Raw genomic sequence first — 57,671 nt, 5'->3', positions numbered from 1 at the left:
GAAACTTCGCGACGAATGCCCTTCGCTTGACGATCTCGCCCGCCGTTACGATCTTTCCGTTGAGGTTTTACAGGAAAGACTGTCGCAGGCTGGCTATCAGTACCAACCTGCGACCAATCAATTTGTGCAGATTTAACTTTTCTTGCGTGCTATCGCACGCTCAATAAATTCGATCATCATGCCCGCGATGTCTTTTCCCGTGGTGGTTTCAATCCCTTCCAAGCCCGGAGAAGAATTAACCTCCATCACGAGCGGGCCACGATTGGAACGTAAGATATCCACGCCAGCAACGCAAAGCCCCAGCGTTGCGGCAGCTTTTAGCGCCACTTCCCGTTCCTGATCGCTGAGCGTCACTCGTTTCGCCGTTCCGCCTCGGTGTAGATTGGAACGAAACTCTCCCGGCTTGGCCTGACGTTCGATAGCCGCTACCACTCGTTTGCCTATCACTAAGCAGCGAATATCGGCACCGCGCGCTTCTTTAATGTATTCCTGTACCAGGATATGGGCATTCAGTCCGCGAAAAGCATCGATCACGCTTTCCGCCGCCTGACGTGTTTCAGCCAAAACCACGCCGATCCCTTGCGTACCTTCCACCAGTTTAACCACCAGCGGCGCGCCCCCCACCATCTCAATCAGGTCGCTGGTGTCATCAGGCCGATGCGCAAAACCCGTCACGGGAAGATCTATCCCCTGCTGAGCCAACAGCTGCAGCGAATGCAATTTGTCGCGCGCTTTGGCTATCGAAGCCGCGGTATTTAGCGGGAAACTACCTAACATTTCAAACTGGCGTAAAACAGCGGTACCGTAAAAGGTGATCGCCGAGCCAATGCGCGGGATCACCGCGTCATAGCGTTCTAACTTACGCCCTTTCTCATGCACACTCGGCGCTGCACAGTTGATATTCATGTAGCACGAAAGCGGATCAACGATGTCGATTTGATGACCACGACGCTGTGCCGCCTCTTTCAAACGCTTACAAGAATAGAGAGAGCCATCTCGGGAAAGTATGACGATCTTCACGGCCAACCTCTTCAGCCTAAGGATGAACTATCTCAGGATCCAGCCCTGCTTGTGCAAATATTCCAGCATGAACGGGCGACTTTCTTTTGCCAGAGTCCGCTTAATCTGATCGCTCCAGGTATCACAGCGCGCGTTGCTGCTACGGCTTTGATAATAAGCACTGATGTGCGCATCATATTGCGCCAGCAATTCGCGATCCAGCGGCTGATATTGGTTTTCATGCACCACCATCGCCTGTGGTAAACGCGGTTTTTGCGCTGGTTCAACTGCGGGATAGCCCAAACATAATCCCATCAGCGGTAATACGTTTCGCGGCAACTTTAATAACTGAGTGACCTCATCGATATTATTACGTAGGCCACCGATATAAACACCGCCGAGCCCCAGAGACTCCGCCGCCGTAAAGGCGTTTTGCGCCATGAGTGAGGTGTCTACCGTTCCCAATAACAGTTGCTCGGCCAGTCCCAATTCGGCCTGAGGGAAAATCTCTTGGTGACGATTAAAATCAGCGCAGAATACCCAAAACTCTGCAGCTTCTGCCACATGCTGTTGCCCACCGGTCAGCTCAACTAATTGCTCACGCAATGAAGAGTCAGTGATTCGAATAATGGTACTGCACTGCAAAAAACTTGAGCTGGACGTAGCTCGCGCTGCAGCAAAAATTGCCTCCCGCTCTGCGTCACCGATAGGCTGTGGTGTAAATGCACGAACAGACCGGTGTGAACACAGAAGATCAATGGTTGGCGTCATTTTTATGCTCCTCAGATTTTACTTCAGGTTTTGCCGCTGGCGTGTCCTGTTTTGGCGTTAAGCTAAACAGCGGTGTTTTGCTGTGAGTTAAGCTCCAGATCAGCGCTACGGCAGCCGGTATCATCAAAGCAACACCGGCAAAAATCATCATAACCGCAGCGAACGGTGTCGCTAGCGGATTGGGTAAATGAATATAATCGTGAATGCTCAGATAGGCTACCACCAGCAGCACCATTCCTATCGCTTCACAGACCAAAACGGGTTTAGGTAAATCCCCTAAAGCCTTCATCGGCTTCTCCCAGTACGCCCCATATAGGCAAAATTTATCAAAGTAACAGGCAAATCCTACTTTTTTTTAACTGCCGTAACAGGCATAGTAAACGCAGTTAAAGTGAGTCGGCGCTAAACATTATCAAGATTTAGTGAATAAGCTCAAATCAATCAAGGAGTTCTCATGTTTGCAGTAATTTTTGGGCGTCCGGGCTGCCCGTATTGTGTCCGTGCTAAAGAGTTGGCTGAAAAACTGACCGAAGAACGCGATGATTTCAACTTCCGTTATATTGATATCCATGCAGAAGGTATCACCAAAGCCGATCTGGAAAAAACCGTCGGTAAACCTGTTGAAACCGTTCCTCAGATCTTCATCGATCAAAAACACATTGGCGGCTGCACCGATTTTGAAGCCTACGCGAAAGAAAATCTGGCTCTGTTCCAGTAAAAATATTCTTCGTTCGATAAAAAGGGCATCCCATGGATGCCCTTTTGTTTTGTCTGTAACAACGAATGGTTAGCGGTAACGTTCTGCGCCCAACGAGCGTTTCTGTTTCTTTTGCCAAGCCAGTGTCAAAAACCAATATAAAAATGCACCAGAAACTGACCAGAAAAGCGCGCTGGTGCCATAGGCAAACATTTGTAGTCCGCTACGCAACTCAGTGCCATAACATAAATGGATCAGTGTAGAGATCAAAACGGCACATAACGTACCAAGAAAAGGATAAAAAATACGTCCGCTTGCGGAGAAACAACTGGCGACAAAACCAGGAATAACAAACAGCAACAGGTTAATCTCGCCTTTCATGACAATGTTAGGACCGTGAGCATTCGTCCAAGGTTTCAAAACGATAAAAAGGAGTACCACTAAAATAAATGAAACAATTGCGCCTAGCCAACGCCTATAAATAGCCATCAAAAATCCCTCTTTCCTTAGAAGCGATATTTAACACACCCACCGCTATCCGCACTTCTCATCAGCCTTGATGAAACAGATAACGAGCTGGGTCCAGCATTCCCTAGCGTGTTCAACGGTGTACAACCACAAGCGACGCATCTATTTTGTTCTGCCATTTATTGGCTGAACACCCAGATAACGTCTAATCTATCTGCCAATACCGGAGTGGTATCGGGATTTCAGCTATTGTTAGGGATACCCTAGATATAGATGAAATTTATTATTTTGTATGGTTGAATGTATCCCCAATAGTCAATCATATCAAGCGCAAGCTAGTTAACGATAAGTTATTCGCCGTGAACATTGATGTCGCAAGTTTGTTAACAGGAAATTACATCCTGCTGTTGTTCGTTGTCTTAGCGCTGGGGCTTTGCCTCGGTAAACTTCGTCTGGGTTCCGTACAACTCGGAAACTCGATAGGTGTTCTCGTTGTTTCGCTGCTGCTTGGGCAACAACACTTCGCCATCAATACTGAGGCGCTCAATCTCGGCTTTATGCTGTTTATTTTCTGCGTCGGCGTAGAAGCGGGACCTAACTTCTTTTCAATCTTTTTCCGCGATGGGAAAAACTATCTGATGCTGGCGCTGGTGATGGTTGGCAGCGCGCTAGTGATGGCATTAGGCTTTGGTAAACTTTTCCATTGGGATATCGGACTCACTGCCGGTATGTTGGCGGGCTCCATGACGTCGACCCCAGTGTTGGTCGGCGCGGGTGATACGCTGCGCCAAACCATGGCGAACAACCCTTCGCTGGCACATTTGCAAGATAACCTCAGTCTCGGCTATGCGCTCACCTATTTGATCGGTTTAGTCAGCCTCATTTTTGGTGCTCGTTATTTACCCAAACTCCAGCACCAAGACTTGCCAACGTCAGCGCAGCAAATCGCTCGCGAGCGCGGTTTAGATAATGAAGTTCAGCGAAAAGTTTTCCTGCCGGTGATCCGCGCATACCGCGTTGGTCCTGAGCTAGTGTCTTGGGCTGATGGCAAAAATCTGCGTGAATTGGGTATTTACCGCCAAACCGGTTGCTACATTGAACGTATTCGTCGTAACGGTATTCTTGCCACGCCAGACGGCGATGCCGTATTGCAAGTTGGCGACGAGATCTCACTGGTTGGCTACCCTGACGCCCATGCTCGTTTAGATCCTAGCTTCCGTAACGGTAAAGAAGTCTTCGACCGCGACCTGCTCGATATGCGCATCGTGACCGAAGAAATCGTGGTGAAAAACAACAATGCCGTAGGCAAGCGTCTGAGCCAAATTAAACTGACAGACCACGGTTGCTTCTTAAACCGCGTTATCCGCAGCCAAATCGAAATGCCTATCGACGACAACATCGTTTTGAACAAAGGCGATGTGCTGCAAGTCAGTGGTGATGCCCGTCGTGTGAAAAGCGTGGCAGAGCGTATCGGCTTTATTTCTATCCACAGTCAGGTCACCGATCTGCTGGCTTTCTGCGCTTTCTTTATTATCGGCCTCATGATTGGCCTTATCACCTTCAAGTTCAGCAACTTCTCGTTCGGTATTGGTAACGCTGCTGGGCTGCTATTCTCAGGCATTATGCTTGGCTTCCTTCGCGCCAACCACCCTACTTTCGGCTACATCCCACAGGGAGCGCTGAATATGGTGAAGGAATTCGGTTTGATGGTGTTTATGGCCGGTGTCGGCCTGAGCGCAGGCGCAGGGATGAACCACGGGCTGGGGCAAATCGGTGGCCAGATGTTACTTTCGGGCTTAGTCGTCAGCTTACTGCCGGTGGTGATTTGCTTCCTGTTTGGTGCCTATGTACTGCGTATGAACCGTGCGCTGCTGTTTGGCGCCATCATGGGGGCGAGAACCTGTGCTCCGGCCATGGAAATCATCAGCGATGCTTCACGCAGTAATATTCCTGCGCTGGGATATGCGGGCACCTACGCCATCGCTAACGTACTACTCACGCTGGCCGGTACACTGATTGTGATCATTTGGCCAGGACTCGGCGGATAAGAAAACCTTATAATTCAGGCAAAAAAGAAAAAATGTGATTTTTTTCACTTTGCCTGAAACTTTCTAGCCTCCGCAAAGTCTTAATTAGTGCCACTGCTTTTCTTTGATGTTCCCCATATTGAGGAGCCCGATAGTCCCGCCTACTTAGGTTCAAGACTATCGGGTTTTTTATTGCCTGAAATTTAAATACATACAAAACAATGAGTTACAGCCTACATTTAAGCAAAGTGGCAGCAAAGTGGCTGCAAAAAAACACACATCGCCAAAAACCGCCAACGCGGCTAACGTCGTTCGTTTAAGACATCGAGATACACGGGTCTACCACACCACGGAACTCCCCCCCTAAATCGGACTAAACTGAACGGCGTTAGCCAATGCGATAGCTGTCGTTACCTCAAAACCGGATCCCATACCGTACAAAATCATCGACTACCGCGAGCTTATCATAGAGCTTTCTGGCCGGATTCGTTGCTCTGGTTACCCAGTATACTTTTGCCCATCCTCTGCTTTTTCCTTCATCGCTGAGGGCTTCAATAAGGGCTTTACCAATGCCAAAACCACGCATTTTTTCTTCTACATAGAGATCTTCAAGATAACAAATCGGCTTTGTCACCCACGTTCCTTCATGCAGCACACACAAGGAAAAACCGACAATCTCTTTTTCTACTTCAGCCACATGACACAACAACTGTGAGTCGCCCGAAAGGATTCGTTGCCATGTTGACGACGTTATCTCATCATCGAGAACACAGCCTGCAAATTCGGTATACCCTTTCCAAAGCATTAGCCATGCATCACGATCTTCAGCCTTTGCCTCTCGAATCAAAATAACCATCTATTACTCCTCAATGTTCGACGAATCGATAGCCGTATGGGAAACGGCTTCTATTATATTTCAAGCTATATTTCTTACTCAGAAATAATACAAAGGCACCGAAATAAAAATAAACAGCACCTGCACTATGCACGCCCCAAAAACCATCCACCGGCTTAAAGATAATACATAGGCCTGAGAAACCTTTCGATTCCTTCTCAGGAGAAAAGCCCCCACAGCTAAAGGTGTGTAGGGAAGAAAGTTGACCGTTAGGAATAATGCAGTTAATAAGTTTATCGAATCATTAGCCAGATGAAAAATACCAATAAAAACAACAAGTAAAATCGTTAACTCTAAAAAAATAAATGAAGACAGCCTCATTCCATAAGGGGTCTTATCATTCTCCCATGCATCTTTAATAAAAACGGGAGAAACATATATTATCGGAGATAAAAATAAAAACCCCATAAACATTAAAATAACAAATATAGTGCACAATTAAATCCATTCCTTGGAAGCATTAATTTGTGGTTTGAGTATATTGACAAAAAGTAAAAATGTTAATACTCCATACGCGATGCTGGACATAATAATAAACGCTCCCCTCATTGCTGAAAACGTCCCTCGGTCTACAAACATTGTCTGCTCATCGTAAAAACGCTCCGCAACCGACTTAGTCACTCCTTAATGTTGGCTTAAGTTAAGCGCTATACCCTAGCCCTGTTCGTTCAGTCAAATCTGCGTTCGATACTGTGCGTTTAACATCGACGTGTTTGAATGAACTGTGAATTAGAGCCGTTCTCATGATGAGTCGGGTTGAAGCGACCTCTCTGCACAGAGAGTGCCTAAAGGACGTTCACTCATTATTGGTAATTCTATGAAGTCTAAAAATAAAATTGTCTCAGTTCCTCTGTACGCTAGCCCGCGTGACCTCGTCGCCACCCAGTCACTTTTCAGCGGTGCCTTTTATCTTGTGGTGCCTTTCCTCGTGCTGTTTATGCACGACTCTCTGCGGCTATCTGGAGAGATTATTGGACTCGTCGTCGGGCTGCGTTTTTTTGCACAACAGATGATGTATATAAAAAGTACCCAACTGGCGCATTCGATGGGTGGAAAGAATCTCTTACTGCTGGGTTGCTTTACGCAGGCCAGCGGCTTCTTGTGCCTAGCGTTAGCGAGTCAGCCTAATCTGCTGATCGCGGGGGCACTCCTAACCGGTATTGGCGGCGCCCTATTTGCACCGGCAAAAAATCTGCTGATGAATGAAGCAGGTCTAGGTGACCACAAACTAAAAACAGAGAAAGTGCAGCAGCTCAAGAATTCAGTGTCCATTGCAGGTGAATTAGGTTCTATCGTTGGGCCATTGTTGGGTCTTTGGTTAGTTGGACTTGGCTTTCACGTTCTTGCATGGGGAGGCGTTCTGATTTTCGTGGTAGCGATGATTTGGCTTGCGAAAAAATTACCGGCAAGTTTCTATTATCCCGCACTGCCTGATAAGAAAAGCACATGGCAAAGCGTGTTGCAGAACCGTCGTTTCTTACTGTTTGTATTGGCCTATAGCAGCTATCTGTTGAGCTACAGCCAGCTGTTTTTAGCGCTCCCCCTCACGATTCGGCATCTAGGCGGTGAGAGCGAATACATTGGCTTATTGTTTGCGTTTTCAGTGCTGATATCGTTGCTAATTCAGGTGGGTCTACGTAACTTCACCAGCAAAAAAGAGAGCCAAGCGATTGTCATGGGCTTTGCAACATTGTCTCTGGCTTTCCTCTATATGGCTTTTATCGCCATACGTCATCAGACAACGGGCTGGCATGGCTATCTGCCTCTGCTAATGTTTGTATTCTTTATCAATTGTGGGCAGTTCCTTATCGTTCCTGCCGCCAAACGCATTGTGACCTACTTTGCTGCTGGCAATGACACCGCACCTTATTATCAGGCATTAGCGCTCAGCGGGGGGATTGCCGTATTGGTGGGTAGCCCTATCGTCGGTGAATTGATGGAAGCGACCAGACATAGCCTGACGCTCGCAGGATTACCTTGGTTCTTTATGGCGTTATTCCCTGCGCTCAGCGCCCTTGCCATTGGTTTAATATTCCCGACCACACCGGCTAGAGCCTACTGATAACTTGAAATGATATATCGCGTTACCTCCTTAATGTTCCCTTAAGCTGCAATTGTTAAGGTGAGCCACATGGGGTAACGCGCAACTTTTTAATCTTAAATTCAAATATTCGCACTTATTGCAAACTTTAGGATTACTAGCCTTTACTCCCTCGACATCGACTTTTATTGTATGCGTCCTTTTGCCGTCACTTATGCGGATCAATGTGATCTTGCGGCTCGGCTTTGTAAGGCTCCGTTCGATGAAAGCCGTTTTTTATCGAGATTGCCTATTTCGGGTTTGTTAATAGAGTAAGACGTATATGGAACAGTTTAACCAAGCGTTCTTTCTGCTGGTGAACGCTACACCAAATTCCCCTGCTTGGCTCATCACGTTAGCTAAGTTTTTTGCCAACGATCTTATCGCCATTGTGCCTATTCTCATTGTTGGGTTCTGGCTATGGGGGCCACGCAAAGAGATGGCAGAAAACCGTACTCTTGCGACGAAAGCCACCTTCGCTCTCGTCTTTGCCCTATTAGCCTCACGCGTGATCGGCATGGCATTTCCCCACGCAAGGCCCTTTGTCGATGGATTTGGTCACCAGTTCATTCCACATGCACCAGATAATTCATTCCCAAGCGATCACGGCACCGGTATTTTCACTTTCGCGCTCGCTTTCCTATTCTGGTATCGCCGAATCTGGCTTGGCACACTATTAATCGTTTTGGGTTCAGGCATTGCGTGGTCACGTGTTTATCTTGGCGTGCATTGGCCGCTAGACATGGTCGGAGGGCTTCTCGTTGGCCTCATGAGCTGTGCTGTCACCCAGCTCTTGTGGGGTGTGATCGGACAAAGCATAGTGAATCGTCTATACCAAGTTTATCAATTTAGTTTTGCGCTCCCCATTCGTCGCGGTTGGGTGAGACAATAACCAAATGCATACCATGAGCCCGTTTTTACGGGCTTTTTTGTGTTTGCTGAACTACATTTGCACTACATTGACAACATTGCAGGTTTGCGCCTCGGCAGGCACAGAGGTAAGATAAAAAAACCTCGCGAAAGTTTGAATTCGTTGAAAGTAGTCGCATTTATCTCATCCAACGTGTTGTTGGAACTGTTGTACCTTACCCAAAATCTCATGGGAAAAGGCATCCCGATTATCTTTGACCGGATTATGCTTTCTGCTCCGGCCACTTTATTGAGAAAAATTATGGAAACCCGGCGTTACGATCGTATTAACCGCTTATCACAGGCGCTCAAACGAACAGATAAACTGCATCTTAAAGATGCCGCCGAGTTGCTCAATGTTTCCGAGATGACGGTTCGCCGCGATTTAGCCTCACAGAGCAGCGATGTAGTGTTGCTGGGCGGATATGTAGTGCTGGATCCCAAAATCCACCAAAGCGCTCGCTACTTTGTGACAGACCAGCAAGAAAAACGCGTTAAAGAGAAACGCCACATCGGCACCCTCGCGGCTCAGCTCGTCCAAGAAGATGACGTGGTGTTTTTTGACTGCGGTACAACGGTTCCATTCATTATCGATGCCTTGGATGAGTCACTGAGTTTCACGGGGGTCTGCTACTCACTGAATACCTTCATGGCGCTGCGCACCAAACCAAACTGCAAAGTGATCCTATGCGGTGGCTCATTTAACCCTGACAGCGCCATCTTTGTGCCAAACGGCATCAGCAGCGAGTTAGACAATCTTTGCCCAACGATTGCATTTATCTCCGCGGCAGGTATTACGCCAAAACAAGGCGCGACCTGTTTTAATCTGGACGAGATAGCACTTAAGCAAAAAGCCATTCAAAGAGCCCGTCGCTCAGTGCTGATCGCTGATGCCAGCAAGTTTGGCGAGATTAAGCCAGCATGGATTGCTCCCCTTTCCGAATTTTCCGTACTGGTCACCGATCAAGCCCCCCGCTCAGAGATTTGCCAGTTCCTGATCCTGAAAAACGTACAGTTATTATGCTAGCTTCTATTTTTTACGTAGTATTATTTTGATAATCTAATTTATGAACTACAGTTTCAATTTTAATTGAGCTGTAGTCATTTTGCCCTCGTTTAACGCTCAATTATTTACCATTCACAAATTCCTACCCTACCAATTCCTTTACTACCAGTGAGTTAATTAGTCATACTTAATTGCCAATTCTATTTATAATCGTGACTATTGATTATTAATCACTCTAGTTTAATAACCTATTTCATTATAATTCTCATGCTTGATGAGCATATTTTATGTTCAACATTGCGCTAAATTCGCACAACCATAAAATCATACAAAAACAGCTAGTTATGATATTACCCGCTCATAATTTACCTGTTTACTATAACCACTGTTATAACTTGTCATTTTTTGAAATTAAGTGAAATCGTGTTTTTTATTTCACATAAGAAACGAATTTTTACTATTTATCCTATGACTGTTAATCAGCATTGATTTCCTTGTTAAATTTGTGTGTTTATTTCAGTCAAAAAAAGAGAAAAAACGCCATAAAATCGAGTGAATATCGCATTTGAGAGGCGGATCACGGACGTTTTAACTGTAAAAATATATCTTTGCCGCCGAAAACCATTGCTGCACATTACGAATAAAAGATCGCGTTATGAACGGACTGTTTTTTGTTCGATTTTTCTTATTTTGGTCGAGCAGACAAAAGTGAGTTCCTATATAGTGCAGCGGCTTTAGGCTTTATTTAATGGTGTAAATCCATTTTTTAATAAACCAGGTTATAAACAACACACTAAGTATGTTGAATTGAATAAAGTTCTTTCGTGACAATTCACGCTAGAACGATGTCTTGTTTTGAAAAGAAACTGTTTTAAACGTGTTCACTTCGGAGACCCTATGGACACTACTCAGACTAGCACTGTGACTTCTACTTCTGGTTCCGCAACGGCCTGGCGCAAGTCAGATACCATGTGGATGCTGGGCCTATACGGCACAGCGATTGGCGCGGGCGTACTGTTCCTGCCAATCAACGCCGGTGTCGGTGGCTTAATCCCACTGATCATCATGGCTATTATCGCTTTCCCTATGACTTTCTTTGCGCACCGCGGTCTGACCCGTTTCGTGCTGTCTGGTAAAAATCCTGGTGAAGATATCACCGAAGTTGTAGAAGAGCATTTTGGCGTTGGCGCAGGTAAACTGATTACCCTGCTTTACTTCTTCGCAATCTACCCAATTCTGTTGGTTTACAGCGTTGCTATTACTAACACCGTTGACAGCTTCATTACTCACCAGTTGGGTATGACGGCTCCTCCACGTGCAATTCTGTCTCTGATCCTGATTCTGGGTCTGATGACAATTGTTCGTCTGGGCGAACAGTTCATCGTTAAAGCAATGAGCATCTTGGTATTCCCGTTTGTTGCGGTACTGATGCTGCTGGCTCTGTATCTGATCCCTAACTGGAACGGCGCTATCTTCGAAACGGCTGCAATGACTCAGTCTATGAACGGCAGCGGCCTGTGGATGACCCTGTGGCTGGTTATTCCAGTTATGGTGTTCTCTTTCAACCACTCACCCATCATCTCTGCGTTCGCGGTAGCAAAACGTGAAGAATATGGCGTAGACGCTGAAAAGAAATGCTCCAAAATTCTGGCTTTCGCGCACATCATGATGGTTCTGACCGTTATGTTCTTCGTGTTTAGCTGCGTATTGAGCCTGTCTCCAGCGGATCTGGCAGAAGCTAAAGCACAGAACATCTCTATTCTGTCTTACTTAGCGAACCACTTTAATACTCCGGTTATCGCATACATGGCGCCTGTTATTGCCTTTATCGCGATCACCAAATCCTTCCTGGGCCACTATCTGGGTGCTCGTGAAGGCTTCAACGGTATGGTGATTAAGTCTCTGCGTGGCAAAGGCAAAACCATCGAAACTAACAAGCTGAACAAAATTACTGCGCTGTTCATGCTGCTGACAACTTGGGCTGTTGCAACGCTGAACCCAAGCATTCTGGGCATGATTGAAACCCTGGGTGGTCCAGTTATCGCGATGATCCTGTTCCTGATGCCAATGTATGCCATCCATAAAGTACCTGCGATGCGTAAATACAGCGGCCACATCAGCAACGTATTCGTGGTTGTCATGGGTCTGATTGCAATCTCTGCAATCCTGTACACCCTGTTCGGTTAATCGCTGTAAGAGTTATGTTCTACCGGCCAGCGCACATTCTCTCGCGCTGGCCGTATCACTCCCCTTCTCTGGCAGCATCATTCTTTATATCCAAAGTAATTGGAATTGCAGCACGGCAGCAGCTTCAAGTACGAAGGATATAGCCCTGTTTCACGTACGGAGGCGACATGATTAGCGTATTTGATATTTATAAAATTGGCATTGGCCCATCCAGCTCCCATACCGTTGGCCCAATGAAAGCCGGTAAAGAATTCTCTGACGACCTGATTAAAAAAGGCATCTTGAACGATGTCACCCGCGTAGTTGTTGACGTTTACGGCTCACTTTCCCTGACCGGTAAAGGCCACCACACGGATTTGGCTATTATCATGGGATTAGCAGGCAACATGCCTGATAGCGTCGATATCGACATGATCCCAGGCTTTATCAAAGATGTAGAACAGCGTGGGCGTTTACTGTTGGCTAAAGGCCAACACGAAGTGGATTTCCCGCTGGAAACCAGCATGAATTTCCACCAAGACAATCTTTCCCTGCATGAAAATGGTATGCGCATTACTGCGCTGTCTGGGGATAGCGTTGTTCACAGCAAAACCTATTACTCTATCGGCGGCGGTTTCATCGTTGACGAAGAAAACTTCGGCAAGCAATCTGAAAATGAAGTTCAGGTACCTTATCCGTTCAAGAGCGCGGCTGATTTGCAAGAGCACTGCAAAGCCTCGGGCCTGTCTCTGTCTGGTTTGGTAATGCAAAACGAACTCGCCTTGCATAGCAAAGAAGAGATCGATGCACACTTCACGCGCGTTTGGGATGTTATGCGCAGCGGAATTGAGCGCGGCATGAATACTGAAGGCATTTTGCCTGGGCCACTGCGCGTTCCGCGCCGTGCTTCAGCACTGCGTCGCATGCTGGTCACCCATGACAAAATGAGCGTGGATCCAATGGCCGTTGTTGACTGGATCAACATGTACGCCTTTGCGGTAAACGAAGAGAACGCGGCCGGCGGGCGCGTCGTGACAGCTCCAACCAACGGCGCATGCGGAATTATTCCGGCGGTTCTGGCCTATTACGATAAATTTATTCGCGAAGTTAACACCAACTCCTACTCTCGCTACTTCTTGGCGTCTGGGGTTATCGGTGCACTTTACAAGATGAATGCGTCGATTTCTGGTGCAGAGGTGGGCTGTCAGGGTGAAGTTGGCGTAGCCTGTTCGATGGCCGCAGCAGGTCTTACTGAATTGATGGGCGGAAGCCCTGCGCAGGTATGCATGGCAGCAGAAATCGCTATGGAACATAACCTTGGTTTAACCTGCGACCCGGTTGCCGGACAGGTCCAAGTACCTTGCATCGAGCGTAACGCCATCGCTGCAGTGAAGGCGGTAAATGCCTCACGTATGGCAATGCGCCGTACCAGCGACCCACGCGTATGTCTGGATAAAGTCATTGAAACGATGTATGAAACTGGCAAAGACATGAACTCAAAATACCGCGAAACATCCCGCGGTGGCTTGGCGCTGAAAGTACTGACCTGCGGTTGATTCTATTTTTAAGGGGTGCTTAGTGACCGAGCTAAACCCCCGTCGATTCAGCCACAAAACCTCAAAGTGCGAGTTAACAATTGTTGCTCGCACTTTGAGTCTCAATATGTTGAATATTTCTATCCCAAACAGCCTCTCCCACCGCGACTCCCTCTTGTTTTCAGCCAGAGCATACTCAATAAGCAATCTCATCACAGGGTTTTCAAAACCAATAAAATAGGTAAGTAAACTCTTTTTATCGGTTAAGTTAGTCGCACATAGGGGATGGAGGAGTAATACAGCGCCCCTATTTCCCTACAAATATGTGTCCCAAAAATCCACGCACGCTTTACTTGCATAAAAGCATTTCAAAATCTCTGATTCGTAAGACATAAATTGAGCCAGCATCAACAATTGGGCATCAGAAAATCTAAGTATAAAATTTAAAAAGTCATCATGGCTTCGAAAATCAGGACATAAATATGCTTGAACGAAATCGGATTCAAAAACAAAAAATTCATCTTTATTATGCAAAGAAGCATAAATATATAGAGGTATATAATAAAAAAACTCATCCTCCGATAGAAATGAAACACCCAGTTCCAGAGCATAAGAGTCATTTTTCAATTTCAAACTAGCTGCAATATCATCCCATGTTCTCCCCGAGAAAAAATCATGCACAAGTTCTGGATCACAGAATCCCTTCATATTCTCTGAAAGAACCGGAATAGGTTGTGTTGGAAAACTCCTTATCAACTCATCATATATTTCATTTTTATTTAAGTAATTGATGTTTTTCATTTGATAAATTCACTATGACATCCATATCTGTCACATTAGTTTCCGTAGCTAACAAGTCTAAAGTATTTAATCTGGAAAGAGAGTTGATATCCTTAGAGTCATAAGCGTCGTTTGTAGGAAAGCAGAATGACCTCTTTTATTGGAGTAATTATCATAAGTATGAAAATCACCTACCATGAGAAAAACAAACTAACCTATACGCCAAAATAAATCGAATATAACCTTAAGCCACTTTTTTAACTTGTCTTTAAGACTACCCTTTTTGACCCGAATAGAATATAAATCAAACACCATCAGGTAACCCATTGCTATGTTCAACCTTACAGCCAAACCATATAGTTTCTGTAAAACTACATAATTGATTAAAATTATCCTGGGTGAATTCACAATTGACAAAATCACAATTGATAAACCGGCAAGAGATGAAACTAACACCGCTAAATTTACAATCACAAAAACGAACATCTACAAATAAACAGTTATTAAATAGCACCCAATACAGGTCGCAGAACTCTATCGCACAAGATAAAAATGTATTATCAAACTCTCCGCCATCAAGAGAAATGTTTTTTAAATCGCAGTACCTCAGCACATCTCCACTGCTTATCTCCTGAACATCATCGTCATGGCCGTATGTTTTATATTCTATGATCATATTATAGGTTATCCCCATCCACTCATCTTTGATATAAACATTCCTCAACTTTATCACTAAAATTTTTAGCCAACCTGATATAATTACGCACATCACTAGCCATTAATGGGTCTGGATCAAGATACGTTATCTTTATCAATTTAATTAGCTCTCCTCACTTTTATTATTTCTCAAACACCAATGAAATGCGCCATTATTATCATGTTCACAACCATCTTCATCCACTCACAAGGAAAGTGCATCATCTTGATGAATTGCTTTTACTCATTTTAGTCATATTAATTATTTCTCATAATTTAAAACTCATCCAGCACATGAATTATGCAGCCGGATTCAGGCGAGATCATTTCATTCACTCATATATAAAATACATGCTACCGCCACACCATGAAGAGAGTCATCTCTTCTGCACTGAGCTTTATTTTTCTGTTGATGATAAAACAAGAAATAAAATACCACGATGAGAGGAAACTCTGTAGTTATTGCAGAAGTGAAAAGTTTGATTTGCTGAATTATAAGAAGTTTTATTTTTACAACTCAGAGGAATGAGAATAATTAATTAGGTTATCCTGCCATGTAGTTTACTTACATCATCAGGATTTATAATAAGGAATCAGCGTGCAGGACGCACGCTGATTATTGACACTATGACTTAACCAAACCACGAGCCGAATATCTGATGAATTTTCATCATCACGAAATCGATTATCCGGCCAAAGAATCCCGCCTCTTTGACCTCATTTAACACCACCAGCGGACGCTGTTCGATAGTTTTACCGTTCAGTTGGAAATCGATAGTTCCCACCACCTGCCCTTTAGCTAGAGGAGCCTCAAGCTGTGGCTGATTGAGCGTAAAGCTAGCTTTCAGATTTTTTAACTGCCCTCGCGGAATAGTGACAGCGGCGTTTTTATTCACGCCCAGCTCGACCTCACTCTTATCCCCGAACCAGACTTTTTCGGTGGTAAATGCCTGACCCACTTTGATTGGCGTTACGGTTTCATAAAAACGGAAACCCCAAGTCAGCAATTTTTTGCTTTCTTCGAAGCGAATACGATCCGTCGGAGCACCCAACACGACGGAAATTAAGCGCATTGGCCCATCGGTTGCCGAAGAAACCAGATTATGCCCCGCGCCAGACGTGTAACCGGTTTTAATACCATCCACGTTTAGGCTACTATCCCAGAGCAAGCGGTTACGATTGACCTGACGAATCTTATTGAAGGTAAACTCTTTCTCTTTATGTAGGGCATATTCATCAGGCACATCGGCAATCAGGCGTTGGCTGATCAGCGCCATATCGCGTGCCGAGCTGTACTGTCCCTCCGAGTCCAAACCATGCACGGTTTTAAACGACGTATTTTTCAGCCCCCAAGCCTCAACGTATTTATTCATCAGGCTCACAAAAGCGTCCTGACTTCCAGCAACGTAATCAGCTAATGCAATACTCGCGTCGTTACCCGACTGAATAACCACACCTTTATTTAACTCAGAGACTGGCACGCGATCGCCCGGCTTGAGGAACATCAGCGACGAGCCACGTAAGATTGGATTCCCCGTTGCCCAAGCATCTTTTCCCACCACCACCATATCGTTCGGCGTGATTTTTCCTGCTTTGATTGACTGGCCAATCACATAACTGGCCATGATTTTCGTCAGACTAGCGGGATCCAAACGCTCATCGGCGTTAGCTTCAGTCAGGATTTTCCCGCTATCGTAATCCATCAGCACATAGGCTTTGGCGTTGATTTGTGGGGCCGCTGGTGCAGCCTCATCGGCATAGGTCATCGGGATCGCCATTAGCGTCAGGCCTGCCCCGAGAGTGATTTTTTTGATTAACGTAGTGAGTGCGATTTTCTTCATGATGATGCCAGCGTATCCATTCAGATAAACAAAAATTAATCTTTACCTTCGCAAAGCTTATTCAAGCCCTGCTTGGAACCATAACGGCTTTAACTTAAAGAATAAACCCCCGATTATTAGTCCTTTAAATATAATCCAACCTTACAGACTCGCTAATCAATTTTTTTGCTTAATCGTTGTGCTGCTCATGGTTGATTTGTCATCAATTCGCGATGCGATACCGTTTTCTTGGATGCTCAGGAGAGAATAAACGCATTGGCCATTGCCGCTAGATGCCGCATCAACAGACGAAGGGGTAATGCCTTGTATGGATTTGTCCTATCTACAACCGATAAAAAACCCCGGACTTGCCGGGGTCGTTTATGCTAGTGCTGGCTAGCCGTCAATTTTTCAATGTCAGGGCTACCAAGCAGTTTAGGGTCAGGGATAATATCTTTATCCTCACGCACCTTGGCCACATCTTTAGCCGTAATTTCTGGAGCCTTGTTACCCCAGCTGGTACGGATAAAGTTGACCACGTCTGCGACCTGCTGATCGTTTAAGCGCCAGCCAAACGCAGGCATGGTGATAGACGATGGAGCCCCCTGCACACCCGGTAACGTATTACCCGTGAGTACCACGTGGATCAGCGAAGTGGCGTCATCCGTCATCACGACCGAATTACCCCGTAATTCTGGGAAGAATCGGGTATAGCCGCTGCCGTCAGTGCGGTGACACGCAGCACAGTTATCCACATACAATGCGGCGCCCGTTTTACTGTCATCACCTTTCCACAGCGCATTAGCGACGGTTTTGTCCTCTTTAAACGGCTTTTGATCCTTATCATTCGCTGGAAGCGATTTCAGATAACGCGCAATCGCCGTGGCATCTTCCGGAGTTAAGTATTGCAAGCTGTGCTCAATCACATCGGTCATACCGCCAAACACCGCAGTACGATCGTTGCGCCCCGTGCGCAAGAACTCAGTAAGATCCTGCTCGCTCCAACTCCCTAGGCCGTCTTTATAATCGCCTCGCAGATTCGTGGCAATCCAGCCGTCAATCGGTGCACTGCCTGATAGATAGACTTCGCCTTCACCGTTATTTAATGCCTTTTCCTGCATTGTGATGCTGCGCGGTGTATGGCAGGCACCGCAGTGCCCTAAGCCTTCAACCAAATAGCGCCCCCGCGCCAATACGGGATCTTCACCCTGTGCTGGGGTGAAATCCTGTACATCAGGGGCAAACATACCGCGCCAGATAGACAGCGGCCAACGCATCGACAGAGGCCAAGGAATATCACTGTCTTTGTTTGCCTGAGCGACAGGTTTTACCCCTTGCATGAAGTAAGCATAGAGCGCACGCATATCCGGCTCAGTCACCACGGCATAAGAAGGATATGGCATCGCGGGGTAAAGTGTATCGCCGTTCTTCGCAACGCCGTGGCGCACCGCTTTATCAAAATCCTCAAAGGAGTATTCACCGATACCGTGCTTTTTATCCGGAGTAATATTGGTGCTGTAGATGGTGCCAATCGGCGTAGCCATTGGCAGCCCCCCGGCAAAAGGCATTCCCCCCTTGCTGGTATGACATGCCACACAGTCACCGGCTCGCGCCAGATATTCACCACGTTTGATCAAATCGACACCGCTGGTTTCTTGCGCAGCGGCGCTAAGACTCACCGCACTAAACACCAGAGCTGAGATAAGTTTTTTCATTTTCTGGTTTCCTTATGCCTGCACCAACGGTCCTGGATTTTTCAAATACTGTTCGCGAATTGCACGAGCAGACCAGTAAGTCAGTGCCGCTAAGGTACCTGTTGGGTTATAGCCCAAACCTTGCGGGAATGCAGATGCTCCCGGTACAAACACGTTTGGCACATCCCAACTTTGTAAATAGCGGTTAATCGCGCTGGTTTTAGGGTCTTCCCCCATAATCGCGCCGCCGTTCATATGCGTGGTCTGATAGACCGTCGTATCGAAATGCGTTCCTTCAGATTTTGGCGAACCGCTGATTACAGTGGGGTTCATGGCTTCCGCAATCTTGTGCATCCGGCCATGCATGAACTGCGACATTTTGATGTCATTTTCTTGCCAGTCAAACGTCATACGCAGCAGCGGCTGACCATAAACATCTTTATAGTTCGGGTCGAGATCCAGATAGTTGGCACGATAAGACTGATGTGCGCCATGTGCATCCATAGAGACATGGTGCGAATAGACATCAGCCACTTCCGCTTTCCATTTGCTGCCCCACGTGGGTGTACCCGGACGCGTTGGCAAACCTGAAATGGGTTTGGTTCCCGCCTGATTCACCCAGAATGGAGATCCCCCGACAAAGCCGTATTTCGCATGGTCAAAGTTATCAGCGTTAAAATCATCGACACCCACGCCAGCGCCACCCGCCCCAATAAACGTATTGGTGAAGATATCTTTATTAAAGAAAGCCTTGATAGTCGAAATGTTTTGGTAAGCGAAGTTACGCCCCACAACACCTTCATTAGTAATAGGGTTATAAGGTTTACCAATCCCAGATAACAACATCAGATGCACATTATGGAACTGGAATGCAGCCAGAATCACCAAATCGGCAGGCTGTTCAACCTGACGCCCCTGCGCATCCACATAAGTTACGCCAGTGGCGCGTTTTTTATCATCAGTCAGATTAACGCGCAGCACATGTGAGTTGGTACGCAGCTCAAACTTAGGTTCTTGGCGCAGCGCTGGCCATACGTTAACGTTCGGAGAGGCTTTGGAGTACATATAGCACGCATAACCGCTACAGAATCCACAGAAATTACATGGCCCCATCTGCGCGCCATAGGTATTGGTATATGGACCGGAGGTGTTTGCCGATGGCAAATCATAAGGATGATAGCCCACAGATTCAGCTGCCTGAGCAAACATCTGCGCGGAGAAAGTGCGCTTCTGCGCAGGCAGTGGGAAGTTATCTGAGCGATCCGGCGCAAACGGATTGCCCCCCTTACCCTGTCCAACAACTTTACCTTTTACGCTCCACGGTGTACCCGAAGTGCCAAATACTTTTTCAGCCTTATCAAAATAGGGCTCAAGCTCTTCATAAGTCACGCCGAAATCCTGAATAGTCATGCCTTCAGGAATAAAGTTTTTACCGTAACGCTCTTCATAATGGCTGCGCATGCGCAATTCCATTGGGTCGATACGAAAATGTACACCCGACCAATGTAATCCTGCACCACCGGTTCCCGTACCGGGTAAAAATGCAGCAAGCTGACGGTAGGGTAATGCGGTTTGCGAAGCATTATGGCGGATGGTTACGGTGCTTTTCGACAGGTCTTGGAACAGTTTACGACGGATGTTATAGGTCAATTCATCGATAACCTGCGGATAAGCGCCGTCAGGATAGGTGTCACGATGCGGACCTCTTTCCAATACCACCACGTTTAAGCCCGCTTCGGTTAGCTCCTTCGCCATGATAGAACCGGCCCAGCCAAACCCAACCACGACCGCATCGACTTTCTTCATTGTATTCGCCATGACTTATCCCCTTTCTCCGCGAATAGATACCGGAGGGAACGGATAACGTTCACCGCGCTCTACCCAGTCCATAAAATCGGCTCGTGCGCCGGGGAAGTTAATTAACGTCCAGCCCACCATTCCTTGATTGCCACCGTGAATAGGGTCGCTAAAGAAGCCTTCACGCGTGTTTTGCAGTAAGAAAGAGAAAAAGACCTTAGACGGAACCTGAGTGAATTCAGCCTTACCGCCTTCCATCTGGCTTAAGAGATCGTCTTGCTTATCTTGCGGCAGATCAGCAAAAACTTTGCCTCCCTGCTTTTTGGCATAATCATTCGCTTCAGCCACGCCTAAACGATAAATTTGCTGTGGGGTTAGCGGTAGCTGATAGCCAAAATCGTGCTCAGCGTCTGGATTAAATGGCCCTTGCATATACCACTGGGAACCTGTGGCATACGGCGTGTTCATCTGGCGATCGATGAACTCAGGAACACCAGCTTCCAAAGCCCCAGGGCCGCGATCGTCATTGGGAATCAAACGTGCGACGGCGGCTTTGACAAAGGCATATTCTTCAGGGGTGAAAAAGGTAGGATTGTAATCACGCGCCGTGTGTTTTTCTGGCGCTTTAGGTTCTGCCGCTTGAACGATGGCCGGAGCGGCAAGAGAGCCGATTCCCGTTCCGCCAATAGCCACTGCGGGTACTAATGTTATTGTTTTTAGTAGGAAATCTCTTCTTGAGCTTCCTGAGGTTTCTTTTGCCATGACATTGCCCACTTACAAAATGTTATCAGTTATTTAACACCATTTCCTTGATGAATGTGTTGTTATGAAACATTTATTTACGTTCCGCTACGTTTTGAAATGGCGGTTTTGGGCTAAATAATGGACATTGTTACGGGTAACTTACTGATTAGGGTAGAAAAGGATCACTAAAAATTTGTTAATTATTTAATGTGATAGATCGCACGAAATGTTGCTTAATTGAACAAAAAACCAGCAATAAAAACTAACAAATTTATATACAAAAACAGAGCTACAAGCGCAGAGATTCGCTAGCGTAAAAAGAAGTAGCTGACCTAGCAATATAGCCGTTAAGTATATTAATCATACATATCTCCCCCAACACCCTGTCACAATATTCACCCAATATCAGCATAGTTGATATCTGAGCAAATACTCCGACAACGGAGTTTATCTTACGATTAGCGGCTTAATTCACGGCTACCTTCATAGATAAGCCGCAGAGCAAATATGCCCACCACTGCGCCGATGATTTTGCTGGCAACGCGCTGAATACGAGAATAGGCACGACGCACCGCAGAGAGAGAGAAAGCCTGACTGAGAAAAATTCGCCACAGAATAGAACTCAAGACAATGCCTAACCACGTCAATAACTTAGCCCAAATAGGGGTATCTGCACTCAGCGTGACGGAAAAAATACTGATGAAAAAAAGCACGGTCTGCGGATTAGAAAGGTCGGTAATCAAACCACGGCGAAAAAACACCGCGCCTTTTCCGGGTATAAGCGTGTGCAATGCGCTAATTTGCACGTCATTTTGATTACGCACGACGCCGTAGGCATACCAAAGCAAATAGAGGCCGCCGGCTATTTTTATAAATGAAAACAGGCTTTCAAACTGAGTCATTAAAGCAACCATACCAAATAGACCCAGACCGGAATAAATAGCGTCTCCCAGAGCAACACCTAAACCAGTACACACCCCGGCTCGACGTCCTGAAGATAAGCTGGTTTGCACCACCACAAAGAGATTTGCGCCGGGATTAAAAAATGTGAGAACAAACAACCCAATGGTGACCCAAATCGCATGCAGTGGTTCCATAGCTCATCTCAACTTTTGCCAAAATTTTATTCATTATGAAAATCTATTCATCACAGCGATGTGCTCTCTATCACTATTTAAACACACGCGTATACACAAAGATCTCATAGCGTCATGAAGAGACTATTTGTTCTTCCACGCCTCAGTTTTAGCCCCTTAACCTTTTCATCTCTTGGCAAACTGGCTAGATTGATGAATTCCCCCTCTGCATGACTTTTTGGGACCGTTTGTATGTTATTACACCAGCGAACAAACTCATCTTCTAGCCAAAGCAACACGCGGTTTCTTAATCTGGATAACCAACAGCTTGAACGGCTCGATGGCATTGAACTCAACACAAACCTGACGGGGCTTAGCGTATATAACAATCAATTAAGCTCATACCCTGAGCAGATTGGAATGCTATCTGAACTTCAGGTGTTCAATATTTCCTGTAATCAGATGGCCAAAATCCCCGACAGCATCGGGCAGCTTAGGGCGTTAGAAATGCTCGATCTCGGGCATAACCGGTTGTCCGAACTGCCGGACACCATGGGAAGACTCACCCAGCTAATTTATCTCTATTTGAGCAATAACTCGCTTACGGACATTCCCGCCACATTTTCTGCCCTGCGGAATTTGCGCTACCTCAACATCACCGATAACCATCTCACGGCGATCCCTAAAGCTGTTTTTGCGATGTCGTCGTTGGAGGAATTACGGTTATACAACAACAAAATATCCATTCTTGCAGAAAAAATTGGCGATCTGAAAAATCTGCAAGAGTTGCATCTGATGAATAACCATTTCAGTCAGTTTCCTGATTCAATCGGACAACTTACCCAGCTTCGGGTACTCGATATCTCAGGAAATAGGATTAAATCTATCCCTGATTCATTTGCTCAATTGAATCACTTGCAGGATCTCAACTTCAGGTTTAACAATCTGTCAGAAGTGCCAGATACGATTGCCGCACTGACTCATCTACAGACGCTGGATTTGCGCGCCAATAATCTGACGTCACTGCCGGAAAGTATTCAAGAGCTAAAAAATCTTAAACGCCTCGATCTACGCTGGAATTCATTTACCACTTATCCAGAACAATTAGCTTCACTCGTAAAACAGGGCTGCCTAATTCACATCTAAAAAGTGCGGCTTAAGCCCGCGGATAAGACAATAAATAGAAGAGAAAACGGATGTCGCTCAACATCACGGTACTGTTAGAAAATAAAAACCATCACCCACAGTTAGACGGCGGCGTAGGATTAAGTTTATTGTTGGACGATGGTGAACAACGCATCTTATTTGATACTGGGCAAGATCAGCGATTTTGTGACAATGCTCGCCGCTTAGGAATTGATTTAGGCACCCTTACTCGCGTCGTGTTATCGCACGGACACTACGATCATTTTGGCGGCCTGCCCTACCTCATTCCTCATACGCCGCATAAGCCCGAAGTCATTTGTCACCCAGACGTATTTCTAACTCGTTACGCGGGAAAATTTGTCGGTTCACGCGCGATAAGACTAAAAAAGATCTCCCCAGAAAATAGCGAAACAGCGCTTAAAACGCATTTTCCTTTTCGCCTTTCACGCGATCCCGTATCGATAGGCAGTCGGTTTATTTTTGCTGGTGAAATTGAGCGCAGCAATAAACACAAAAGTTTCGGCCTCATTGAAAACGAAGATGGCTTCACCACCGACTACGTTAAGGATGATAGCTGTCTCATCTGGCAGGGAAGCCAAGGACTCGTCATTATCGTTGGCTGCTCTCACTCAGGCATCTGCGATATCATCCGTTATGCCAAGCATATTACCGGCATCGATAAGGTCAGCGCCGTCATTGGCGGTCTGCATCTACGCAGTGCAGGCATTCGCGAAATGCTCAGCACCCGTCGCTATTTTCAAGAACAAAATATCGATCTCATCTATGGCTGCCATTGCACGGGAGCGTGGGGGCGCTTATGGCTGCCCAACGCACAGCCGCTGAACACCGGCGATAGCCTGAGTTTGGAATAATCTTTTGGTAACGATGGTTTGCCCAATCCATAAGCCATAGATATAATCCACGCTCAATCTCAGGGGAATTCCTCCCCTATTAGTGAGCTTATTTCATGGTCTGCAGTTACTTCAAAAAGTCCGTCACCAGACGCAGCTCCGCGCAATCGAAAGATGAAGCGTTGTTCGGAGCCTAATCAGCAGCGTATTGCCGCTTAAACTCTTCATCAGCCAGCCGCTTTTTGTCGTTTAATTACGTCGTCTTGTGCTGTCTGAAATCGAGAGTTTGCAAGCTACCTTCCACGCTTTATCTGTGCCCCTTGATGTTGCAAGACATCTGTGACGGATTGTTGAAGTAAACAATCTTTAAGCCGGGTCAACGTTATCCGGCTTTTGAATGGCTTTCTATGAATGAGTATCAACGTTATGACTCCACATTCTTACTGGAAAAAGGACATTACCCTTTTCCTATCTGCTCAAACCATTTCGCTGTTTGGCTCTTCGATCGTGCAGTACGCCATTATCTGGTATATCACGCTGACCACCTCCTCTGGGCTGATGATCACCCTATCCACTCTATGTGGCTTTTTACCACAGCTCATCATCTCTCTGTTTGCTGGCGTGTGGGTTGACCGCTATAACCGCAAGTATGTCAGCATGATTTCGGATGCGGTGATTGCCGTGGTTACGCTGCTGTTAGCGATTTCGTTTATCCTCGGATACAAGCCGTTATGGCTCATTTTTGCGGTATTAGCAGTACGCTCTTTTGGTACGGGAATTCAAACGCCAACGGTTAATTCCATTATTCCTCAGTTGGTTCCCAAAGAGCATTTGATCAGGGTTAACGGAATCAATAGCACATTAAGCTCGCTGAATATGCTGATTGCACCGGCGACAAGCGGCGTTCTCTATGCCTATTTTTCTATCGAGAAAATCTTCTTTGTCGATGTTATCACCGCGGCTATCGCGCTCACGCTGATGTCGATGCTGAAGCTCGCCAGACTTTCCAGCCAAAATCTTGAGGGCAAATCGACAATCAAGGCCATCAGAGAAGGTTTCCACTATTTGAAGGAAAACCCTTTTATCCGCTATCTGATTATCTTTTTGATTGTCATGATGATTCTGATAAGCCCCGCGGCGTTTATGACTCCGTTGATGGTTAGCCGTTCGTTTGGCCCTGAGGCCTGGCGTTTGGCTATCAATGAGATGGCATTTAGTAGCGGAGCCATCGTGGGCGGCATACTGATTGCTATGTGGGGCGGATTCAACAGTCGCTTGCGTACCACCCTGTTGGCGGGCGGAGCCTACGGCTTTTTCATGATTGCGCTCGGCTGCGCACCGGTATTTGCCATTTATCTGGCCTTTAATTTTCTGATTGGCATTACCATGCCGTGCTTTAACGCACCTATCACCGCGTTATTACAGGAAAAGGTTGACCCTACTATGCATGGCCGAATTTTCAGCTTGGTACAGGTGGCTAACTGCTGCGCACTGCCGCTAGGGATGGTGCTGTTTGGTCCACTGGCCGATCATTTCCGCATTGAGCATTTACTCGTGATGGCCGGTATCTTGGTACTTCTGCTTTGCGCTCAGCTATTTGTTAAAAGAACATTGGCTGCGTAATAGCGTTTATAAAAAAGTTCATCCCAATAGCAGGGGGTCATCCCCTGCTATACTCTTCGGCCAATAAACCGAAGACCCAATCATCATGCCATTTTCCCTGCAGATAATAATTTTTCCTCAGGCAACCTTCCTGCTGAAATCCAGTATTTATCAACAACGCACGCGACGCATTATTTCCAGAAGTGACTACCGCTTTTAGCTTGTGAAAACCGCATTGTGAAAAAGCGAAATCAATGAGCGCACTCAAAGATTCTTGGCCATAGCCTTTGCGCTGAAATTGAGGGGCAATAATGTAGCCAACTTCCGCCATACGGTGTGGCAGCCATTCAGAAACAAACCCCGTCAATCCCACTCGCTGCCCCGTATCTCGCTCAATCATGACTAAGCACAGCCACTGCGGCTGTTCTTTACGCCACTCAGGCAAACGACAATCAAAAGCGGCTCGGATCTGCTGCTCTGTTTGAGCATCAGCAATCAGCGCCATGAGCTGTTCATCGCGATAAAGAGCGCAAAAGAAATCCCAGTCAGACTCTGTGATTTGCCGCATAGTCAGTCTTTGAGTTTCGAGTGTTATCATTTCTGCATCCTTAAAAATCGCCCAATCCGGCGTTATTTATCTCGATGAACGTATGCTTCTTAACATAGCCTAAGCAGCTACCATGATAAAAACTAGAGGCGGGGTACATTCCCGTGTAAAATCGCAGCCGTTTTTATTCTTTGAACATTTTGTGAGCGTAATATATGCAACAACCGCGTATTGGTTTTGTGTCCCTTGGTTGCCCGAAAAATCTGGTGGACTCTGAACGTATTCTGACCGAACTGCGCACCGAAGGTTATGATGTTGTGCCTCGTTACGATGACGCTGAGCTTGTCATCGTAAATACCTGCGGTTTTATCGACAGTGCCGTTCAGGAATCGTTGGAGGCTATCGGTGAAGCTCTCAACGAAAACGGAAAAGTGATTGTTACCGGCTGCTTAGGGGCAAAAGAGAACCAGATCCGCGAAGTTCACCCTAAAGTTCTGGAAATTACTGGCCCGCATAGCTATGAAGCCGTGCTCAAACACGTGCATCAGTACGTGCCTAAGCCAACGCATAATCCTTTCACCAGCTTGGTGCCGGAACAGGGCGTGAAACTTACGCCAAAACATTACGCTTATCTGAAAATATCCGAAGGCTGTAATCACCGCTGCACTTTCTGCATCATTCCATCCATGCGTGGCGATCTCGATAGCCGCCCTATTGGCTCTGTTTTAGATGAAGCCAAACGACTGGTGGATGCCGGAGTGAAAGAGCTGCTGGTCATTTCGCAAGATACCTCAGCCTATGGCGTAGACGTTAAGCACCGCACCGGTTTCTGGAACGGCCAGCCGGTCAAAACCAGCATGATTAGCCTGTGCGAGCAGCTTTCATCGCTTGGCGTGTGGGTTCGTCTGCACTATGTTTACCCGTACCCGCACGTTGATGACGTGATCCCGCTGATGGCGGAAGGAAAAGTGCTTCCGTATTTGGATATTCCACTTCAGCATGCGAGCCCAAAAATCCTTAAGCTGATGAAGCGTCCTGGCGCGGTAGAACGCACCCTGGAACGAATCAAACGCTGGCGTGAAATCTGTCCGCAGCTAACACTGCGCTCAACGTTCATCGTTGGTTTCCCGGGTGAAACCGAGGAAGATTTCCAGATGCTGCTGGATTTCCTGAGCGAAGCCAAACTGGACCGTGTGGGTTGCTTCAAGTTCAGCCCTGTTGAAGGCGCTGCCGCCAACGAACTGGCTGACCAAGTTCCTGAAGAAGTGAAGGAAGAACGATTCCACCGTTTCATGCAGCTTCAACAGCAGATTTCAGCTCAACGTCTGCAGGACAAAGTGGGCCATACGCTACCGGTTATTATTGACGAAGTGGACGACGAAGGTGCCATTGGCCGCAGCATGGCCGATGCTCCAGAGATCGACGGAGTCGTTTACCTGAACGGTGAAACCAAGCTGAAAGTGGGCGATGTGGTTAACGTCACCATTGAAAACGTCGATGAATACGACATGTGGGGCAGCGTTTTAGCCTAGCGTTTCATTGACTGTTTTTTCATAAAAAAACCGTCAAAGGATTTAGGTGGATCGTTTGAACGATCCTCTGATGGATGTAAAGACCCATAATTTTTTATGGGTCTTTTTTATGGGTCTTTTTTATGCGGCTTTTTCAAGCCATTGGCATTGGCCGCAAATGGTTATCTCGCGTTTAAGCAAAACAAAATCTGATGAAAAGCGATTCAAGCCCAGAAATAGCACGCCGTTCAATAATTAATTTATATGAGTACTGATTTATTTTCTGCCCAGATCGATTTTTCATATTTTAATTCAATATAGAACATTAAATAGCTGAAGTTATATTTCATCGATATCTGACTTAACATATTATTTAATGCCACCACAGCACTGAATAGTGGATTTGTTTTCCGCATAGTGATTTACTGCACTGTAAAAACCACCACTGAACATAACCTCGAAACAGCCACGGTTAAATATTGAGATAGCAATAGATGAGAACGTTGTTTCTACTGATTTGTACTTTGTGTCTGTTTGGCTGCTCTGGTATGCCACATGCTATTACACCAACAACAGCGCCCTCGCAAGATACGGGTTCCAATCTGGTTTACATTGTCAATCATGGTTGGCATACCGGAATTATTGTACCGGCAGAAAAAATGAATATATATCTACCGCCATTAACTGAGCGCTTTAAAATAGGCCAATGGTATGAGTTTGGTTGGGGGGATAAAGGTTTTTATCAGGCACAAGAGATCACTACCGGATTAACCTTTCAGGCTATGTTTTGGTCATCTGGAGCCGTGATGCATGTGGTTTCTGTTCCTACTTCGCCAGAGGCTTTTTTTACTGGCAGTGAATTATTTAGCCTTACCCTTACTGATAACGGTTTGAGTAACATGCTCACTTTTATTGCAAATAGCTTTGAACGTGACGAACAGAATAAAATTATCCCATTAAGAAAAGGGATCTATGGTGATAGCCAATTTTATGCAGCAACAGGCCGCTACTACATTCTAAACACCTGCAATAAATGGACGGCAAAAGGATTAAAAAGTGGTGGCTTAAACATATCGCCAACGCTAAAACTCACATCTGGCAGTGTTATGAATTATTTGAAAAATAACATGATAAACCACCAACAGGATAGAGCGGCTTTCGCTAAGTAGATATTTTCATAATAGATTGAATGTAGTGAGTGAATATAATGAGTGAATATAGTGATTGGCAACTTGATTAATCATGGCACGTTTTATTAAATCAGTTGGCGACGTAAGCCGCCGACAACTTTAGCTTGTTTAGCGCAGGCAAATAAAACGGCTCAACGCCTTAGCGCTAACCTGTGGGGGGCTAATACAAATGTATTTCAAATCGCCGCCCCACAATACGCTAGCTACGTGGATCATCTAAACAATCCACCTTCGCCAAATGGCCATTTTGTTAAGCCATCAATCAGAAGAAATCAATTCCACGGCATCAGAGCCGGATTTGAATACTGATATTCAAATCCCAATTCTTTGCTGATTAACGAACCATCGACCAATTTGCCCTGCGATGGTTTTTCCTCTGGTACAAACTGCGGTGGCTCCAAGCCTAAGGAACGCGCTAGCGGTGGATAGAACTCCGCTTTAGTCGGATGAATCGTCGCACACAGATTGTATACATGCCCACCCTGCGGCAATTTCAGCAGCATTTGAATCGCGGCGATAACATCATCCTGATGCACCAAATTCACCCCACTGCTTGCACCTACTACGTCGGTTTTCCCCGCCAGAAATCTTCCCGGATTGCGGCCCGCCCCCACTAATCCAGCCAAACGCAGGATGTCTACCGAGGTATTTGGCAGATCGTGCAACCATGTTTCCAGCTCAGCCAGCGTGCGGCCTGCGCTGGTCGTCGGTTGCAGCTCGCTACGCTCGTTTACCGTACCCACGGCGTCACCATATACCGACGTGGAGCTCAGAAAAATAATGCGCGGCACATTGTGCGCCAGCGCGCTATCAACCAGCAGTTGAACGGCATGAAGATAACGTTCGCCTTCTTCCGGTCTACGGCTTGCGGGAAGCGTAATGACTAACGCATCAGCATCCAGCAACTGTTCTAGATCGTCTTGCTCGCATTCAAGCTCAGGCGTCATCACCAATGGATAACATTCAATTCCGCTCATACGGGCCGCTTCAACGCCATCCGAAGTGGTTTTACTCCCCACCACTCGATAACCACGTCCCAGAAGTGACAAAGCCAGTGGCATCCCCACCCAACCAAGGCCAACTATCGCTACTTTATTCATTGCGGCACCCTCTCGACACCTATGACTTGCGATTCAATCGCAAATAATTCAAGCACAAACTATAGCCCGACCATATAGCACAATTCATCCCCTATCCCCAAAATAATTGTCGTTGCATCAAGGCAGCAAACGCTAACTCTTAAGAGCGATTCCATGAATCGGACGCGCTCAGCACAGCCAGTAAGATGCAACTTCAAGTATGACGGCTATAAGCCACTTTCACGAGATATCGTGCAGTAAAGTACTGTCAGTAATAATCAATCATGCTAGATAAATGAAACAAAAACGAAATATTAAACTTTTTACTGTCGAACTAAGCGGCTAATCAAACAAAAAATAACCGTAAAAAAGGGGTTGCCATCTCCCCGTCATATGGTTTAGGTTAATTTACAGTTAACGCAGACAATAGTGTCTGCCCGCTTATTGGATTACTAAAAATGCTTACTCGCGTTCAGTTCAGCCACCATCATCACCATCATCCTGACTAGTCTGACAGGCCGATGAGTGCTGGAAGACGGTTAACAATCTTCCAGTGGCGCAGAACGCAAAAAGAGAGCCCTCGGAAGATTATCTTCCGAGGGCTTTTTTGTTATCTACGATTTAGCCAACAACTTAGCAAACAGCATTAACTGACATACAACATCACAGAATTCAAAATATTAGGGGAAGTACCATGTTAGACAAAACTCGCTTACGTATCGCCATGCAGAAATCCGGTCGCCTGAGCGAAGACTCGCAAGAACTGCTGGCTCGCTGCGGAATAAAAATCAACCTACAACAACAGCGCCTGATTGCGTTCGCGGAAAACATGCCTATCGATATCCTGCGCGTTCGCGATGACGATATCCCTGGCCTGGTTATGGATGGCGTCGTTGACTTGGGCATTATCGGCGAAAACGTTCTGGAAGAAGAATTGCTAAGCCGTCGCGCTCAGGGGGAAGATCCTCGTTACTTTACCCTACGTCGCTTAGATTTCGGCAGCTGTCGTCTCTCTCTGGCCATGCCGTTAGACGTTCCTTACGACGGCCCGCAGTGTTTGCAAGACTCACGTATCGCCACCTCTTATCCACACCTGCTCAAGCAATATCTCGACAAACAAAATATCCGCTTCAAGTCCTGCCTGCTGAATGGTTCAGTGGAAGTTGCTCCGCGCGCCGGTTTATCTGATGCCATTTGCGATCTGGTTTCCACCGGCGCAACGTTAGAAGCCAACGGATTACGCGAAGTGGAAGTGATTTACCGCTCCAAAGCCTGCCTGATCCAGCGCGATGGCGAAATGCCTGCCGCTAAACAAGAGCTCATCGACAAACTGATGACCCGTATTCAAGGCGTGATTCAGGCGCGCGAATCCAAATACATCATGCTGCACGCGCCCAGCGACAAACTGGAGCAAATCATTCAGCTATTGCCGGGCGCTGAACGCCCAACGCTGCTGCCGCTGGCAGGGGATCAGAACCGCGTAGCGATGCACATGGTGAGTAGCGAAACCCTGTTCTGGGAAACCATGGAAAAATTGAAGTCTCTGGGTGCTAGCTCGATTCTGGTTCTGCCAATTGAAAAAATGATGGAGTAACGGCCATGACTGCTGCTGATAAGAATAATAATTTTAACAACATCACTTTCTGGAGCGAATGCGATGCGCAGCAGCAACAAGCGCTATTGCAACGTCCGGCAGTAAACGCCTCCGACCGCATCAGCGCCAGCGTGGCGGAGATATTACAACAGGTAAAATCTGGCGGCGATGCGGCTCTGCGTGAGTTGAGCGCCAAATTCGATAAGGTCGAAACCAACGCGCTACGCATCAGCATCCGTGATATTGAACAGGCAGCGTCACGTTTAGGCGATGAAATTAAAGATGCCATGCAGCAAGCGGCCAAGAATATTGAGAAATTCCACGTCGCACAAATCCTGCCAGCGGTAGACGTAGAAACGCAGCCAGGCGTTCGCTGCCAGCAAGTCACTCGCCCACTGGCCTCGGTTGGACTGTATATACCGGGAGGAACAGCACCACTGCTTTCTACCGTGTTAATGCTCGGTATTCCCGCCCGTGTCGCAGGCTGTAAGCGTGTGGTTCTGTGTTCACCGCCACCGATCGCCGATGAAATTCTGTTTGCCGCCTCCTTATGCGGAATTACAGAGGTGTTTCAGGTGGGTGGCGCTCAGGCGATCGCCGCACTGGCTTTCGGCAGTGAATCTATTCCTAAAGTCGATAAAATCTTCGGCCCCGGCAATGCCTACGTAACCGAAGCCAAACGTCAGGTTAGCCAACGTATCGACGGTGCGGCGATTGATATGCCCGCGGGGCCATCTGAAGTGTTGGTCATCGCCGATGAGAAAGCCACGCCCGCATTTATCGCGGCTGATTTACTATCGCAGGCTGAACACGGGCCAGACTCGCAGGTTATTTTACTTACGCCAGATTCAGAGATTGCCAAACGTGTCGCTATCGAAGTCGACAATCAGTTGGCAACCCTGTCACGCGCTGACATCGCCCGCCAGGCCTTGGATTCAAGCCGTTTGATTGTCACTTCCTCTCTCGAAGAGTGCATTGAGATCAGTAATCGCTACGGCCCTGAACACCTGATTATCCAAACCCGAGACCCCCGCCAATGGGTGGATAAAATCTCGAGCGCCGGTTCGGTATTTTTAGGCGATTGGTCACCAGAATCTGCCGGTGACTATGCGTCGGGCACCAACCATGTACTGCCGACCTATGGCTACACCGCCACTTATTCAAGCCTAGGCTTGGCTGATTTCCAAAAGCGCATGACCGTTCAACAAATTAGCGCTGAAGGCCTGCTCGGGTTAGCGCCCGTCATTGAAGCGATGGCCGCCGCCGAACTGCTTACCGCCCACAAGAACGCCGTAACCCTGCGCGTTGCCGCTCTGCGCGCGAAAGAGACGACAACCTCACCCCAGGAGAGCATCTGATGAGTTCAAGCATTGAAGAATTAGCCCGCGCCAACGTCCGTGAGTTAATGCCTTATCAGTCCGCTCGTCGTTTGGGGGGAAAAGGCGATGTATGGCTTAATGCCAACGAATATCCCGTTGGAACGCCCTATCAGTTGAGTACCGAGACATTTAACCGTTATCCAGAGTGCCAGCCTAAAGCGGTTATTGAAAACTACGCCTCTTATGCCGGTGTGAATAGCGATCAGGTGTTGGTGAGCCGCGGTGCCGACGAAGGCATCGAATTGCTGATCCGCGCCTTCTGTGAGCCGGGGCAAGACGCCGTTCTATACTGTCCTCCGACGTACGGTATGTATGGCGTCAGCGCTGAAACGTTTGGCATTGAACGCCGCACTATCGCGCTACGTGAAGATTGGCAGCTAGATTTGCCCGCCATTGAAGCAAACTTGGCCGGGGTAAAACTGATCTACGTTTGCAGCCCAAATAACCCAACGGGGAATTTACTCAGTCAAAGCGACCTGCGTCGGCTGTTGACGCTCACCGCGGGCAAAGCCATCGTGGCCGTGGATGAAGCCTATATCGAATTCGCACCACACGCGACAACGGTGCCTTGGCTAGCCGAATTCCCACATATGGTCGTTCTCCGCACGCTGTCCAAGGCCTTTGCGTTAGCGGGTCTACGCTGTGGATTTACGGTCGCTAGCCCTGAAATGATCACGTTATTACTGAAGGTTATTGCCCCCTACCCGCTGTCTACGCCGGTCGCCGATATCGCCGCACAGGCGCTTTCTCCTGAAGGCGTAGCCACGATGCGCCAGCGAGTACAAAGCGTGTTAGAAAACCGCGCCTCGTTGGTGAAAGAATTAACCGAATGCGACTGTGTTGAAGCGGTCTATCCCGGTGAAGGAAACTATTTAATTTTCCGCTGTTCCGCCGCGGCGGCAGTGTTTAAATCACTATGGGATCAGGGCATTATCTTACGCGATCAAAGCAAACAGCCAAGCCTGTCAAACTGCCTGAGAATCACCATTGGCACGCAGGAAGAAAACCGTAAAGTGATCGATGCCCTACACGCATTCTCCGTTACCGTAGCGTCAAAACAACTTAGCCAGGAGGCGATGTGAGCCAGAAGTTTCTTTTTATCGACCGTGACGGCACCTTGATTAGCGAACCGCCGGTCGATTTTCAGGTAGACCGCATGGACAAGCTGGCATTCGAGCCCGCCGTCATTCCAGCCTTGTTGAAGCTACAGCAGGCAGGCTACCGTTTGGTGATGATTACAAATCAGGATGGTCTAGGCACCGCCAGCTTCCCACAGGCTGATTTTGACGGCCCCCATAACCTGATGATGCAAATACTGACGTCGCAGGGAGTGATATTTGACGACGTATTGATTTGCCCACACCTGCCTGCGGATAACTGCACCTGCCGTAAGCCCAAAACCGAGCTAGTGCAATCCTATCTGAATGCCGACGTCATGGATTACGCGGCATCGCGCGTCATCGGCGACCGTGAAACTGATATTCAACTAGCTGAAAACATGGGGATCGCCGGTATTCGCTACAGCGCTGAAACCATGGGCTGGGAGAGAATCGCGGATGATTTGACTAAACGTGACCGCCACGCGCAGGTTAGCCGCGTAACCCGAGAAACCGCGATTGACGTCAATGTTTGGCTCGATCGTGAAGGCGAAAGCCATATTCGCACCGGCGTCGGTTTCTTCGATCATATGCTGGATCAGATCGCGACTCACGGCGGCTTTCGCATGAATATTGACGTGAAAGGCGACCTGTATATCGACGATCACCACACCGTGGAAGACACCGCATTGGCATTAGGCGAAGCGTTGAAAAAAGCACTGGGTGATAAGCGGGGTATTTCGCGCTTCGGTTTTGTTCTGCCTATGGATGAATGTCTGGCTCGCTGCGCATTGGATATTTCCGGCCGTCCATACTTGGTCTATAAAGCCGAGTTCACCCACCAGCGAGTGGGCGATTTGAGCACCGAAATGGTCGAGCACTTTTTCCAATCGCTGGCTTATGCCATGGGGATCACTCTGCATCTGAAAACCAAAGGCAAAAACGATCATCACCGCGTCGAAAGTCTCTTTAAAGTATTTGGCCGCACGCTTCGTCAGGCCATCCGCGTTGAGGGCGACACCCTACCTAGCTCGAAAGGGGTTTTATGATGAATGCCAAAGAGACCAACGTCGTTATTCTGGATACCGGCTGCGCCAATTTATCGTCGGTACAATACGCTATTCAGCGTCTTGGCTATGAGCCTAAAGTCAGCCGTGAGCCCGATGTGGTGCTCACCGCCGATAAGCTATTTCTTCCCGGCGTAGGAACGTCGCAGGCGGCCATGCAGCAGCTACGCGAGCGCAATCTGATTGAGCTCATCAAAGCGTGTACACAGCCGGTACTCGGCATCTGTTTGGGCATGCAATTGCTCGCGAGCCGCAGCGATGAGGGGAATACCGAAACCCTCGGCATTATCGATACCCCCGTTGAAACCATGAAAGATTTCGGTCTGCCTTTACCGCACATGGGGTGGAATCAGGTTTCAGCACTGGCGGGCCATCGCCTATTTAGTGGGCTAGAAGACGGAGCCTATTTTTACTTTGTGCATGGCTATGCTTATCCGATATGTGAGAACACCATCGCGCAAACTCACTACGGCGCGCCGTTCAGTGCCGCGGTACAAAAAGATAATTTCTTTGGCGTGCAATTCCACCCTGAACGCTCCGGCGCTGCCGGTGCCCAGTTGTTAAAAAACTTTTTGGAATTGACCCTTTAAGGAGCGGCACGCTGATGATCATTCCAGCATTAGACTTAATCGACGGCAACGTTGTCCGTTTGCATCAGGGCGATTACGGCCAGCAACGCGACTATGGCAACGATCCATTGCCGCGCTTGCAAGACTACCAACAACAAGGTGGTCAATTGCTCCATTTGGTCGATCTGACCGGTGCCAAAGATCCTGCTGCTCGGCAGATACCGCTACTGCGTAAACTGTTAGCGGGCATCTCGGTTCCCGTACAGGTTGGCGGTGGAATTCGCAGTGCAGAAGACGTGGCGGCCTTAATTGAAGCCGGAGCCTCGCGCGTGGTGGTAGGCTCAACGGCGGTACGTCAGCCAGAAGAGGTGAAACAGTGGTTTCAGCGTTTTGGGGCTGATGCGCTGGTTCTGGCGCTCGATGTCCGCATTGCCGCAGATGGCAGCAAGAATATCGCCGTCAGTGGTTGGCAGGAAGATTCTGGCGTCACCCTTGAACACATCGTCGACGAATTCTTGCCTTATGGCCTGAAACACGTGCTGTGTACCGATATCTCACGCGATGGAACGCTGAGCGGTTCTAACGTCGCGCTCTATCAAGAGATCTGCGCGCGTTACCCACAGGTGGCATTTCAGTCTTCCGGCGGTATCGGTCGCTTAGAGGATATTGCTGCGCTACGCGGCAGCGGCGTCAAAGGGGTTATCGTAGGCCGCGCATTATTAGAAGGGAAATTCACCGTGAAGGAGGCTATCGCATGCTGGCAAAACGCATAATTCCTTGTCTGGACGTTCGTGACGGTCAAGTGGTCAAAGGCGTACAGTTTCGTCATCACGAAATTATCGGCGACATCGTTCCACTTGCTCAGCGCTATGCCCAAGAAGGGGCAGATGAATTGGTATTTTACGATATCACCGCCTCTTCTGATGGGCGCGTGGTCGACAAAAGCTGGGTGTCACGCGTAGCAGAGGTGATCGACATTCCATTCTGCGTAGCCGGAGGCATCAAAAGCGTGGAAGACGCTTCGCAAATTCTCACTTTTGGCGCCGATAAGATCTCGATTAACTCCCCCGCGCTCGCCGATCCTGACTTGATTTCACGCTTAGCCGATCGCTTTGGCGTACAGTGCATCGTGGTGGGCATCGATACTTGGTTTGATGCAGAAACCGACAGCTATCAGGTTTACCAATTTACCGGTGACGAAAAGCGCACTAAAGCCACCACGTGGCAAACCGTCGACTGGGTGCAAGAAGTACAAAAACGCGGCGCGGGCGAAATCGTGTTAAACATGATGAACCAAGACGGCGTGCGTAACGGCTACGATCTTCGCCAGCTCAAACTGATCCGTGAAGTCTGCCATGTGCCACTAATCGCCTCCGGCGGCGCAGGTACGCCTGAACACTTCCTTGCCGCATTCCGCGATGCCGACGTTGATGGCGCACTAGCCGCCTCGGTGTTTCACAAACAAATTATCAATATTGGCGACTTAAAACGTTACCTGTCACAACAAGGTGTGGAGATCCGCTTGTGCTAAAAGAATCGTTTTTATCAGAACAACAAAAAGAACAACTAGACTGGAATAAAGTCGATAATCTGATGCCCGCCATCGTGCAACATGCCATATCTGGCGAAGTATTAATGCTCGGTTATATGACGCCAGAAGCGCTAGACGAAACCAATCGCAGCCGCCACGTCACCTTCTACTCTCGTACCAAACAGCGTTTGTGGACGAAAGGAGAAAGCTCTGGCCACTTCTTGAACGTGGTCAGCATCACGCCTGACTGTGACAACGATACATTGCTGGTGCTCGCAGAGCCACAAGGACCGACCTGCCATAAAGGCACGAGTAGTTGCTTCTCACCAGCCGCCTCCGATTGGGCATTTTTATTCCAGTTAGAGCAACTGCTGGCCGAGCGTAAAAACGCCGATCCTAAGAGCTCCTACACCGCCAGCCTCTACGCCAGCGGAACCAAACGTATTGCTCAAAAAGTGGGTGAAGAAGGCGTGGAAACAGCGCTGGCGGCTACCGTGCATGACCGCGACGAACTGGTGAACGAAGCCTCTGACCTGATGTACCACCTGATGGTTTTACTGCAAGATCAAGATCTGGACTTAAGCGCGATCATTAATAATCTGCGTAAACGCCACGAAAAATAATATTTAAGTTTAATATCAATACTCAACGTCATCCATTTCTCTTGGGTTGGCGTTGAGAGAATCCCCCCCTTCTCGACAGCGCTTTTTGTAGATTGTTATCTATAGTCATCCCTTTGTTATTAACTCCTTCTCAGAAAAAATTTAATTATTGATTTTTCTTTAATTATTTTACGAACAGACAAGTATTTATCGAAAAAATTAAATTAAACGATCGATAAATAAAATATTTACCCTCATGGTATTCATGAAAAAAATGCAACAAGATCAATATATTGATCATTGATCACAATAAACAAAACGCCAAATCTGTTTAAATAAAACACCGTTTCATTTAAACAGATAAGGTGAGAATCGCATGAAAGTAAAAGGATTGCGTTGGTGGATCATTGCTCTCGTTACCGTAGGGACAATCACCAACTATTTATCTCGTAGCGCGCTGGGAATAGCGGCCCCAACCCTCATTAAAGAGCTCGGTATTAGCCAGCAACAATACTCATACGTCGTCAGCGCATTTCAGGCAACCTATGCCCTAGCGGCTCCGTTTGTGGGATATGTCATCGACATGATCGGCGTAAAATGGGGGATCGCCATTTTTGCTATTGGTTGGTCAGTTGCCAATATGGCACATGGAACCGCCGGGGGTTGGCAATCTCTTGCATTTTGGCGTGGAACCATGGGGGTAACTGAATCTTCAGCAAATCCAGCCGGAATGAAGGTGGTGGCAGAATGGTTTCCAGCCAAAGAGCGCGGTTTAGCCTGTGGAATATACAGTATGGGTACCTCGCTAGGGGCGATGCTAGCACCGCCGCTCGTGGTGTGGGCCATTCTGGAATATAACTGGGAAATGTCTTTTATTATCACCGGCGCAGTGGGATTAGTTTGGGTCGCGTTGTGGCTGTTGTTTTATCAATCTCCCGATAAAAACCCGGCGTTAACAGACGAAGAGCGCGTCATCATTGCTGACGGTCAAATTAAATCGCCCGAAAAAACCCAACGCGTCAAATTAAAAGATATGCTCAGCAACCGCAATTTGTGGGGCATTTCATTACCACGTTTTATGGCAGATCCTGCGTGGGGAACATTGCACTATTGGATGCCTCTTTATCTGGTGACTGAACGACATCTGGATATGGCTCATGTGGCTATGTTTACGTGGCTCCCCTTCTTGACCTCAGATTTAGGCTGTATTTTCTCTGGGATCATGGCGCGCTATTTAAATAATCGCGGCATTGGCATTATCAATTCACGACGCATTACTTACACCTTTGCTGCCTTCCTAATGGTGAGCATGGCGTTTGTCTGCTACGTCGACAATATTTATTTGGCCGTCGCCCTATTCTGTATTGCCGGTTTCGCACATCAGTGCCTGTCTATTACCGTTATCACGATGTCATCAGATCTGTTTAATAAATCCGAAGTGGCAACTGCCACCGGTTTTGCCGCGCTGAGTGGCGGTACGGGTAATTTTCTGTTCTCTATGTTTTTAGGTGCATCTGTCGCCGTCATTGGCTACAACTTCTTTTTTGTTGGATTAGGCTTCTTCGACCTGATTGGCGCCGCGTTCCTTTGGGGTCTGGTAAAAGAGAAAAAAGCGCAAACATCGTCACTTAACACTGCCGTCATATAAGGGAATATAAATATGAAAAAACCAATTATCTCTGCAATCGCTTTAATGATTGCAGCGGCGCCACTCGTCAGTCATGCGCTCAGCTTCGATGTTCGAGGGGGATATAAAGCAGGCAGCCATAGCTATGAATCACGTTTTAAAGTTAGCCAAAGCTGGAGTAATGGCTGGTGGGCTAGCATGGAAACCGATAATAAAAATAATAAGAATAACGGTAAAGGGGCTAACGGTGCAGATAAAAGTGATAGTTCCCACTCGTTAGGGGATATTACCTCAGACTATAATGAAATCGAAACTAACTACACCTACCCACTCACGGATAAATGGAGTATTCAGCCCGGAGGGATTTTGCATTGGAGTAGTAAAGGTACCCAGCTAAGACCCTATTTCAGGGTTAATTATAAAATAACCCCAGCGCTGAGTACCAGTTTGAGATATCGCTATGATTACAATGATTATGAGACTGAAAATAACAACGGTGAGTCACATCGCGACAGTGTTAATCGTCTAGATCTTTATATCGGCTATAAAATAAATAAACAATGGAGCGTACTGTATCAAGGAACCGCTTATAAACATGCCAGCGACCAATACGAATATCACAATGGAAAAACTTGGGCAACAGAGAATGCCTTTACTTTGCGCTATAAATGGAATGACTGGTTTAGTCCTTATATCGAATATGATTATTTAGGCAAACAAGGATATTACGACGGCGAGGGAAATATTGCAGAGTCTCGTTATCGGATCGGTATGACATTTACGATGTAACCATTTTTATTTTTAATTAAGGAATTAAATAATGAAAATCAAATTGATTGTCAGCGTTCTCGCCTGCGCGCTATTCAGCAGCGCGACATTAAGCCATGCGGCAGAATCTCGTTATTTTACCTATGCACCGGAAGCGTTAGCCTCCACCAAATCACAGCTTCAGAGCCCTGATTCAGCGCTAAAACCGGCATATGAACAACTGCTCGCCGACGCCGATAAAGCACTGCTTCACCCTAATTATAGCGTGACACAAAAAACGCTTAGCCCTGCGTCTAACAATAAGCACGACTACTACAGTTTCGGCACCTACTGGTGGCCAAACCCAGATACATCAAACCATCTGCCCTATATTCGCCACGATGGGAAAACCAATCCAGATACCAAAACGGATGCTACCGACAGCGAGCGCATGGCGCACTTTGCACAAGATATGAAACGGCTAGGGTTGGCCTATTATTTCACCGGAAAAGTCGCCTACGCGCAGAAAGCGGCCGAACTGGCTACCGCGTGGTTCGTCACCCCAGAGACTAAAATGAACCCAAACTTAGCCTACGCACAGGCGATTCCCGGCATTGTTGATGGCCGCGGGATCGGCATTATTGATAGTCGTGCATTGATTGACGTAATGGACAGTATTGAACTTATTCGTCCCGCCAACACGCTCAGCGAGAAAAACTATCAGTCTATTAAGTCATGGTATAAAAAATTTAACCAGTGGCTGCTCACCAGCGATAACGGATTTGAAGAGAGCAATTGGCATAACAACCATGGGACTTTTTTTGATACGCAGGTCGTAGCCTTCTCATTATTTACCGATCAGCCCGAACTCGCTCGCCGCCAATTGAAAATTGCCGAATTACGCCATCTGGCGGGGCAGATAGATAATAAAGGACTGCTTACGGCTGAAAATGAAAGAACGCGTTCCTGGCATTACACCAACTTCGCGTTATCGGCGTATATGCGTCTGGCTCGTTACGGCGAGCTAACTGGAGTCGACATGTGGCATTTCGATTTAGACGATCACAATCTTCACCAAGCGCTCATCGTTGTTGCTCAGCAGATAGGAAGCCCAACTCAATGGCCATATCCTGAATTGAAATACAATGAAAACGAGGCAGTAGGCAATATTTTAGCGGCAGAAAGAGCTTATCCTGACGCCATATTTAAGGAAAAAGCCGCCTATCTAACTGCTCATGATGCTAAAAATATCAATCTATTAACTGTTGGTGCATCGCTGGTTCCATAAGGGAAAACTGTAACAATGAAGCAATTCAGTACCCATGAACTTGCCACCCTCCGCCAGCGCGCACAGCGCTGGCCTATTTGGCTGGAAGAACTCATTACCGATAACGCCACGGTGTTAAATCATCCGCTTAAGGTCCCCACCAGCGGTATTGCCACCTGGAACCATTACTATTACTGCCCAGATCACGGCGTGAGGCTAAATTGGGATTATCATCATGAGCATCAACATTGCTGCCCAATAGATAACAAAATATTTAGCGGTGAACCCTACGACGGCGCGTGGTGGCGTTGGATGAATGGCTTGAATGCCAAAGCCTGCTACGAGGTCAGTCTGCTATGGAAAATAACGGGAGAATTAACTTATTTTGAGCGTGTGCGCGACCTGTTACTGACGTATGCCACCTATTATCCCGACTATCAAGAACACGGCGGTATTCCTTATAACGCCAACGGCAAAATGAATGCGCAGGCGTTGTGCGAAGCCAATTGTCTGCTCGACTTTGCTCGCGGCTACGATTTTATTGCTGATAAATTATCGGCTGGCGAAAAAGAGTGTATTCAGCAGCAATTATTACAGCCCGGCGCTGAGTTCTTAATGCAGCAAAGGCACGATCAGATTCATAACCACGAAGTTAAAATCAATAGCGCGATTGCCGTCATAGGGCTCCTGCTAGACAAAGAGCCCTACCTCAATTTCGCTTTAAATACCCGTTACGGATTACGCTATCAGTTAGAACACGCGCTCATTAACGGGCAACTCTGGTTTGAAGGATCGCTGCATTATCACTTATATGCTTTACAGGGATTTTTTGCCTTCGAAAAAATAGCGAAAGGAACAAAGTACAGTCTATTGGATCTCCCCTATTATCCGCAGATGCTCAACGTTCCCCTGTCGCTGCTGATGCCAAATGGCTGTTTTCCTCGCCTCAATGACTGCGTGTATGGTCAGGAAAAGCTTATCCATTCCGACCTTTACGAGTTTGCTTACAGCTATTATGCAGACCCACTCTATTTGCAGGCTTTAGAAATTATCTACCGTCGCAAAAATCGCATTAATACCGATTTTATGCTGTACGGAAGCGAGCAGAAAGCGCCTGAAAAGAGTGAGCTTTGTTTGTGCAATAACGGTGAATTAGGATTAACGTTATTCCAACAGCCAGAAACACAGAACGCGGTGCTGATAAAACATCTCCCCTACGGTGGCGAACACGATCATAGCGATAGCCTAGGTATCACGATTTTTCATCAGGGAAAGGAGCTGATCAAAGATTTGGGAACTACCGGCTATGGCACCGATTTACATCGGGAGTATTATAAAAAAACCGCTTCGCACAGCACGCTCACTATGAATCTTGCCAATCAGCCTCCGGTCACGACAACGTTCAATGCATTCGCCAACACCAGCGACTATCAATACATCGATGTAACGGCTGATTGGGAAAAAACGGCTGACACACCAGATAGTTTTTATATTGTGAATTGGGATGAACAGGCCTATCGCAACACCGTTTTTAGGCGACGAGTGATGCTTATCGACGATATTGTCATCGATATCACCACGATTAAAAATCCCCATCGGCAATGCGCTGATTTAAACTGGATGCTCAATGGCCAATTAATGCAGCCTTCTGAGTGCAACACCGCGCCGCATGAAAAGATGCTGTGCCATATTAAACCTATGTGGACTCAATCGGGTTCTACGCTACAGCGCACACAGGTCACAACATCGGCAAACCCTGTCTCTATTTATAGCCAAATTATCTCAGAACAAAATGAGGAAAATAATCTGCTCATTGCCAGCAGTGCGCCGGATAATCCTTATACACAAAGTATCAGCCAACTCACCTTGCGCTCGCATGACGCTGATATTACCTGTCTTACCCTATTTGATTTAAACAACCGTCTGACCGGTTTACGTTTTTTACTTCAAGATAAAACTAAAACCGAGCGACTGCTCCTCAGCATGCAACATTCAACTGGGAGTATTGAAATCTTATTTCCCGCTGACAGCAATTCAGCACTTCCCAACATAACGAGGATGCAATAAGCATATGCGACCGCCGAGCAACGGTGCTTGGCGGTCTATTTCTCGGATACCCCGCGCTTACCCTCGTACACTTGATCCCCTCGCCCTCGTCCCCATCTATACTTAATGAGCCTAAAAAATAACCGGAGGTGGAAAATGGCCAGTGGTTGGGCGAATGATGGTGCAGTACAAGATCAGATTGATGCAACGGTTGATGATGCCGTGGCGCGAGCTCGTAGCCAGCTAAGTCACGGTGAAAGTGCGCACTTTTGCGAAGAGTGCGGCGCAGAAATTCCGGAGGCCAGACGACAGGCGCTGCCTGGGGTGCAATTCTGCGTTAATTGTCAGGCTGAAATTGATAAGAAAATGCAGGCCAACAGCGGCTATAACCGCCGCGGCAGTAAAGACAGTCAGTTGAGGTAGACGCATAAATCTACCTCAGCTCATACAAATATCACACCAAATAAGATTGTGTCAGCGCTACCCAATAGGCCGCACCCACGCTGAGGTTGCGGTCGTCAAAATCGTACTGCGGATGATGTAACATCGGCGAATCACCGTTGCCAATGACGCAGTAGCAACCAGGTTTATGTTTGAGCATAAACGCAAAATCTTCACTGCCCATGAACGTATTTGGCATATCGACAACTTTGTCGTTTCCTAATAACGTCACTGCAACCTGCTTAGCAAACGCGGTTTCATGCGGTGTATTCATCAATACCACACCGGCAACGGCGCTTTCTATCTGCGCGGTCACGCCATAGCAGCTAGCCTGTGATTCGGTGATGGTTCGAATGCGTTGTAACACAGTTTTGCGCACGTCTTCATCCGTGGAGCGAATACTCAAACGCAAAACCGCCTGCTGTGGGATCACATTACCCGCGTCCCCCGCTTGGAAAGCGCCCACGCTAACAACCGCCTGATCCTGTGCAGCTATATTACGCGATACAATGGTTTGCAGCGCCATCACCAACGAAGCCCCTGCCACAATCGGGTCGATGCTCTTTTCCGGCGTTGACCCATGACTACCTTTGCCCGTGAGTGTAATGGTCAAACTGTCTACTGCCGCCATCGTGGCACCTTCTTTAAAGGCCATATGCCCTTGCGGGTAACCAGGCATGTTATGCATGCCATACACGGCATCCACTGGGAAGCGAGTAAACAACCCATCATCAATCATCGCCTGAGCTCCGCGCATATCCTCTTCTGAGGGCTGGAAAATCAAACGCACAGTGCCATTAAAACTCGCACCGTCGCTCGCCAGCCACTGCGCAGCGCCTAGCAGCATTGATGTGTGCCCATCGTGACCGCAAGCATGCATTTTTCCTTCGCAGCCGCTTTGGTATTTCACACCGCTAGCTTCATGAATCGGCAATGCATCCATATCGGCGCGCAGCCCGATAGATTTCGAGCCTGAACCTTTAGTCAGGCTCGCAACAATCCCTGTACCGCCAATCCCCGTAGCAACGTCATAGCCCCACTCCTTCAGCAGCTCTGCGACTTTATTCGCGGTACGCGTTTCATGGAAACCCAGTTCAGGATGGGCGTGAAGTTCATGGCGGATTTTTTCTAACTGAGGCTGAGATTGCTGGAGCTGGGAGAGCAGTGTTGCGGAGTCAAAATTCTTCATTGATTCACCCTTCAAGGATTTCATACGGCCAATGTCTTGACCTACCGCTCAAACGACATTCGCAAAATGATGCAGAGGTTTAGCTTAATCAAAACAATATCTATAACGCTCAATGTACCTGCAGAACATCCCATACAGTTAACAAAATGTGTTACCCCATTAAAACAAAGGATTAACAACGTAATCTCAAGATTGAGAAACAAAAGAAAAAGCTGCTATTTCTGTTACTTCTTTATAGGTAATCAATGAGAAAATTTCCTATACTTACCGAGTTTCTGCATTCTAGCGCGTTGAAAGTAAATTCTTTTATGCAGAAACACTATGGCAAGAAGATTATATTAATAATTATATGGAATAAACTATGAGCAATCGATATCAGACTCCCGGCAAGCGCCGGAGCAGAGCCTGGCTGTGGCTATTGTTGCTGGGGGCCATCATCGGGGCAGCCCTCCTTGCAGGAACCGCAACCGTCATGCACAAAACCAGTGATACAGAATTCTGTATTTCTTGTCACTCGATGGAACAACCTCTCGCCGAATATCAGGGCAGCATCCATTTCCAAAACACCAAGGGTATCCGCGCTGAATGTGCTGACTGCCACGTTCCACATCAGCCAATCGATTATCTATTGACCAAAGTTGCTGCGTTGAAAGACGTCTACGGCGAAGTCACTGGCAAAATCGATACCCCTGAAAAATATGAAGCCCATAAGCTCGCCATGGCGCAAAGCGTGTGGGATACCTTGAAGAAAAACGATTCTGCAACCTGCCGTTCGTGCCACAGCTACGACGCAATGGATGTGACGGCTCAAAAACCTGAAGCCCGCCAACAGCATCCGGTTGCTATCAAAAATGGTGAAACCTGTATCGACTGCCATAAAGGCGTTGCACATATTTTACCTGATATGAGTGGTTTAGCCGCTGCCGGTGCCAGCGAACTGGCTAACGCTGCTGCCAAAACACCTGACACGGCGACAACGCTGTATACCATCGCTACCGAACCGTTCTATCTCAGCGCAGACGAAACCCAGCACAATGCCGGTAACCTGATGCCATCCACCGAAGTAAAAGTGGTGAAACGTCAAGGCGATCGCGTTCTGGCTGACGTCAATGGCTGGCAGCAAGACGGCGTAAGCGAAGTCTTCTACGCGGCGCAAGGCAAACGCATTCTCAGCGTTCTGCTGGGTGAAGATGCGCGTAAGCAGCTGAAAACGCTGAGTACGGCTAAAGATGCAGAAACCGGTTTGGTTTGGCATCAAGTTTCACTGCAGGTTTGGTTGCCTAAGAAACAGCTGGTTGACGATCAACAGCAAATCTGGCGCTACGCTTCTGACATGATGTCTGCTAACTGTACCGGTTGCCACGGCTTAACAGCGCTCGACCGCTTTAATGCCAACCAGTGGATCGGTGTGGTCAAAGGTATGGCTCCACGTACATCCCTGACGCAGGAACAACTGCGCGTTCTGACGCAATACGTTCAGAAACATGCCAGTGATATGCCTGCCAATCAGCCGGACAAGATTTAAGGAGCTATAACAATGAAAAAAGAATTGAACTCCCACATTGAAAACGTTAGCGATTTCGAACAAAAACCGCTTCAGGTAAGCCGTCGTCGCTTCCTAACTGGTGCTGGCGCTGTATTAAGCGTGCCGCTGCTGGCTGGGTTCTGGCCGAAGTCTGCTTTGGCAGAAGCGATCAGTAAAGCTCTTCCGCAGTTTACCGCGTTACGTCAGGCTCAGACCGGTATCCTCACCGCAGCGCACTGGGGCGCGTTCGAAGCTATCGTCAAAGATGGCAAAATGGTCGACGTGAAAGCCATTAGCGACGATCCGTTCCCAAATGAGCTGATCACGATGGCGCCTTATCAGGTACATGCTGAAAACCGCATTAAGTACCCAATGGTGCGTAAAGGCTGGTTAGAAGGTGGTCCATCCAATAGCCAGCCAGAGTTACGCGGCCGCGACGAATGGGTTCGTGTTAGCTGGGACAAAGCGCTGACGCTGGTAAGCGATCAGATTGCTCGTCTGCAAAAAGAACATGGCCCACAGTCTATTTATGCAGGTTCTTACGGTTGGAAAAGCGTCGGGATGTTACACAACAGCCGCACCCTACTCCAACGAATGATGAACCTCAGCGGCGGTTTCCTTGGCTACGCGGGCGACTACTCTACTGGCGCAGCACAGGTCATCATGTCGCATGTGGTTGGCTCAATGGAAGTTTATGAGCAACAAACCGCATGGCCTAACGTAATTGAAAATACCCAGTTAGTGGTGATGTGGGGTTGTAACCCGATGATCACCTTAAAAAATAGCTGGAACGTTCCAGATCACGTAGGCCAAACAGGCTTCGAAGCATTGAAGAAGAAAGGCACGCGCGTCATAAGCATCGACCCTGTGCATAACGACAGCGCTAAATTCGTTAATGCTCAGTGGATTGCACCACGTCCTTATACCGACACTGCCATGCTGATCGGTATTGCCCACACATTGCTGACTGAAAAACTGCATAACCAAGACTTCCTGAATACCTATACCGTTGGTTTTGATAAATTCGAAGCTTATCTAATGGGTCAGGACGACGGTATTGTAAAAGATGCGAATTGGGCGGCAGAAATCAGCGGTGTTGATGCTGAGGTACTGCGCCAGCTAGCACGCGATATGGCGAAAAATCGCACCATGATCATGGGTGGCTGGGGGATCCAGCGCCAGCATCACGGTGAGCAACAACACTGGATGCTCGTGACCGTTGCTTCCATGTTGGGGCAAATAGGTCTGCCTGGCGGCGGTTTTGGCTTTAGCTATCACTACTCTTCCGGCGGTAGCCCAACCGCTAAAGGTGGGATTTTAGCCGGTATCTCTGCGGGTAACTCACCGAAGAATACACCAACGCCAATTCCTGTCGCGCGTATTGCCGAGTGTCTGATGAATCCGGGGAAAACCATTAATTTCAACGGGGCTCAGGTTACCTACCCTGATGTGAAAATGGTTTATGTGGCAGGCGGCAACACCTTCCACCAGCATCAGGATACGAACTCACTGGTCAAAGCTTTCCAAAAACCTGAAACCATTGTGGTAAACGAGCCTTATTGGACAGCGACGGCCAAGCATGCTGATATCGTTTTCCCAACCACAACGAGCTACGAGCGTAACGATCTGGAAATGGGCGGTGACTATTCACAGCTCTATGTGTTCCCGATGCATCAGTGTGTGCCGCCACAGTTTGAATCTCGTAGCGACTTCGATATTTTCGCCGGTATCTCTGAAAAACTGGGCGTACGCGACGCATTTACCGAAGGCAAAGATGAGACTCAGTGGCTGAAAGGCATGTATGACGACATGAAAACGCAGGCTCGTGCAGCCCGCGTTGCTCTGCCGCCGTTCGATATGTTCTGGGAATCAAACAACTATGTACGCTTCCCAGTTCCTGAGGCCAATAAACAGTGGGTACGCTTCGCAGACTATCGCGAAAACCCTCTCTTGAATCCATTAGGGACGCCATCGGGTAAAATTGAAATCTACTCTGATGCCATCGAGAAGATGGGCTATGAGGATTGCAAAGGTATTCCAACTTGGATGCCGCCGCACGAATGGTACAAAGGTCCGGAAGCGGCGAAGTATCCGCTGTCGCTTAATACCGCTCATCCGATTAACCGTCTGCACTCACAGTTGGATAACACGCCGCTGCGTAAGAAATACGCCGTCGCCGATCGTGAAGCGATCTTGATTCATCCTGAAGATGCTAAATCTCGCGGCATCAGCAACGGCGATCTGGTTCGTGCATTTAACGATCGTGGCCAGATTCTAGTCGGCGCGGTCGTTACCGAAGACGTACGTCCAGGCGTTATTCGTATCAGCGAAGGGGCGTGGTTCGATCCTGCCGATCCTGCTACGCCAGGCTCACTGTGTAAAAATGGTAACGTAAACTGCCTGACTTTCGATATCGGCTCATCCAGTCTGGCGCAGGGTAACTGCGGACAAATGGCTCAGCTTGAAATCGAAAAATATCAGGGACCTGTATTGAACAACACTGCTCATACCGTTCCTGCTGGCGCATAGTTTGTAATGTGTCATATCGCTTAATATTCACGGGGCTTCGGCCCCGTTTTTTCTCACTTTCGATCATGTGCCATCATCCACGAAAAAGCGTGGGATGCTTGCCGCAGACTATTTTTTTAGCGCTCGCCATTCATTATTGTGCATTATTTAATCCGCACAGTTTGTACAACTTTCTTACAGTGTATGAGCTGAAACAGCTTTTCATTTTTTATATTCAGGCGTAACATCCCCCGCCTGAAACAACTCGTCCACCTCTGACTCGTCCCTGATAAACCTATGCGTATGTATTCGACCGCCCTTCGCCGTCTGCCGGATTTAACCTCGACCTCATTCTTAATCGTGGCTTTTTTAACCGGCATTGCTGGCGCACTGCAAACACCGACGCTGAGCCTTTTTCTATCCACTGAGGTGGTTAAAAGCCCCTTCATGGTGGGACTCTTTTATACCGGCAGCGCCATCATCGGGATTATTGTTAGCCAATTTTTAGCCGCACGCTCTGACCGCTCCGGCGATCGTAAAAAGCTGATCCTGCTGTGCTGTATTCTTGGCGCGGCGGGTTGTCTGCTGTTTGCCTATAATCGAAACTATTATTTACTGCTCATCGTCGGCGTGATGCTGACCAGCTTTGGCTCTACGGCTAACCCGCAAATGTTTGCTCTGGCGCGTGAATACGCAGATAAAACGGGCAAAGAAGCCGTCATGTTTAGCTCAATTCTGCGTGCACAAGTTTCTCTGGCTTGGGTAATTGGCCCGCCGATTTCATTTGCATTGGCGCTAGGATTTGGCTTTCCGTTTATGTATCTGGCAGCGATGGCCACATTTTTAGTCTGTGGGCTGATTGTCTGGTACACCCTGCCTTCTATGCCTAAAGCCGTCGTACGAACCACCGGCGTACTGGATGCCCCGCGCCGCAATCGCCGTGATACCTTGTTACTGTTTGCCGCATGCACGCTGATGTGGACCTGCAACAGCATGTACCTCATCAACATGCCGTTATACATCATCCACGAACTGCATTTACCGGATAAGCTGGCGGGCGTCATGATGGGAACCGCTGCGGGTTTAGAAATTCCAACGATGCTCATTGCTGGCTATTACGCCAAACGTTTCGGCAAGCGCTTCTTGATGCTGGTGGCATTAGCAGCAGGGCTCGCCTTTTATGCGGGTCTGCTATTTCTTATCTCGCCTTGGGCATTGCTGGCGCTACAGTTGTTGAATGCGATTTTCATCGGCATTCTGGCAGGGATTGGCATGCTTTATTTTCAGGATTTGATGCCCGGTCAAGCGGGGTCGGCTACGACGCTGTTTACTACGGCAACGCGTACGGGCTGGATATTTGCAGGCTCTGTTGCAGGCCTAATCGCCCAATTCTGGAACTACTACGCCGTGTTTTTTGTTTCACTGATTTTGCTGTTGGTCGGTGTGGTATGTATGTGGAAAATCAAAGAGGCATGACTTTTTCTAGCGATAAAAAATAGGGCTCTGGAAATCCCTTTCCAAAGCCCTCTCGTAAACACGCGTTATCTACACAATAGACTTAATGATTTCGAGCAATGTTTTAATATCTTCAGGCCGCGTTTCACCACTTTGCGGATCGATAATCGACGTATAAACATGTGGCATCACTCGTGCTACGCCAGCCTGCAAGCAGGTCTGTAAAATGACGCCAAAGTTTTCTAAATCAATACCGCCGGTTGGCTCAATGAGCGTCATGCCGTTACGTGCAGCGCTTTCCGCCAACGCTTTCAGCTCTGGCAAGCTTCGCTCGCCGCCCATTGGGAAAAACTTCGCAGCATGTGCTCCCATATCCAGCATCATATTCACCGCGCTATCACAGGAAACCAGAGCTTTATCACCTGCCGCACTGAGCTCGCCGGTTGATATCTGCACCGTTCCAGCATGGCCCGTTGGGCTAACTAATGCGTTGATGTGCGTATGTGGGTGCTGTGCCTGAGCCAAAGCACCCGCCGCAAAACCACAGCCGGTGAAGGTTTGGTTGACATGAGCGGCACCCGTGGCAGCAGCGATCATTGCGGCTTTATAAAACTGAGCCGGATCGCCGGCCCCAAGGCCTACCGAAATTGACGGAACTTGCGCTATCCAGCGTTTCACTTCCGTGACACCCTGAGCGACATTTTCAAACTGTGCAGAAAGTACGCCAATCACGGCGTGTCCTTCCGCTGCATCATAGATAGCGCGAGCATTATCAATATCTTTCGCTAAGACATTAATGGCTACGCGGTCCCGATAAAACTTAATGCTTTGCATGACAATTTTCCTGTTCCGCAGAGATCTGTGCCAGTCTTTCGACGATCATCGCCAACTCACTTTGATCTAAAGTTCGTGGATCGATGCTGAAAACACCTTGGTGCAAGAAATAGCGGCGAGTATAAATAGCCACATCGCCCGTACGGAGCAGAGCTTCCACCTGACGGGCGTCTATCCCCAAGACGTCAGGATGAACACGTACCTGCACACGCCAAATTGCACGCCCCGCTTCGTCTTGCTCGATTTCCGCGCTAAAACCAGGCAAAGCGGAAATGGCGTCCACGGTGGTTGCTAATGCGTCAGGCGTCATGCTATCTGCACCTTCAGCGTATAACTCCAGCGCCTTGACCAAGCCAACCATGTTTTCCTTGCCAATCTTCATCGCTCGCGCAATGCCGTGGTGCTGGGCTTTACAGCACCGAATCCACTCTCGCTTGCCAGTAATAAAGCCTGAGGTTGGCGCATTGAACGCTTTCGCTCCGCTGTAAATCACCAGATCGGCGCCTTGCGATACATATAAACGCAGATCCTCTTCCGCTGCGGCATCAACAATCAACGGCAGCTGATGCGCTTTAGCGACCTCAACAAAATCGGCTAGGGTAAGCATGCCCTTTTGTACGCTGTGATGTGATTTCACAAACAGCAACGCGGCAGTGCGTTCACTGATGGCCTTCTCTAATTGCCACCGCGCCGCAAGATTACTTTGCCCAACTTCAACCACGCGCCCACCACCTAAGCGAATAGCGCTAGTGATTGGCGCACCGTAGTCAATATTGTGTCCACGCAGCATCAGAACTTCGTTTGCCATGCCGGAGCTATCCGGCATCAAGGCGACGCGATCGGGCTCTCCGCGTGTAATCACTGCCGCAACCGCAATGGCAATCCCTGCGGAGGCACACGACGTGATATAACTGTCTTCTGCCCCCGTATGAATGGAAACCAACTCCCCAGTTCTATCGACGAGTTTATCTATCTCAACGAAGGAACGCGCAGCTTCAGCCGTTGCCTGCATGACTTCAGGAGAAACCGCCGATACGCCCAAAATCGTCATTTTTCCGCAGGCATTAATCACTCGCTTAAGGCCTAGGCGTTGATAAATATTTTGACTCATGGCTTACCCCTTACAACACACCCAGCAGAGAACACACCACGCTAATCACCACGACTGACAGCAGGATGGTCGTGTAACGAGGGCCTTTTTTGGTTAGGTAGAAGTAGATAGAAAACACCGCGGCCAATGGCAATAGGCCAGGGGCGATAGAGTCCAATATCTGCTGCACCACTATCTCTGAACCTTCCAACGCACTGATTTTTAGCGGAGAAGTGATCTTAACGTAGCTGGCGGATAGCGCCCCCATCATGATGAGGCCTAACACATTAGCCCCATAGATAAGTTCTTTGATGCGCCCTCCTTGTAGCAAGGTGATGATTGAATCACGCCCCAAGGTGTAACCTTTGTGTACCAAACCGTAGCTCACCGCCAAGGTAATTCCGGTGTAAAGAATCAACGGCAGGATCCCGCCGAAGGCGCTGCCCTTGGCTGCAAACGGAATGAAAATGGCAATCAGAAGCGGCATGACCGCAGCCCAAATCACCGAGTCACCGATACCGGCCAACGGTCCCATCAGACCTGTTTTAATCCCGGTAATCGACGCATCAGAGATAGGTTCACCGCGAGTTTTTTGCTCTTCCATCGCGATGGCGACACCTTGGATAACCGCACCAAAGGTCTGTTCAGTATTGAAGAAGTTCAGATGACGCTTCAGCGCTTCTGCCCGTTCCTCTTTCTCTGGATAGAGTTTTTTGATAATCGGAGTCATTGATGCGCAGAAAATCAGGCTTTGCAAACGCTCGTACGAACTAGAAACCTCGGCCCCGAGCCAATAAATAAACCATGCTTTGGTAATATCGCCTTTGGTCAACGCCGAACTATGACGGGCACGTTCAACCAGTTCATGTTGCATGATATCTTGGGTGGATTCACTCATGATGACGCTCCTTCATTCTTTGCCAAACCTTTCACCAAAAACGCAACGCAGGTACCGAAAATCGCCATAGCCATGATGTCGACCTTCAGATAAATCACCGCGAAGAAACCACCGATAAACCATGGCAACAGGCTTTTCTTACCGATAACCATAATCGTGATAGCAAAACCTAGCGCAGGCAGAATGCCCCCCATAATTTCAAATGAGTGAGTCAGCCAGTGCGGCATCAGCGCTAGGAATTTCTCCACGACACTTTGGCCGAAATAGTTGGCGCCAAACACCACGGGAAAACGCAACACTAATCCTAGTAATGCCGGATATAAGAAGGCACAGCGCATAATCCCACCGGTGTTCGCCTCTTCGGCATACTTATCGGCCATATGCACCCACGCAGCGTTCAGAGTACGACGCAACTGATCGAGGAATACCCCAATCACGCCGAACGGGATTGCCAACGCAATGGCTAAATTCGGCTCCATATGTGCCTGAACAGCAATAGGAATAGCGATACACGCGGCTAATGCAGGATCTGAAGGGACGTTACCACCCGGCGTTGACGTTACACCAAGATAAACCAGCTGCATGCCGGCCCCGATGATCATCGACGTTTGCATGTCGCCGAGAATAAGCCCAACGAACACCGCGATAACGATCGGCTGAACTAGCATGCCGGAGAAGGTATAGCCCAAGCGTAAACGGGCAAACCAGTAGTACAGCCCCATACTGATGGCAATAAACAAGGTATCCATAGTTATTTCCTCTGGGTAAGCTCAAATTGGTACAAGACGGTGATTAATATTTTTTTAGTATGTCTTCTAATGACTGAGGCTTATCTTCAGGGATGGTCTGGAAGAACACTTTAATACCGTGATCTTTCAAATCGCCCAGAATCGCAACGTCCTTATCATCCAGCGTAATATTTTGGAATACGGCTTTACGGCTTGGACCGCCACCTAAACCACCGACTTGAATGCTCTGAACATCAAATCCCTGATGAACGGCGCCCTGAACCGCCACTAAAGATGGGAACAGCACTAAAACCTTACCTTCACCTAGCTGATTCTCTTTCCATGCCGCGGCAAAGCTACTGTTACTGTAGCAATCCACTTTGATGCTTGGTGGCGCAGCCATAAGATAAATATTTTTCATGAAAGGATCGGCGTCTAATTCATCGCTCACCACAGCGATACGATTTGCCTGCGATTGCCCTACCCATTTGGTAACGACTTGACCATGAATTAAACGACTGTCAATACGACATAAAACGATGCTAGCCATGTGATTTTCCTTTTATATTTATTGAGTTTAAATATTGTGTAGTAAATGGTTCACGCGTTGTTCTGTAGGCCGTTTATATGCGCCACAACATCGCGACAGCTTTCACGACCAGCCTCAACCAGTTCGTCGATACTCTCCGTCAGCGGACCGTTTTCACGGAGTTCTAACGCCTGAAGCAGCAGCGATGCATTGAGCCCAGCGACGACGCCAATGGGATAATCAACGCTTAACCGCGCAGCTACGTTTGACGTTGTGCCACCAATGAAATCAGTTAGGATCAACGACCCTGCAGGCATCGTGCTCACGGCATGTTCAACACGTTGGAAAAAATCGCTAAAGGTATCTACCGGCATTAATGCGATTTCGGTAACACCTTGAATATCTCCGGCAACCATTCTTAGGCTGGCACACAGCTGGCTACCCCAGCCACCGTGAGTGAGCAGCAATATTTGCGGTACAGCATGGGCCGAGTTTGAAGCGGTGGTAGACAAAATGAGCCTCCTGGCGTTCAGTCAAAGAAATAAAAAACTATCTATGTCTGATATAGCAAAGCGCATGCCAGCAATGTGTCACGGTAGGCTAATTTATGTGGGGCACTCAGAGGAAAGCCCGCAGAATGCGGGCTAGCAGTAGAGAAGTTCGTAGATATAAATAAATTCGGCGTCAGATAAACGCATCGCGTAAGCCTCTTCAATAGGCAAAAATGCCTGTTTGATGACACTCATGGCGTTCACATCAAGATCCAGCGGCGAGTTCAGCGCCATCTGTAACGGTTTACGGCTAATCACGATACGCTCGCCCCTGCAGCAGCAGTGGATCAGGAAACGTAGTGTCACCTGACGGCGAGATTTGAGGTCTGAAAGCTGACAGATGCATGCAGGCTCCTCCATTTCTTGCAAAATATGGCGAGAATTCAGCACTGAGATTTGATTAATCATACTTTACAATATTAGAACGCTGATGAAACACCCTGGACAGAGCGCCCCTCAAAGCGGTCATATCTCTAACAACGGTATTGTCGACACGCTATTGGGAACATGCTTAAATCTATAATGTAGGCGGCTCGACATTAATAACTTCAGTGAATTTTCGGCATTACATATATATTATTTTCAACATTCTTAATGAAACTTTAGTATTACTCACAGGGATTTTTTTCGCTATGGATTGGCTACTGCATCATCCTCACCTATTTTATTCTCGTTTATCTTTATATCACTCCGTCCACAAAGCTTGGCGTTTTGCCATCCGAGGTGCCTGTCTACTGTTAGCGTTGTCATTGCTTACGGCCTGCGACAGTAAAGAGGACATTGCTGCTCAGCAATTTAAAGATAAAACGTCTGTTCATAAATTATTATCGGAAACCTACAGAGCGTTATGTGGTCGTTATCCAGGCTCATTACCAGAGCAGTATATTGCGCGTAAGAAAATGCTGTCGTCTTATTTCCAAAATGAATTGGTTGAGCCCGCAATGAAATTTGTCAGTGAGAGCTCTCCTCGGTGTTATTTCCCTGATGTGGTTGAGAATTCTATTTATATTGATGGAAGTAATGCCGAAGCCGTTGTCTATTCAAGTAAAAATCGCGCATGCGCCGTTCCCGTTGAATTAAAACGCCGTTGGTTGGATGGTCACTGGCAAATCAGTGCGATTAATTTTGAGTTAGTTCAGCAATATCTTAAGACCTCTCAAACCTCTCCTTTATTGACTGCGCAAATACAAGAGATACAAGAGCGGGCACAGGTTCAGGAAAGTGAATATCCGGCGCAATCGGTGGAGCAAGAACAGCCTGAAACCCTATGGGATACGGTTGTTAGATGGATTTTCAATGTCCTAAAAGCCTTAGCCATTTTGGTTGCCATTCTTGCTGCTGCGTATGTCTTTTACGCTTGGCGTTATGTGATGATGGGAGGGCACCGTAAGTTTGAAGCGCAGTGTAAGAAGGCGCCGGTATCATCCGAGCTTTGGCCGCTAGCGGTGGGGGCTCCTTATGCTATCGTGACTGACTATGACTGGAACACTATCGCCGCCGATAATGAAGAGCAAGCGGCAGAAAATAAACAGAAAGCCGAAGAGGGACTCTCTTCATCCTGGGGGATCGACGATCGGGAGTCTTTACTGGCCGAATTGTTTGAGCTATTTACTTCAGGCCATCGGGCCGTGTATACAGAACAAATCGAATCCGATTGCAACATGCCAGAACATGAATATGTAGAGTATGCCAGCCGCTTAGCGTTAGCATCGAAGCATAATTCAGACTGCAAAGAACGTCTGTGGCAATTAAATGCCGCTCGTAAGAACAAACGCCGCATTTGCCAACTGGATTTCTTGGCATGGGATATGGTGCGTTTTGTGATGCTATGTCACGACGGTGCCAAAGCCGGTTTTTTAAGTGAACAAGAAATGCTGGATTTTTCACTGCTGGCAGCGGTTGAATTACAACCACATTATCAAAGCTGGCGTGATTTAGGTCAGGCGTTTTTACTTGCCCGTTGGTATTGGAAGGCTACTGATAAATTCCATCTATTGACACACTGTCTGTTTAAAAAAGCGATTTCAACGTTACTCAAACAACAGGGTAGCCCGTGGAGAACGCTGGAGTGGAATTGCTCTTTAGCTACGCCGATATCTTTTGAGCAATTTGCGATGACGTGTAATCCCGCTGAAACCTATGAATGGATGGATGAGGATGAGGATGACAAATTGGTCGATGAGTCAATGTACTAGATCTTAATCATTTCTAATAAGGCGAACGCATTAGCGTACGCCTTACTTTTTGGTGAATTAAGGGGGAAGTCGCAGAGTACGAGCTAGCAGTAGAGAAGTTCGTAGATATAAATAAA

52 protein-coding genes, 1 pseudogene and 1 other annotated feature (1 of these 54 cut by a window edge) are annotated in these 57,671 nt (G+C 47.6%); of the genes and pseudogenes, 31 read left to right on the top strand and 22 right to left on the bottom strand.

Annotated features, from left to right (window positions below):
• Positions 1-136, top strand: partial view of a DUF4250 domain-containing protein gene (locus HMPREF3091_RS15800; RefSeq protein ID WP_210403565.1) — the 3' end only. The gene continues 164 nt to the left of window position 1, outside the view; 136 of the gene's 300 nt are visible here — the last part of the coding sequence; its start codon lies beyond the left edge, outside the window; it ends in the stop codon at positions 134-136.
• On the opposite strand, the gene rimK is transcribed toward HMPREF3091_RS15800, so the two are convergent.
• From rimK to HMPREF3091_RS15785, 3 genes are read right to left on the bottom strand one after another with little or no spacing between them, the layout of a single operon-like run.
• Positions 133-1,020 carry a 30S ribosomal protein S6--L-glutamate ligase gene (gene rimK, locus HMPREF3091_RS15795; protein WP_070716960.1) on the bottom strand — a complete coding sequence of 296 codons (888 nt, stop codon included), beginning with the start codon at positions 1,018-1,020 and terminating at the stop codon, positions 133-135. The genes HMPREF3091_RS15800 and rimK overlap by 4 nt on opposite strands.
• A 27-nt stretch (positions 1,021-1,047) precedes the next feature.
• Positions 1,048-1,770, bottom strand: a complete 723-nt coding sequence (gene nfsA, locus HMPREF3091_RS15790) for an oxygen-insensitive NADPH nitroreductase (protein ID WP_008812961.1) — start codon at positions 1,768-1,770, stop codon at positions 1,048-1,050.
• A complete protein-coding gene (locus tag HMPREF3091_RS15785) occupies positions 1,754-2,059 on the bottom strand; it encodes a DUF1418 family protein (protein ID WP_004095904.1) in 306 nt (101 codons plus the stop codon). The genes nfsA and HMPREF3091_RS15785 overlap by 17 nt, the downstream gene beginning before the upstream one ends.
• A 165-nt stretch (positions 2,060-2,224) precedes the next feature.
• Here HMPREF3091_RS15785 and HMPREF3091_RS15780 point away from each other — a divergent pair, with 165 nt between their 5' ends.
• Positions 2,225-2,488, top strand: coding sequence for a GrxA family glutaredoxin (locus HMPREF3091_RS15780; RefSeq protein WP_004095905.1), 264 nt, complete (start codon positions 2,225-2,227; stop codon positions 2,486-2,488).
• Between the two features lie 69 nt (positions 2,489-2,557).
• Here HMPREF3091_RS15780 and ybjM read toward each other — a convergent pair whose 3' ends face one another.
• Positions 2,558-2,956 carry an inner membrane protein YbjM gene (gene ybjM / locus HMPREF3091_RS15775; protein ID WP_004095906.1) on the bottom strand — a complete coding sequence of 133 codons (399 nt, stop codon included), beginning with the start codon at positions 2,954-2,956 and terminating at the stop codon, positions 2,558-2,560.
• Between the two features lie 338 nt (positions 2,957-3,294).
• Between ybjM and HMPREF3091_RS15770 the strand changes: the two genes are divergently transcribed.
• The gene (locus HMPREF3091_RS15770; RefSeq protein ID WP_035504062.1) at positions 3,295-4,983 is read left to right on the top strand and encodes an aspartate:alanine antiporter; all 1,689 of its coding nucleotides are present in this window, start codon (positions 3,295-3,297) and stop codon (positions 4,981-4,983) included.
• Positions 4,984-5,377: 394 nt separating this feature from the next.
• Here the strand turns inward: HMPREF3091_RS15770 and HMPREF3091_RS15765 are convergent, their stop codons facing one another.
• On the bottom strand, positions 5,378-5,818 hold the full coding sequence (locus HMPREF3091_RS15765) for a GNAT family N-acetyltransferase (RefSeq protein WP_070716957.1): 441 nt from the start codon (positions 5,816-5,818) through the stop codon (positions 5,378-5,380).
• A gap of 856 nt (positions 5,819-6,674) precedes the next feature.
• On the opposite strand from HMPREF3091_RS15765, the gene HMPREF3091_RS15755 reads away from it, so the two are divergent.
• The 5 genes from HMPREF3091_RS15755 (at position 6,675) to HMPREF3091_RS15735 (ending at position 13,574) form a co-directional block, all read left to right on the top strand.
• Positions 6,675-7,919, top strand: coding sequence for an MFS transporter (locus tag HMPREF3091_RS15755; protein ID WP_070716942.1), 1,245 nt, complete (start codon positions 6,675-6,677; stop codon positions 7,917-7,919).
• A 301-nt stretch (positions 7,920-8,220) separates the two neighbouring features.
• On the top strand, positions 8,221-8,829 hold the full coding sequence (ybjG, locus tag HMPREF3091_RS15750; RefSeq protein WP_070716938.1) for an undecaprenyl-diphosphate phosphatase: 609 nt from the start codon (positions 8,221-8,223) through the stop codon (positions 8,827-8,829).
• A gap of 279 nt (positions 8,830-9,108) precedes the next feature.
• Positions 9,109-9,873 (top strand): DNA-binding transcriptional repressor DeoR, encoded by a 765-nt coding sequence (deoR, locus tag HMPREF3091_RS15745; protein WP_035504144.1) that lies wholly within the window; start codon positions 9,109-9,111, stop codon positions 9,871-9,873.
• A gap of 876 nt (positions 9,874-10,749) precedes the next feature.
• Positions 10,750-12,039 (top strand): HAAAP family serine/threonine permease, encoded by a 1,290-nt coding sequence (locus HMPREF3091_RS15740; protein WP_035504064.1) that lies wholly within the window; start codon positions 10,750-10,752, stop codon positions 12,037-12,039.
• Between the two features lie 167 nt (positions 12,040-12,206).
• Entirely contained in the window at positions 12,207-13,574 is a 1,368-nt protein-coding gene (locus HMPREF3091_RS15735; protein WP_004095916.1) for an L-serine ammonia-lyase, read from the top strand.
• 294 nt (positions 13,575-13,868) lie between these two features.
• Here the strand turns inward: HMPREF3091_RS15735 and HMPREF3091_RS15730 are convergent, their stop codons facing one another.
• The 7 genes from HMPREF3091_RS15730 to HMPREF3091_RS15700 form a co-directional block, all read right to left on the bottom strand.
• Positions 13,869-14,354 carry a hypothetical protein gene (locus HMPREF3091_RS15730; protein WP_070716937.1) on the bottom strand — a complete coding sequence of 162 codons (486 nt, stop codon included), beginning with the start codon at positions 14,352-14,354 and terminating at the stop codon, positions 13,869-13,871.
• A gap of 283 nt (positions 14,355-14,637) precedes the next feature.
• Positions 14,638-15,009, bottom strand: coding sequence for a pentapeptide repeat-containing protein (locus HMPREF3091_RS23085; protein ID WP_168168192.1), 372 nt, complete (start codon positions 15,007-15,009; stop codon positions 14,638-14,640).
• Between the two features lie 652 nt (positions 15,010-15,661).
• Positions 15,662-16,870, bottom strand: coding sequence for a serine hydrolase (locus HMPREF3091_RS15720; RefSeq protein ID WP_070716932.1), 1,209 nt, complete (start codon positions 16,868-16,870; stop codon positions 15,662-15,664).
• 365 nt (positions 16,871-17,235) lie between these two features.
• Complete coding sequence (locus HMPREF3091_RS15715) at positions 17,236-18,564, bottom strand: c-type cytochrome (protein ID WP_070716929.1); 1,329 nt, start codon at positions 18,562-18,564, stop codon at positions 17,236-17,238.
• A gap of 12 nt (positions 18,565-18,576) precedes the next feature.
• Positions 18,577-20,361 carry a GMC family oxidoreductase gene (locus tag HMPREF3091_RS15710; protein ID WP_004095925.1) on the bottom strand — a complete coding sequence of 595 codons (1,785 nt, stop codon included), beginning with the start codon at positions 20,359-20,361 and terminating at the stop codon, positions 18,577-18,579.
• 3 nt (positions 20,362-20,364) lie between these two features.
• The gene (locus tag HMPREF3091_RS15705; protein ID WP_070717188.1) at positions 20,365-21,102 is read right to left on the bottom strand and encodes a gluconate 2-dehydrogenase subunit 3 family protein; all 738 of its coding nucleotides are present in this window, start codon (positions 21,100-21,102) and stop codon (positions 20,365-20,367) included.
• Positions 21,103-21,542: 440 nt separating this feature from the next.
• A complete protein-coding gene (locus tag HMPREF3091_RS15700) occupies positions 21,543-22,181 on the bottom strand; it encodes a homoserine/threonine efflux transporter (RefSeq protein WP_004095931.1) in 639 nt (212 codons plus the stop codon).
• A gap of 231 nt (positions 22,182-22,412) precedes the next feature.
• Between HMPREF3091_RS15700 and HMPREF3091_RS15695 the strand changes: the two genes are divergently transcribed.
• The 3 genes from HMPREF3091_RS15695 to HMPREF3091_RS15685 all read left to right on the top strand — a co-directional run bounded on the left by HMPREF3091_RS15695 (position 22,413) and on the right by HMPREF3091_RS15685 (position 25,780).
• Entirely contained in the window at positions 22,413-23,306 is an 894-nt protein-coding gene (locus HMPREF3091_RS15695; RefSeq protein ID WP_070716926.1) for a leucine-rich repeat domain-containing protein, read from the top strand.
• Between the two features lie 50 nt (positions 23,307-23,356).
• Positions 23,357-24,178 (top strand): MBL fold metallo-hydrolase, encoded by an 822-nt coding sequence (locus HMPREF3091_RS15690; protein WP_070716923.1) that lies wholly within the window; start codon positions 23,357-23,359, stop codon positions 24,176-24,178.
• 405 nt (positions 24,179-24,583) lie between these two features.
• Complete coding sequence (locus HMPREF3091_RS15685; RefSeq protein ID WP_070716922.1) at positions 24,584-25,780, top strand: MFS transporter; 1,197 nt, start codon at positions 24,584-24,586, stop codon at positions 25,778-25,780.
• Between the two features lie 37 nt (positions 25,781-25,817).
• Here the strand turns inward: HMPREF3091_RS15685 and HMPREF3091_RS15680 are convergent, their stop codons facing one another.
• A complete protein-coding gene (locus HMPREF3091_RS15680) occupies positions 25,818-26,357 on the bottom strand; it encodes a GNAT family N-acetyltransferase (protein WP_083321443.1) in 540 nt (179 codons plus the stop codon).
• Positions 26,358-26,521: 164 nt separating this feature from the next.
• Between HMPREF3091_RS15680 and rimO the strand changes: the two genes are divergently transcribed.
• Entirely contained in the window at positions 26,522-27,838 is a 1,317-nt protein-coding gene (gene rimO / locus HMPREF3091_RS15675; RefSeq protein WP_070716920.1) for a 30S ribosomal protein S12 methylthiotransferase RimO, read from the top strand.
• Positions 27,839-28,311: 473 nt separating this feature from the next.
• The gene (locus HMPREF3091_RS15665) at positions 28,312-28,986 is read left to right on the top strand and encodes a TIGR02117 family protein (protein WP_070716915.1); all 675 of its coding nucleotides are present in this window, start codon (positions 28,312-28,314) and stop codon (positions 28,984-28,986) included.
• A gap of 293 nt (positions 28,987-29,279) precedes the next feature.
• Here the strand turns inward: HMPREF3091_RS15665 and HMPREF3091_RS15660 are convergent, their stop codons facing one another.
• Positions 29,280-30,107, bottom strand: coding sequence for an SDR family oxidoreductase (locus tag HMPREF3091_RS15660; protein ID WP_070716912.1), 828 nt, complete (start codon positions 30,105-30,107; stop codon positions 29,280-29,282).
• A 437-nt stretch (positions 30,108-30,544) separates the two neighbouring features.
• Here HMPREF3091_RS15660 and hisL point away from each other — a divergent pair, with 437 nt between their 5' ends.
• The 14 genes from hisL (at position 30,545) to HMPREF3091_RS15595 (ending at position 44,035) form a co-directional block, all read left to right on the top strand.
• Positions 30,545-30,595 (top strand): his operon leader peptide, encoded by a 51-nt coding sequence (gene hisL, locus HMPREF3091_RS22515; RefSeq protein ID WP_102961614.1) that lies wholly within the window; start codon positions 30,545-30,547, stop codon positions 30,593-30,595.
• Positions 30,571-30,697 (top strand) — a sequence feature (His leader region). Its footprint overlaps the gene before it by 25 nt.
• A gap of 83 nt (positions 30,698-30,780) precedes the next feature.
• Complete coding sequence (gene hisG, locus HMPREF3091_RS15655) at positions 30,781-31,680, top strand: ATP phosphoribosyltransferase (protein WP_004095958.1); 900 nt, start codon at positions 30,781-30,783, stop codon at positions 31,678-31,680.
• Between the two features lie 5 nt (positions 31,681-31,685).
• Positions 31,686-33,038 (top strand): histidinol dehydrogenase, encoded by a 1,353-nt coding sequence (gene hisD / locus HMPREF3091_RS15650; RefSeq protein WP_070716910.1) that lies wholly within the window; start codon positions 31,686-31,688, stop codon positions 33,036-33,038.
• Entirely contained in the window at positions 33,038-34,141 is a 1,104-nt protein-coding gene (gene hisC, locus HMPREF3091_RS15645) for a histidinol-phosphate transaminase (RefSeq protein WP_070716908.1), read from the top strand. Before hisD ends, hisC begins: the two co-directional genes overlap by 1 nt.
• Positions 34,138-35,205, top strand: a complete 1,068-nt coding sequence (gene hisB, locus HMPREF3091_RS15640; RefSeq protein WP_070716898.1) for a bifunctional histidinol-phosphatase/imidazoleglycerol-phosphate dehydratase HisB — start codon at positions 34,138-34,140, stop codon at positions 35,203-35,205. The genes hisC and hisB overlap by 4 nt, the downstream gene beginning before the upstream one ends.
• Positions 35,202-35,813, top strand: a complete 612-nt coding sequence (gene hisH / locus HMPREF3091_RS15635) for an imidazole glycerol phosphate synthase subunit HisH (RefSeq protein WP_070716895.1) — start codon at positions 35,202-35,204, stop codon at positions 35,811-35,813. Before hisB ends, hisH begins: the two co-directional genes overlap by 4 nt.
• A 14-nt stretch (positions 35,814-35,827) precedes the next feature.
• Complete coding sequence (hisA, locus tag HMPREF3091_RS15630; protein WP_070716892.1) at positions 35,828-36,565, top strand: 1-(5-phosphoribosyl)-5-[(5-phosphoribosylamino)methylideneamino]imidazole-4-carboxamide isomerase; 738 nt, start codon at positions 35,828-35,830, stop codon at positions 36,563-36,565.
• Positions 36,547-37,323: an imidazole glycerol phosphate synthase subunit HisF gene (gene hisF / locus HMPREF3091_RS15625; protein WP_008812935.1), complete on the top strand. Its 777-nt coding sequence runs from the start codon at positions 36,547-36,549 to the stop codon at positions 37,321-37,323. Before hisA ends, hisF begins: the two co-directional genes overlap by 19 nt.
• Positions 37,317-37,946: a bifunctional phosphoribosyl-AMP cyclohydrolase/phosphoribosyl-ATP diphosphatase HisIE gene (hisIE, locus tag HMPREF3091_RS15620; RefSeq protein ID WP_083321442.1), complete on the top strand. Its 630-nt coding sequence runs from the start codon at positions 37,317-37,319 to the stop codon at positions 37,944-37,946. The genes hisF and hisIE overlap by 7 nt, the downstream gene beginning before the upstream one ends.
• A 355-nt stretch (positions 37,947-38,301) precedes the next feature.
• Positions 38,302-39,573 carry an MFS transporter gene (locus HMPREF3091_RS15615; protein WP_070716888.1) on the top strand — a complete coding sequence of 424 codons (1,272 nt, stop codon included), beginning with the start codon at positions 38,302-38,304 and terminating at the stop codon, positions 39,571-39,573.
• Between the two features lie 12 nt (positions 39,574-39,585).
• Positions 39,586-40,341, top strand: coding sequence for an oligogalacturonate-specific porin KdgM family protein (locus HMPREF3091_RS15610; RefSeq protein ID WP_070716885.1), 756 nt, complete (start codon positions 39,586-39,588; stop codon positions 40,339-40,341).
• A 31-nt stretch (positions 40,342-40,372) separates the two neighbouring features.
• Positions 40,373-41,587 (top strand): alginate lyase family protein, encoded by a 1,215-nt coding sequence (locus HMPREF3091_RS15605; RefSeq protein WP_070716883.1) that lies wholly within the window; start codon positions 40,373-40,375, stop codon positions 41,585-41,587.
• A gap of 15 nt (positions 41,588-41,602) precedes the next feature.
• Positions 41,603-43,633 (top strand): heparinase II/III domain-containing protein, encoded by a 2,031-nt coding sequence (locus tag HMPREF3091_RS15600; RefSeq protein ID WP_070716880.1) that lies wholly within the window; start codon positions 41,603-41,605, stop codon positions 43,631-43,633.
• A 135-nt stretch (positions 43,634-43,768) separates the two neighbouring features.
• Positions 43,769-44,035, top strand: coding sequence for a DksA/TraR family C4-type zinc finger protein (locus HMPREF3091_RS15595; protein ID WP_008812933.1), 267 nt, complete (start codon positions 43,769-43,771; stop codon positions 44,033-44,035).
• Between the two features lie 31 nt (positions 44,036-44,066).
• Here HMPREF3091_RS15595 and HMPREF3091_RS15590 read toward each other — a convergent pair whose 3' ends face one another.
• Positions 44,067-45,242 (bottom strand): M20 aminoacylase family protein, encoded by a 1,176-nt coding sequence (locus HMPREF3091_RS15590; protein ID WP_070716876.1) that lies wholly within the window; start codon positions 45,240-45,242, stop codon positions 44,067-44,069.
• A gap of 361 nt (positions 45,243-45,603) precedes the next feature.
• Here HMPREF3091_RS15590 and HMPREF3091_RS15585 point away from each other — a divergent pair, with 361 nt between their 5' ends.
• From HMPREF3091_RS15585 to HMPREF3091_RS15575, 3 genes are all read left to right on the top strand, one after another.
• Entirely contained in the window at positions 45,604-46,767 is a 1,164-nt protein-coding gene (locus tag HMPREF3091_RS15585; RefSeq protein WP_004095984.1) for a NapC/NirT family cytochrome c, read from the top strand.
• Positions 46,768-46,779: 12 nt separating this feature from the next.
• Positions 46,780-49,296, top strand: coding sequence for a trimethylamine-N-oxide reductase TorA (torA, locus tag HMPREF3091_RS15580; protein WP_004095986.1), 2,517 nt, complete (start codon positions 46,780-46,782; stop codon positions 49,294-49,296).
• 276 nt (positions 49,297-49,572) lie between these two features.
• On the top strand, positions 49,573-50,751 hold the full coding sequence (locus tag HMPREF3091_RS15575; RefSeq protein WP_118936883.1) for a sugar efflux transporter: 1,179 nt from the start codon (positions 49,573-49,575) through the stop codon (positions 50,749-50,751).
• Positions 50,752-50,820: 69 nt separating this feature from the next.
• On the opposite strand, the gene HMPREF3091_RS15570 is transcribed toward HMPREF3091_RS15575, so the two are convergent.
• The 7 genes and pseudogenes from HMPREF3091_RS15570 to HMPREF3091_RS15540 form a co-directional block, all read right to left on the bottom strand.
• Positions 50,821-51,564: a 2-dehydro-3-deoxy-phosphogluconate aldolase gene (locus HMPREF3091_RS15570; protein ID WP_070716874.1), complete on the bottom strand. Its 744-nt coding sequence runs from the start codon at positions 51,562-51,564 to the stop codon at positions 50,821-50,823.
• Complete coding sequence (locus HMPREF3091_RS15565) at positions 51,551-52,675, bottom strand: D-glucosaminate-6-phosphate ammonia lyase (protein ID WP_070716871.1); 1,125 nt, start codon at positions 52,673-52,675, stop codon at positions 51,551-51,553. Before HMPREF3091_RS15565 ends, HMPREF3091_RS15570 begins: the two co-directional genes overlap by 14 nt.
• Positions 52,676-52,685: 10 nt before the next feature.
• Positions 52,686-53,552, bottom strand: coding sequence for a PTS system mannose/fructose/sorbose family transporter subunit IID (locus tag HMPREF3091_RS15560; RefSeq protein ID WP_004095992.1), 867 nt, complete (start codon positions 53,550-53,552; stop codon positions 52,686-52,688).
• The gene (locus tag HMPREF3091_RS15555) at positions 53,549-54,301 is read right to left on the bottom strand and encodes a PTS mannose/fructose/sorbose/N-acetylgalactosamine transporter subunit IIC (protein ID WP_008812927.1); all 753 of its coding nucleotides are present in this window, start codon (positions 54,299-54,301) and stop codon (positions 53,549-53,551) included. The genes HMPREF3091_RS15560 and HMPREF3091_RS15555 overlap by 4 nt, the downstream gene beginning before the upstream one ends.
• A gap of 43 nt (positions 54,302-54,344) precedes the next feature.
• Positions 54,345-54,830 (bottom strand): PTS sugar transporter subunit IIB, encoded by a 486-nt coding sequence (locus HMPREF3091_RS15550; protein ID WP_004095995.1) that lies wholly within the window; start codon positions 54,828-54,830, stop codon positions 54,345-54,347.
• 50 nt (positions 54,831-54,880) lie between these two features.
• A complete protein-coding gene (locus HMPREF3091_RS15545) occupies positions 54,881-55,321 on the bottom strand; it encodes a PTS sugar transporter subunit IIA (RefSeq protein ID WP_008812926.1) in 441 nt (146 codons plus the stop codon).
• Positions 55,322-55,453: 132 nt separating this feature from the next.
• Positions 55,454-55,771: pseudogene (locus HMPREF3091_RS15540) on the bottom strand (PRD domain-containing protein); the annotation flags it as partial.
• Between the two features lie 221 nt (positions 55,772-55,992).
• On the opposite strand from HMPREF3091_RS15540, the gene HMPREF3091_RS15535 reads away from it, so the two are divergent.
• On the top strand, positions 55,993-57,555 hold the full coding sequence (locus HMPREF3091_RS15535) for a DUF1266 domain-containing protein (RefSeq protein WP_083321441.1): 1,563 nt from the start codon (positions 55,993-55,995) through the stop codon (positions 57,553-57,555).
• Positions 57,556-57,671 lie beyond the last annotated feature (116 nt).

It is taken from the genome of Hafnia sp. HMSC23F03, assembly GCF_001816025.1.
GTDB classification, from domain to species: Bacteria; Pseudomonadota; Gammaproteobacteria; order Enterobacterales; family Enterobacteriaceae; genus Hafnia; species Hafnia paralvei.
Note: the sequence above shows the minus strand (reverse complement) of the source record. Positions and strands in the feature narration are given on the sequence as shown.

What these genes read in the sequence shown, in the direction of transcription:
- nfsA (WP_008812961.1), bottom strand. Translation starts at nt 1,770, where the DNA reads ATGACGCCAACCATTGATCTTCTGTGTTCACACCGGTCTGTTCGTGCA.
- HMPREF3091_RS15785 (WP_004095904.1), bottom strand. Translation starts at nt 2,059, where the DNA reads ATGAAGGCTTTAGGGGATTTACCTAAACCCGTTTTGGTCTGTGAAGCG.
- HMPREF3091_RS15780 (WP_004095905.1), top strand. Translation starts at nt 2,225, where the DNA reads ATGTTTGCAGTAATTTTTGGGCGTCCGGGCTGCCCGTATTGTGTCCGT.
- ybjM (WP_004095906.1), bottom strand. Translation starts at nt 2,956, where the DNA reads ATGGCTATTTATAGGCGTTGGCTAGGCGCAATTGTTTCATTTATTTTA.
- HMPREF3091_RS15765 (WP_070716957.1), bottom strand. Translation starts at nt 5,818, where the DNA reads ATGGTTATTTTGATTCGAGAGGCAAAGGCTGAAGATCGTGATGCATGG.
- HMPREF3091_RS15755 (WP_070716942.1), top strand. Translation starts at nt 6,675, where the DNA reads ATGAAGTCTAAAAATAAAATTGTCTCAGTTCCTCTGTACGCTAGCCCG.
- ybjG (WP_070716938.1), top strand. Translation starts at nt 8,221, where the DNA reads ATGGAACAGTTTAACCAAGCGTTCTTTCTGCTGGTGAACGCTACACCA.
- deoR (WP_035504144.1), top strand. Translation starts at nt 9,109, where the DNA reads ATGGAAACCCGGCGTTACGATCGTATTAACCGCTTATCACAGGCGCTC.
- HMPREF3091_RS15740 (WP_035504064.1), top strand. Translation starts at nt 10,750, where the DNA reads ATGGACACTACTCAGACTAGCACTGTGACTTCTACTTCTGGTTCCGCA.
- HMPREF3091_RS15735 (WP_004095916.1), top strand. Translation starts at nt 12,207, where the DNA reads ATGATTAGCGTATTTGATATTTATAAAATTGGCATTGGCCCATCCAGC.
- HMPREF3091_RS15730 (WP_070716937.1), bottom strand. Translation starts at nt 14,354, where the DNA reads ATGAAAAACATCAATTACTTAAATAAAAATGAAATATATGATGAGTTG.
- HMPREF3091_RS23085 (WP_168168192.1), bottom strand. Translation starts at nt 15,009, where the DNA reads ATGATCATAGAATATAAAACATACGGCCATGACGATGATGTTCAGGAG.
- HMPREF3091_RS15720 (WP_070716932.1), bottom strand. Translation starts at nt 16,870, where the DNA reads ATGAAGAAAATCGCACTCACTACGTTAATCAAAAAAATCACTCTCGGG.
- HMPREF3091_RS15715 (WP_070716929.1), bottom strand. Translation starts at nt 18,564, where the DNA reads ATGAAAAAACTTATCTCAGCTCTGGTGTTTAGTGCGGTGAGTCTTAGC.
- HMPREF3091_RS15710 (WP_004095925.1), bottom strand. Translation starts at nt 20,361, where the DNA reads ATGGCGAATACAATGAAGAAAGTCGATGCGGTCGTGGTTGGGTTTGGC.
- HMPREF3091_RS15705 (WP_070717188.1), bottom strand. Translation starts at nt 21,102, where the DNA reads ATGGCAAAAGAAACCTCAGGAAGCTCAAGAAGAGATTTCCTACTAAAA.
- HMPREF3091_RS15700 (WP_004095931.1), bottom strand. Translation starts at nt 22,181, where the DNA reads ATGGAACCACTGCATGCGATTTGGGTCACCATTGGGTTGTTTGTTCTC.
- HMPREF3091_RS15695 (WP_070716926.1), top strand. Translation starts at nt 22,413, where the DNA reads ATGTTATTACACCAGCGAACAAACTCATCTTCTAGCCAAAGCAACACG.
- HMPREF3091_RS15690 (WP_070716923.1), top strand. Translation starts at nt 23,357, where the DNA reads ATGTCGCTCAACATCACGGTACTGTTAGAAAATAAAAACCATCACCCA.
- HMPREF3091_RS15685 (WP_070716922.1), top strand. Translation starts at nt 24,584, where the DNA reads ATGACTCCACATTCTTACTGGAAAAAGGACATTACCCTTTTCCTATCT.
- HMPREF3091_RS15680 (WP_083321443.1), bottom strand. Translation starts at nt 26,357, where the DNA reads ATGATAACACTCGAAACTCAAAGACTGACTATGCGGCAAATCACAGAG.
- rimO (WP_070716920.1), top strand. Translation starts at nt 26,522, where the DNA reads ATGCAACAACCGCGTATTGGTTTTGTGTCCCTTGGTTGCCCGAAAAAT.
- HMPREF3091_RS15665 (WP_070716915.1), top strand. Translation starts at nt 28,312, where the DNA reads ATGAGAACGTTGTTTCTACTGATTTGTACTTTGTGTCTGTTTGGCTGC.
- HMPREF3091_RS15660 (WP_070716912.1), bottom strand. Translation starts at nt 30,107, where the DNA reads ATGAATAAAGTAGCGATAGTTGGCCTTGGTTGGGTGGGGATGCCACTG.
- hisG (WP_004095958.1), top strand. Translation starts at nt 30,781, where the DNA reads ATGTTAGACAAAACTCGCTTACGTATCGCCATGCAGAAATCCGGTCGC.
- hisD (WP_070716910.1), top strand. Translation starts at nt 31,686, where the DNA reads ATGACTGCTGCTGATAAGAATAATAATTTTAACAACATCACTTTCTGG.
- hisC (WP_070716908.1), top strand. Translation starts at nt 33,038, where the DNA reads ATGAGTTCAAGCATTGAAGAATTAGCCCGCGCCAACGTCCGTGAGTTA.
- hisH (WP_070716895.1), top strand. Translation starts at nt 35,202, where the DNA reads ATGATGAATGCCAAAGAGACCAACGTCGTTATTCTGGATACCGGCTGC.
- hisA (WP_070716892.1), top strand. Translation starts at nt 35,828, where the DNA reads ATGATCATTCCAGCATTAGACTTAATCGACGGCAACGTTGTCCGTTTG.
- hisF (WP_008812935.1), top strand. Translation starts at nt 36,547, where the DNA reads ATGCTGGCAAAACGCATAATTCCTTGTCTGGACGTTCGTGACGGTCAA.
- HMPREF3091_RS15615 (WP_070716888.1), top strand. Translation starts at nt 38,302, where the DNA reads ATGAAAGTAAAAGGATTGCGTTGGTGGATCATTGCTCTCGTTACCGTA.
- HMPREF3091_RS15610 (WP_070716885.1), top strand. Translation starts at nt 39,586, where the DNA reads ATGAAAAAACCAATTATCTCTGCAATCGCTTTAATGATTGCAGCGGCG.
- HMPREF3091_RS15605 (WP_070716883.1), top strand. Translation starts at nt 40,373, where the DNA reads ATGAAAATCAAATTGATTGTCAGCGTTCTCGCCTGCGCGCTATTCAGC.
- HMPREF3091_RS15600 (WP_070716880.1), top strand. Translation starts at nt 41,603, where the DNA reads ATGAAGCAATTCAGTACCCATGAACTTGCCACCCTCCGCCAGCGCGCA.
- HMPREF3091_RS15595 (WP_008812933.1), top strand. Translation starts at nt 43,769, where the DNA reads ATGGCCAGTGGTTGGGCGAATGATGGTGCAGTACAAGATCAGATTGAT.
- HMPREF3091_RS15590 (WP_070716876.1), bottom strand. Translation starts at nt 45,242, where the DNA reads ATGAAGAATTTTGACTCCGCAACACTGCTCTCCCAGCTCCAGCAATCT.
- HMPREF3091_RS15585 (WP_004095984.1), top strand. Translation starts at nt 45,604, where the DNA reads ATGAGCAATCGATATCAGACTCCCGGCAAGCGCCGGAGCAGAGCCTGG.
- torA (WP_004095986.1), top strand. Translation starts at nt 46,780, where the DNA reads ATGAAAAAAGAATTGAACTCCCACATTGAAAACGTTAGCGATTTCGAA.
- HMPREF3091_RS15575 (WP_118936883.1), top strand. Translation starts at nt 49,573, where the DNA reads ATGCGTATGTATTCGACCGCCCTTCGCCGTCTGCCGGATTTAACCTCG.
- HMPREF3091_RS15570 (WP_070716874.1), bottom strand. Translation starts at nt 51,564, where the DNA reads ATGCAAAGCATTAAGTTTTATCGGGACCGCGTAGCCATTAATGTCTTA.
- HMPREF3091_RS15565 (WP_070716871.1), bottom strand. Translation starts at nt 52,675, where the DNA reads ATGAGTCAAAATATTTATCAACGCCTAGGCCTTAAGCGAGTGATTAAT.
- HMPREF3091_RS15560 (WP_004095992.1), bottom strand. Translation starts at nt 53,552, where the DNA reads ATGAGTGAATCCACCCAAGATATCATGCAACATGAACTGGTTGAACGT.
- HMPREF3091_RS15555 (WP_008812927.1), bottom strand. Translation starts at nt 54,301, where the DNA reads ATGGATACCTTGTTTATTGCCATCAGTATGGGGCTGTACTACTGGTTT.
- HMPREF3091_RS15550 (WP_004095995.1), bottom strand. Translation starts at nt 54,830, where the DNA reads ATGGCTAGCATCGTTTTATGTCGTATTGACAGTCGTTTAATTCATGGT.
- HMPREF3091_RS15535 (WP_083321441.1), top strand. Translation starts at nt 55,993, where the DNA reads ATGGATTGGCTACTGCATCATCCTCACCTATTTTATTCTCGTTTATCT.